This is a genomic window from Thauera sp. ZXT1-4 (assembly GCF_052598215.2).
Map to the genome: position 1 here is coordinate 1 of NZ_JBQWSN020000014.1, position 55,288 is coordinate 55,288.

The window sequence follows — 55,288 nt, forward strand, 5'->3', positions numbered from 1 at the left end:
CGCCTTCCTTGAGGAATTCGGGGTTGGAGACGACATCGAAGGGGATCGCTTCGCCACGCTCGGCGAGGATCTGCTCGATCTTGGCCTGCACCTTGTCGGCGGTACCGACGGGGACGGTGGATTTATTGACGACGACGCGGTAGCGCGGCATGTGGCGGGCGATGCTCTCGGCCACGGCGAGCACGTACTGCAGGTCGGCCGAGCCGTCTTCGTCGGGCGGGGTGCCGACGGCGATGAACTGCACCTCGGCATGCTTGACCGCCTCTTCCACATCGGTGGTGAAGCGCAGCCGCCCCTCGGCGACGTTGCGCTCGACGATGGGCTGCAGGCCGGGCTCCCAGATCGGGATGACGCCGGCCTTGAGCTTGTCGATCTTGCCCTGGTCGACGTCCATGCAGACCACGGTGTGGCCGACTTCCGCCAGGCAGGCGCCGGTGACGAGGCCGACGTAACCGGTGCCGAAGATGGTGAGTTTCATGGTTGGCTCGTGCTCGCAGTGAATGAGACGGGCATCCGCACGGGGTGCCGATGCAATGCCGCAAGGCTAGCGGGTATGGGGGGGGGCTTCAACGGGAAGGTGTCGCGGTCGGGGGGAGATGGGAGTAAATGGGGTCTGACCCCAGTTTTCCTTGCTCCCGGTCTTGTGAGGGGCAGTCAGCCTTCGGCGAAGACCTCTTCGATCGTCCGCGCGTCGAGAACCCGATCGGTCCAGGTTTCAAGTTGCTCGGGCGTGGCGTTCTCCAGTTGGAGGGTGACTTCGGCTGAGAGCGGGCCGAAGCGGCGGTTGAGCTGACGCTGGAGGCTTTGGGCGAGGCCTTGTTGGATCCCTTTTTCGATCCCTCTCGCGATTCCTTTTTCGATGCCTTGCTGGATGCCTTGCTCGATGCCTTGCTCGATGCCTTGTTGCATGCCTTTTTTCATTCCGCGCTCGATGGCGAAGCGCTCGATGCTGCTCACGTACGTCACGTTGCGTTCTCCTTCAATGTTTTCAATATCTTGCCATAGCTGGCGTTCTAGCGAGTCGGGCAGCTTGAGTATCCAGTCGAGCACCCGGAATAGATCGATGATGCGTTGGCGAGACCAGTTGCGCTGGTAGAGCAGGCGGACGAGGCGGCGCTTGGCGTCGAAGCGTCGTGCCGGGCTCTTTCGGGTGCGGCGAGTGTACAGGTGGGCTGCGGTGATCAGGGCGAAGGGGCTGGGGTTGGCGAGCAGCGATTCTTCGTCTGCAATGTAGTCGACAAGCTTTGCGACCGGAAAGTGCAGGCTGTGGCGACAACCCAGCCGCTCGTATTCGAAGCGGTCGGGGCGCCAGGTCGGGTCGTCATCGGCGAGTACGGCGAGGCTGGCGACGGGGCGGTCGTAAGTGTCGAAGATGCGGTAGTTATAGACGAACATCCGGCGTTCGAAGCCGGGGTCGACCTCGCCCTGGACTTCGATGTGCACGCAGAGCCAGTCTTCTTCGCCCGCCAGTGTGGTGACGCGGACAAGCTTGTCGACGTAGCGGCGGCCGAGTTCGCCGTCGCGGGCGATCTTCTGCAGTTCCTTGTCGAGAAAGGTGTAGCCGTACGCCCAGTCGATCTGACGGTTGATGTTGGGGAAGTAGAAGTCGATGAATTCGGGGAAGGCGTGCTCGACGACTTCCTTCCACGGACTGTCGAGGTCGTCGTGCGCTGCTGTGTTGGACATCTCCGGGCTCCGTCGTGAGGAGCTGGAATGCTAAATGGAAATATGACAAAAGGAAATTTGCGGGGTGCCGATGCCTTGGGAAATCAATCGAGTCTGATCCCATTGGTTTTGGGGTTGTAGAATCGTGGGGAGTCCATCGGAGGGCGTGCCGTGCCTGGAGTCGAGATCGAGCGGATGGTGAGCGGGGCCTTGGTCCGGTGCGGGGGCGATGCGAGTCGGCTGCTGCAGGTGCTGATCGACGTGCAGGACGGGCTTGGGTATCTGCCACCGGCGAGCATCAGCGCGGTTGCGGCGGGGCTGGGGTTGCCGCGGGCGCGGGTCGAGGGCGTGGCGGGTTTCTACAGTTTTCTGCATCTCGAGCCGGTGGGGGCGTACCGGATCCTGTTCTCGGACAACATCACCGACCGCATGCTCGGCGGGCCCGCGCTGCGCGAGGCGCTGTGCCGCGAGCTGTGGGTCCAGCGCGGCAAGCTGTCGGAGGATGGCCTGGTCAGTGTCGATGTGACGTCCTGTACCGGCATGTGCGACCAGGGGCCGGCGATGCTGGTCAATGGTCTGCCGGTGACGCGGCTGGACCACGCGCGCATCATCGAGGTTGCCGAACTGCTGCGTGCTCGGGTGCCGCTCGCGCGCTGGCCGCAGGCGCTCTTTCACGTCGATGACAACATTCGGCGGCGGGATGCGCTGCTGGGGCAGGACTTCGTCGCGGGCAGCGCGATTGCGGCGGCGGTGCGCATGGGGCGTGCGGCCTGGATCGAGGAGATGCGGCGCTCGCGCCTGCGGGGCCGGGGCGGCGCCGGGTTTACGACCTGCGTGAAGTGGGAGGCCTGCCGGGATGCGCCGGGCGAGCACAAGGTGGTGGTGTGCAATGCCGACGAGGGCGAACCGGGCACCTTCAAGGATCGTGTGCTGCTTGCCCGCTGCGCCGAGCGCGTGTTCGAGGGCATGCTGCTCGCGGCCTGGGCGATCGGTGCGCAGCAGGGTTTCGTGTACCTGCGCGGCGAGTACCGTTATCTGCGGCCGCGGCTCGAACGCACGCTGCAGGACATGCGCGACAGAGGGTTGCTCGGGGCGCACATTCTTGGCGAGGCGGGGTTCGACTTCGACATCGAGATCCACCTTGGTGCCGGCGCCTATGTGTGCGGGGAGGAGACCGCGCTGATCGAGTCGCTCGAGGGCAAGCGCGGCACGCCACGAATACGGCCGCCGTTCCCGGCGACGCATGGCTATCTGGGGCGTCCGACGGTGGTGAACAACGTCGAGACGCTGGCCAAGACGACGCTGATCGCGCTTGGCGGGGGCGCGGCCTTTGCGGCAACCGGGACGGCGCAGTCTGCGGGGACCAAGCTGCTGTCGGTGTCGGGGGACTGCGCGTTTCCGGGGATCTACGAGTATCCGTTCGGTGTGCGCATCGACCGCGTGCTCGAGGATTGCGGCGCCAGCGATGCGCACATGGTGCAGGTGGGCGGTGCGTCGGGGGTTTCGGTGGCCGGCTACGAGTTCTCGCGTGCGATCGCGTTCGAGGACGTGCCCAGCGCGGGGGCCTTCATGGTGTTCGATTCCACGCGCGACCCATTCGAGATCGCGCGCAACTTCGTGGCGTTCTTCACCCACGAGAGCTGTGGCTTCTGCACCCCCTGTCGCGTCGGTACCTCGTTGCTCAAGGGCTACATGGACAAGCTCGCCAAGGGGTACGGGGCGAAGAAGGATCTGGCGGACATCGAGTGGATCAACCGCCTGCTGCGCAACGCCAGCCACTGCGGGCTGGGTTCGACGGCGCCGAACGCGGTGGTGGATACCCTGAGCAAGTTCCGGCCCGCGTACGAGCGGCGGCTGAAGACGCTGGATTTCGAGCCGGCTTTCGACCTGGATGCCGAGCTGGAGACTGCCCGCCGCATCACCGGGCGCAACGATCCGGCGGCGCGGCTCGACAACGGCAACCATACCGAGAACGGGAGTGAGGGATGAGCCACCACTTCATGCTGGACGGCCGGCCGGTTCCCTTCGAGGCGGGGCAGACCATCCTCGAGGCGGCGCGCGCGGCGGGCTACTACATTCCGCACCTGTGCTGGCATCCAGACTTTCCGCCGCATGGCTCGTGCAAGCTGTGCATGGTCAAGGTGGGCGGGCGGCACGTGTCTTCGTGCGCGCTTGCGGCCAAGGAGGGCATGGAGGTGGAGAGCAATACGCCGGAGATGAACGGCGAGCGCCGCGCCCTGCTGCAGATGCTGTTCGTCGAGGGCAACCACTTCTGTCCCAGCTGCGAGAAGAGCGGCAACTGCGAGCTTCAGGCGCAGGCCTACGAGCTGGAAATGACGAGCACGCGCTTCGACCACTTCTTCCCGGTGCGCCCCGTCGATGCCTCGCACCCGGACATCCTGCTCGACTTCAACCGCTGCATCTTCTGCGAGCTGTGCGTGCGCGCGAGTCGCGACGTGGATGGCAAGAGCGTGTTCGCGCTGACGAACCGCGGCATCCACAAGCACCTGGTGGTGAATGCCGAGTCCGGGCGGCTCGGCGATACCGATTTCTCGGCCGACGACCTGGCTGCGCGCATCTGTCCGGTGGGGGTGATCCTGCGCAAGCGTGTGGGCTTCGAGGTCCCGATCGGCAGCCGAACCTACGACGAAGCGCCGATCTCGGTGGTGTCGATGCGCGGGCGGGAGGACACGCCATGAGCACGGTGCCCATGAAGCCCCGGCTGCGCATCGCGACCACGTCGCTCGCGGGCTGCTTCGGCTGCCACATGTCCTTTCTGGACATCGACGAGCACTTCTTCGAGCTTGCCGAGCTGGTCGAATTCGACCGCTCTCCGCTCACCGACATCAAGCACTGCGGCCCGTGTGATATCGGCCTGATCGAAGGCGGGGTGTGCAACGCCGAGAACGTGCATGTGCTGCGCGAGTTCCGTGCCCACTGCAAGACGCTGGTGGCGGTGGGGGCCTGTGCGATCAATGGCGGGCTGCCGGCGCAACGCAACCACCTCGACCTGGACGCCTGCCTGCGCGAGGTGTACGCATCCCGCGAGGGGATGCAGACCCCCGGCGTGCCGAACGACCCCGAGTTGCCCCTGCTGCTCGACAAGGTGCACCCGATCCATGAGATCGTGCGGGTGGATTACTTCATTCCCGGCTGCCCGCCTTCGGGTGAGGCGATCTGGAAATTCCTCTCCGACCTGATCGCCGGGCGCACGCCGCGCCTGTCCCGCGAACTCCTGCGTTTCGATTGAGCGTCGCTTCCCCGGGAAACCCATCATGAACGACGCACTTTCCAGACTCGAAACCGCAAACGACCGCGAAACCCTGCGCCGTGTGGTCATCGACCCGGTCTCCCGCGTGGAGGGACATGGCAAGGTCACGCTGCTGCTGGACGATGCGGGCCATGTGCGCGAGGCGCGGCTGCACATCGTCGAGTTCCGTGGCTTCGAGGTGTTCATCAAGGGGCGGCCGTACTGGGAGGTGCCGGTCATGGTGCAGCGGCTGTGCGGCATCTGCCCGGTCAGCCACCACCTGGCGGCTTCGAAGGCGCTGGATCGGGTGGTCGGCGGCGTGCCGATTACCCCCACCGCCGAGAAGCTGCGGCGGCTGATGCATTACGGGCAGATCCTGCAGTCCCATGCGCTGCACTTCTTCCATCTGTCCTCGCCAGACCTGCTGTTCGGTTTCGAGAGCGAGGCCGGCCGCCGCAACATCGTCGGGGTGGCGGAGGCACATCCCGAGATTGCGCGCCAGGGCGTGCTGTTGCGCAAGTTCGGGCAGGAGGTGATCCGCGCGACGGCCGGCAAGCGCATCCATGGCACCGGCGCCGTGCCGGGCGGTGTGAACCGCCACCTGTCCGCCGAGGACCACGCGCTGCTGCGGGCGGAGGTTGGCCGCGTGGTGGAGTGGTCGCGCGCGGCGGTCGAGTTGGTGAAGCGCCTGCATCGGGCCGATCCGGCCCTGTACGACGTGTTTGGTCGCTTCGACTCGGGCTTCATGAGCATCGTGCGCGACGATGGGGCGATGGATCTGTACCACGGCCACCTGCGCTTCCGTGACGCGGAGGGGCGCATCCTGCGGGACAGCGTGCCCGACCAGGACTACCGCTCGGTGATCTGCGAGCAGGTCAAGCCGTGGAGCTACATGAAGTTCCCCTATCTGCGCGAGCTGGGGCCGGATGCGGGCTGGTACAAGGTGGGGCCGCTGGCCCGGGTGCAGAACTGCGACTTCATCCCGAGCACCTTTGCCGAGGCGGAGCGGCGCGAGTTTCTCGATCATGGCGAGGGTCGGCCGGTGCAGGCTACGCTCGCCTACCACTGGGCGCGCATGATCGAGATGCTGCATGCGGCCGAGGTGATCCGCGAACTGCTCGAAGACCCGGACCTGCTGAGCGGCGAGCGCATGGCCACTGGCGAGCGCCGGAGCGAGGGGGTGGGCATCATCGAGGCGCCGCGCGGAACGCTGATCCATCACTACCAGGTCGATGACGACGACCTGGTGAGCCTGTGCAACCTGATCGTGTCGACCACGCACAACAACCAGGCCATGAATACCGCGGTCCGCGCGGTGGCGCGCCGCTATCTCGACGGGCGCACGCTCACCGAAGGGCTGCTCAACCATATCGAAGTGGCGATACGGGCTTTCGACCCGTGCCTGTCGTGCGCGACCCATGCGCTCGGGCAGATGCCGCTGGTGCTCGAGCTGAAGGACGCCGACGGTTCGACCCTCGACCGGCTGGTGCGCGATTGAGCGGGGTCGAGCGTACGCTGGTGATCGGGATCGGCAATACGGCGCGGGGCGATGATGCGCTCGGCGTGCGCCTGCTCGAGCGGGTGAGGCAGCACTACCCGGCGGTCGGGACGCTGGAGGTATTCCAGCTGCAGATCGAGCACGTGCTGGACCTTGCCGGCGCAGCGTGCGTGCTGTTCTGCGATGCGGCGATCGGGCTGGAGGAGCCCTGCGCGCTCCATGAGGCCCGGGCCGAGGCGTCGCGTCTGGCTTTCAGCCATGCGATGGCGCCCGAAGCCTTGCTCGAGGTCTTTGTGCGAACCCAGGGCCGCCCGCCGCCCCCGGCCTTCGTGCTCGCGCTGCGCGCGGATTCCACCGCGCTGGGCGAGGGGCTCTCGCCGGCGGGGGAGGAGGCGCTGCGCTGTGGCTGGATGATCGTCCGGCAACTGCTCTCCGATCCCAGTCCGGGCGCGTGGCGCAGCCGGGTCCGCGGGGGTTGATGCGACGGCTGCGGGCCAGGTGAGCGTTCAGCGCCGCCGCGACAACTGTGCCATCACGACACCGAGCAGGAGCGCGAGCACCGGGTCGGTGGATTCTGCGGTGCGTCCGGGCAGAAAGAGCTGTGCGGCTTCGATCGTCGCCAGGCATAGCGCGACGGCGATGGCGGCAGGCAGGGCACGCGCGCCGTGGCGCTGCATGAACAGGATTGCCGCGCCGTAGAGGAAGGTCTTCTCCAGCAGATTGGCGAGATTGGTGGCCATGCTGCCTTCGAGCATGCCGGTGAAGGGCACCCACGCGAAGCTGCCCGGTGTGCTGCTCGGGGTGAAGGGCTGCAGGCCGGCGAGGAACGCACTGAGCAGAATCGCGACGACCAGTGCGGGCAGGGCTCTTGCGTGGTGCAGCCAGGGCAACGCCACGAGCGCCAGCCCGAGGCCGATGACGTTGCTGGCGGATATGCCGGCGCCGAGGATGAGCACCTTGGCGCACAGGATCGCAATGCCGGTGAGCGCCTGCGGCAGCGCGGAGCGCTGCCCGGTGGCGAGCAGATCCCACAGCTTGAAGAAGGCGGCCCAGGCGACGGCGGTGATCAGGATCCGCACCGGATCGAGCCGGGGGCTGAGCAGGAGCGGCTTGAGCGCGTTCTTGACGTTCTGCCAGTCGAGTGTCGGGACGAGTGGAAACCACTGGTAAGCCAGCCACGCCAGCATGAGCCCCAGCGGCACGAGCGCCGCCACGTGGCGTGCGTCAGCAAGCGAGGGGCGCAGGCGCAGCGCAAGCTGGCCGAGAACGAAGCCGAGCGCCATGCCGCCCGCGTTGATGACGGCGTCGCCCAGCGCGGGGACACGACTCGGCAGCCAGATCTGCACGACCTGAACACCTACCGCGACCAGCATGCCCGCGGCCGCATGGAGCAGATACGCCGGCCCAGGTCGCCGGTCCGACCTGGCCGCGAGCGCGACGAGGAAGCCGTAGGGCACGAAGAGCAGCAGGTTGCCGACGAGATCTCCGCGCTGCATCTGCAGGGAAGGCGCGGCAAACAGCGCCACGACCTCTGCCATGGCGTCCGGGCGCATGACGAAATCGAACGGGTAGAGCGACCCGTAGGCGATCAGGGCGAGGACGAGGAGAAGGAGGAAGCGCATGGGATGTCCGGTTCGAGCGTGTCGACTTTCTTTACATACGGGCGAGTACGGGGCGTCTGTCGGGGCGTGTCAGCCAGGCGGGCCGCTCACAAGTGCTTGATTCGGCATTCTTCGCAGCGTTTGGCTTTGCAGCTGAGAATGAATCTTGCTTGCGCGAGCAAGAATGCCCGACCGGTGCCTGAGGCGCCAGGTCGAGCACCTACTTTCTGGAAGGGGGCTGGAAATGGAGCAACGTACGCGCCTGAAGCTGCGGCGCCTGATCGAGTTGTGCCTCGACTCGGTCCGTCGCGGCTTCATGTCGGTGTCGCGAGCGGCGCAGACCATGGAGGCGGCGGGGGCGCCGTTCGAGGTGGTGTGTCGCGTGCTGATGCCATTCAAGCAGGGCGTGTCACACCAGCGCCTCGATGACCGCCGGATGTCCCAGGAAACGCTGCGGGCTGGCGGTGGCGCCATAGGCGCCTGACTGATAGATGGCCACCAGATCGCCAGGCTCGGCCGCAGGCAGGCTCATGCGGTCGGCGAGCAGGTCCAGCGGCGTGCATAGCGGACCGACCACCGACACGGTTTCCATCTCGCTGGCGTCCATGCGGTTGGCGATGGCCGCCGGGTAGTTCTTGCGGATGACCTGGCCAAAGTTGCCCGAGGCCGACAGGTGGTGGTGCAGGCCGCCGTCGGTGACAAGGTAGGTGAGGCCGCGCGACACTTTCCTGTCGAGGACCTTGGCGACGTACAGGCCCGCTTCGCCGACGAAGTAGCGCCCCAGTTCGATGACGATTTCGGCTTGCGGCAGCGCCGTCTTCGCCTGCTCGACGATGTCGGCGAGATTGGCGCCGATCGGGGTCAGGTCGAGCGGCTGTTCGCCCGGGAAGTAGGGAATGCCGAAGCCGCCGCCGAGGTTGAGGAAGCGGACCGGCGAGGGCGCATGCTCCGCCAGCCGGCAGGCGAGTGCGAAGCTCTTTTGCTGGGCTTCGATGATGGCGTCGGGCTTGAGGTTCTGCGAGCCCGCGAAGAGGTGGAAGCCCTCGAAGGCCAGCCCTGCGCGGCCGATCTCGGCGAGCAGTTCGGGCACCTGCTCGGCATCCACCCCGAACTGCTTGGGCCCGCCGCCCATCTTCATGCCCGAGGACTTGAGCTCGAAATCCGGATTGACGCGCACCGCCACGCGCGCGGGCAGGCCCAGCACCGCTTGGGCGGCCGCCAGTACGGGCAACTCGCGGAAGGACTCGACGTTGATCAGGATGCCGGCGGCGACGGCCTGGTGCAGCTCGGCTTCGGTCTTGCCCGGGCCGGCGAAGCTGATCTCCTGCGGGTCGGCACCCGCGTCCAGCGCCACCAGCAACTCACCCGCCGAGGCCACGTCGATACCATCGACCCGGCGCGCCATGTGGCACACCAGCGCCGGCATGGGGTTGGCCTTCATCGCGTAGTGCAGCTTGACCGCCCGGGGCAGCGCCGCGCGCAGCTGCGCCACGCGCGCGTCCAGCAGGCTGCGGTCGTACACGTAAAACGGCGTGCGTCCCAGGCGCGCGGCGATGCGGCCGATGGGTTGGCCGTTGACGAGCAGCTCGCCGTCTTCGCTGCGGAATTGCGACATCGGGGTGTGGGCGGGGGGCTGGCGGGTCTCGGTCATGGCGAGCTCGGGTGGTTGGGCTTGGCCGGGATTGTAGCGGCTATGCTGTTCGCCTGCGCCCGCTTCGGCCCTTGGGCTGGCGCGCACCGCGCAGGACGCTGGCGAGCATGGTGGCGATGAAGACGAGGAGCGTCGCGGCGTTGGCGAGTGCACCCCACTGGCGCAGGACGAGGCTCTCGGTGAGACCGCCGAACACGCGCAGCGCGAGCGACAGATGCAGCAGCGCGAGTGGCACATAGAAGAAGGGGTGGTAGGGAATCTTCACCTTGAGCACGGCCGGGAAGATGATGGCCGCGTGGCCGAACACCATGGCGAAGACGAAGCCGAGCGCGAGCGCGTGCATCGCGACGTCGTGCAGCGGGCTGGACGGGCTGAAGCCGCCGGCCAGGCCCGTGAGCGCCCCCGCGCCCAGCCACACGTAGCCGGTGAGCAGGCAGATGCCGATGAAGCGGGTGAGCCCCTGCTGCGCGGCCGTGTGACGGGCGATGTCGAACACCAGCAGCCAGACCGCCATCGCGAGCATGCCGGCCGAGAACACCCGGAGCCCGAGCGCGTCGTCGAAGGCGGCGAAGATCGCGCCGCCGAGGATCACTGCGGTGACGAGCAGGAAGCTGGGCGGCGCGGCCGGGCGCACCGGCAGGAAGCGGGTGAGCTCGAGCCGCTCGCCGGCAATGGTGAGCACCAGAAAGGCGAGCCAGAGCGGCACTGCTGCGTGCACGTTGCCGGTAGCGATCCAGGCCAGGTTGCCCGCCAGCCAGCAGGCCGCGCCCACCGCGAGCATCACCGTGAACAGCGCCGTCTGGCGCTGGGTGACCATGATGCCGCCGGCCACGAGCACGCCCGAGCCGAGCACCAGCAGGCACTGCGCGACCACGAGTGGCCCGCCGGCCAGCAGCAGCACGCCGGCGCCGCCGGAGAGCGCAGGCCCCAGATAGGGCCACAGCCCGCCGAGCGCGACCGCGCGCTCGAGGCAGATCACCGCGCCGAAGAAGGCGCCGATCATCAGGGCGGCGTGGTTGCCCGCCTGCATTGCGCCGAAATCGGGCACCACGACACCGAGCCGGGCAAGCCCGGCCAGCACGCCGGTGACGAGAGAGGCGAGCCCGAGCACCAGCAGCGGCACGCGCGCGAGCGGCGGCAGGGTGTTCATCGATTCCAGCCGAAGTGGTCGCGGGCTTCGGGGGCCATGCGCTCCGGTGTCCAGGGCGGGTCCCAGACGAGTTCGACGCGGATGTCGATCTCCGGCGGCAGCATCGGGTCGAGCACGCTATCGACGTCGTCGAGGATCATGTCGGCGAGCGGGCAGGCGGGCGAGGTCATCGTCATTTCGATGTAAACCTTGCCGGGCTCGCACTCGATCTTGTAGATGAGGCCGAGGTCGACGATGTTCATGCCGACCTCCGGATCCATGACCAGGCGCAGGGCGCTGCGGATCGCTTCGGCGTCGGGGGTGTGCGCGGTGCTCACGAGAGGCTCCTTGTCGTCAGCCGCCATTGTGGGCGAGGACGGCGCGCCGTTCAATTCGGCGCCATCCTTCCGCGCGATCCTACGACCCGATCCGTTGGCGCGGTCGTGAGCGGTTTGCGGATCAGTCGATGCCGGCCCCATCGACGTGCTCGCGCATCCAGAGCTCCATCATGGTGAGGATCCAGACCATTTCGCCATAATAGCCGGGGTGAGCGGGCAGATGGATGGCGAGCAGATCGTCGATGAAGGCGGGGCGGACGATGCCGCGCTTGCGGAAGCTGCCGAGCGCGTCGGTGGCGAGTGCCTTGAGGCCGGCGTGCTGGCAGGCCCACACGCCGAAGGGCAGGCCGAAACCGTGCTTCTTCTTGGCGATGATCTCGTCGGGCAGGAAGCCGCGTAGCGCTTCCTTGAAGAACCAGCGCAGCGTCAGGCGCTTGAGCTTCCATTCGGGCGGCAGCGTGGTGGAGAAGTCGGTGAGCTCGTCCGACAGCAGCGGAAAGGCCACCTCCACCCCGGCGAGCTGGGTGGTGCCGATGACCTTGGGCAGGTCGTTGTCGGCGAGGGTGTACTTCCAGTCGTAGTTGAGCATCAGGTTGATGTGTGCGCGTGCATTGGTCGCACGCCACACCTCACGTTGCTCGATATTCGGGCGGCCGGTGTCGACGCGGGCGAGGAAGTCGGGCTCGAACACGTTCTCCATGCCCAGGCGCACCAGCATGTTGTACATGTGGATACGGTCGGGCATGGGTACGCGCGCCTGCTCCACGTAGCTCACGCCTTTCTTCGCGACGGGGATGCGGTCCATGCCGGGCAGCGCCAGTGCGGGCTCGAGCAGGCCGCGGCGCAGCAGGCCGGGCACGCCGTCGTACCAGCCGAACACGCGCTGCTTGGCGTAGCGGCTGTTGCCGCCGAAGAGCTCGTCGCCACCGTCGCCGGCGAGGATGCGCTCGACGCCGTCCTCGCGTGCGCGGGTGGCGCAGATCCAGCCGGGCAGTGCCGAGGAGTTGCCGAAGGGCTGATCGTAGTGGGTCGCGACCTTGGGAATGCCGTCGACCAGGTCGTCGGGGGTGACGTAGTACTCGCGGTGGTCGGCGCCGAAGCGCTTGGCGGCGAGGCGGGCGTATTCCATTTCGTCGTAGCCGCTGGCGTCGAAGCCGATCGAGTAGGCGCGCGCGGGCTGGCCGAGCACCTTGCACAGCATGCCGGTGACGGTGGAGCTGTCGGTGCCGCCGGACAGGAAGCAGCCCACGCTGGCACCTTCGGCCTCGCGCCGCACGCCGTCCTCGATGATCTGCAGGAAACGCGCCTTGGACTGCTCGAGGTCGGGCGAACCGTGCTCGTCGAACTGCGGGTTCCACCAGCGGCGCAGCTCGGCCTTGCCGTCCTGCCATTGGATGAGGTGGCCGTGGGGCAGGCGCGCGATGCCGTCGAAAACCGTTGTCGGCGCCGGGATCATGTGGAAGAACAGATACTCGAACACCGCCTGCGGCGCGAGCTTGCGATCGATGCCCGGTACCGAGTCGGCACGGTCGGAGAAGTGCAGGCGGCCGTCGTGCGTGGCGTAGCAGATCGGCCAGGTGCCGAAGCGGTCGGTGGCGAGCACCGCCTCGCGGCCATCACTGGCGACCATCACCACGCAGAACCGGCCGGCGGCCTGTCGAACGGCCTCGTCGCCGAAGCGGGCGAAGGCCTGCGCCCAGGCGGCAGCGGCGCCCTGGCGGGTGTTGATCTGCTGCAGCGCTTCGTCGTGGAAGCGCGGCCGGCCGAGCGCGAGGCACACCCGTCCGCTTTCCTGGTAGATGCTGGCAGCGGGCGGGTAGGCCAGGGCGCCAGCGGGGAACTGCAGCCGTGCCATGTGCCCGGGAAGGAATGTTGCGGCTTCCGGTGTACCGAGAACACCACTGAAACGTTCACGCACGAGTCTCTCCATGGCCCGCCTTGCCGGGCTGATTCTGCATCGTCGGCGGGGATGATGCCCCATGCTGCGCGAATTGTCAGTGACGCGTGTCGCACCGTGGGTGCAGGGTGTGCGTTCGGGCTGGACAAAAAAATGGCACTCCGCGTGCGGAGTGCCGAATCTCCATTGAAGGAGGGAGGGAGACAATCAACAGGTGCTCACGCTGCGGCGCAGCGCGATGAATCAGGCGACGCGGCGGGTGGCGCGGATCTGGCGCTGCCAGTTTGCGTGGAAGGCCGAGAACAGGTCTTCCATGGCGAGCAGGGGCAGACGCATCATGCGGTTCTGGCTGCGCACATAGGGCAGCACGCGCGGCGCGCACAGGGTGTTGCGCTCTTCTTCGAGCAGACGGACGAAATGGTCCATGGCCGCACCCCAGTATTCGGCGTTGCCGACCCAGCCGGTCTCGGCCGTGGCTTCGCGCACGGCTTTGCGCCACAGGGCTTCGGCGCGTTCGAGTGAAACACCCGCCTTGCGGGCATACCAGGGGAGCAGTTTCGGCGTCTTCATCGTGTTCTCCATTCGGGCCAGGTAGGGCACCGTCATCGCACCATCGGCTTTCTGGGCAGATGGCGTTTCGTTCATGCTTTGATGCTGTGCTGCAATGTAGCGAGCGCGGCAGAAATTTCACTTGATTCTGCACAAAAAAGAGCGGGTTGTCCGTGACGGTTTACCGCAATCGCAAACTCTTTTTGTGCGTTGCACAATCCAAATTTAGCCCGTTCTGGGCGTACCGCAAGCGCACTGTTGTTGCGATGCAACAGTTGTGCGCGTCCTTGCGCGCCCCGGGATGGGTTCGGCCCCGGGCCACTGCGCCGATACAATGCGGGGTCGAAGAAGGAATCCCGATGTCCACGCTGCTCGCCAATCTCAACACCGAACAACTGCAGGCGGTCACGCTTCCGCCGCAGCACGCCTTGATCCTCGCCGGTGCCGGCTCGGGCAAGACGCGGGTGCTCACCACCCGCATCGCCTGGCTGATCCAGTCCGGCCAGGTCGATCCGGCTGGTCTCCTTGGCGTTACATTCACGAACAAAGCAGCCAAGGAAATGCTTGCCCGCCTGTCCACGATGCTGCCGGTGAGCACCCGCGGCATGTGGATCGGCACCTTCCATGGCCTCGCCAACCGCTTGCTGCGTGCGCACCACCGCGACGCCGGGCTGCCGCAACTGTTCCAGATTCTCGACTCGGGCGACCAGCTCGCCGCCATCAAGCGTCTGCTGAAGACGCTCAACGTCGATGACGAGAAGTTCCCGCCGCGCGAACTGCAGCACTTCATCAACGGCCAGAAGGAAGCCGGCAACCGGCCGCATGCGGTGGAGGCCTGGGACGACTACACCCGCCAGCGCGTACAACTGTTTCAGGAGTATGAAACACAGTGCCAGCGCGAGTCTGTTGTGGATTTTGCGGAGTTGCTGCTACGCAGCTACGAGCTGCTCGAACGCAACGAACCGCTGCGCCGCCACTACCAGCGCCGCTTCCGCCACATCCTGGTCGATGAGTTCCAGGACACCAATCGCCTGCAATATCGTTGGCTGAAGCTCTTCGCCGATGAGGGGCGCGAGGGCGGCGCGGCGATGTTCTGCGTCGGCGACGACGACCAGAGCATTTACCGTTTCCGCGGCGCAGAGGTCGGCAACATGCGCGACTTCGAGCGTGAGTTCCGGGTGCAGAACGTGATCCGGCTGGAGCAGAACTACCGCTCGCACAGCAACATCCTGGACGCCGCCAACGCGATCATCCGCCACAACAGCAATCGCCTGGGCAAGAACCTGTGGACCGACCAGGGCGCGGGCGAGCCGATCCGTGTGTTCGAGGCCTACTCGGACGGAGACGAAGCGCGCTGGATCGTTGAGGAGATCCAGTCGCTGGTGCGCGACGGCGCGCTACGGAGCGAGATCGCGCTGCTCTATCGCTCGAACGCGCAGTCCCGAGTGCTCGAGCATCAGTTGTTCTCGGCCGGCATTCCCTACCGCGTATATGGCGGCCTGCGCTTCTTCGAGCGCCAGGAGATCAAGCACGCGCTCGCCTACCTGCGCCTGATCGCCAACCCGGACGACGACACCTCCTTCGCGCGTGTGGTGAATTTCCCCACACGCGGCATCGGTGCGCGCTCGCTCGAGGTGCTCACGGATGCGGCGCGTACCTGGAACACGAGCCTGTACGCCACAGTCCCGCACCTCAGCGGCAAGCCCGGCACCTCGCTGGCGCAGTTCGTGCGCCTGATCGAGGACCTGCGCCGCGACACGTCCGGCCTGCCGCTGCCCGAGCTGGTCGACCATGTGCTCGACCTCAGCGGCCTGCGTGCGCACTACAAGGCCGACAAGGAAGGCCGCGAGCGGCTGGAGAACCTGGATGAGCTGATCAACGCCGCGGCGAACTTCCTCGCCGAGTCGCAGGCCCAGGCAACGTCAGGTGGCGAGGCGCCCGCCCAGCCGCATGCGCTGCTGGCGGACTTTCTCGCCCATGCCTCGCTGGAAGCGGGCGACCACCAGGCCGACCAGGGCGCGGATGCGGTGCAGTTGATGACGGTGCACTCGGCCAAGGGCCTGGAGTTCAACGTGGTGTTCCTCTCCGGGCTGGAGGAGGGGCTGTTCCCGCACGAGAACAGCATTCTCGAAACCGACGGGCTGGAGGAGGAGCGCCGGCTGATGTACGTGGCCGTGACGCGGGCGCGTGAGCGGCTGTACCTCTCCTTCGCGCAGAGCCGCATGCTGCACGGCCAGACGCGCTACAACCTGCGCTCGCGCTTCCTGGAAGAGATTCCGGTGGCGTTGATCAAGTGGCTGACGCCGCCGAACCCGCGTTCGGCCGCGGGCGGGGCGATGGGGGGCATGGGCGGAGGCTACTTCAAGCCTTCAGCGCCTGCGCAGGTGCAGCGCGCGCCGCGGCCGAACTTCGCGACCCTGCCCAATGGCTTGCGCATCGGGCAGGCGGTCAGCCACGCGAAATTCGGCCAGGGGGTGATTGTCGCTGCCGAGGGCAGCGGCAGCGACGCCAAGGTGCAGATCAACTTCGGGCCGGCCGGGGTGAAGTGGTTGCTGCTGGGGGTGGCGAAGCTCGACCCGGTCTGAAACCGGGGGGCTGGGCTTTTTTGGGGGCGTCCCGCCGCAGGGGCGCGCCTGCGTGCGGGGCGGGCCCGCGAGTTGGGGCTGCGAGTGGGGCTGCGAGTGGGGCGGCGCGAGTTGCGCGGCTGCGAGTTGTGTCGTTGCGAGTTGTGTCGTTGCGAGGGGCGCTCCGGATGCGCCCCCCCGATACGGATCAGAACGGCAGTGTCAGCCCCGGCCAGGCCGCCTCGATCGCACGCCGGAATTCGGCCTGGATCTCCGCCAGTGCCGCGGCGTTGTCGGCTTCGAAGCGCAGCACCACCACCGGTGTGGTGTTGGATGCACGCGCCAGGCCGAACCCGTGCGCGAACTCCACCCGCACGCCGTCGAGGGTGATGACTTCATCTGCGGCGGCAAAGCACGAGGGTGCAGCCAGCGCGGCCTGCTGCAGGCGGCGGACGAGCTCGAAGGGCTCGCCTTCCTTCATCTTGAGGTTGAGTTCCGGCGTGCTCACCGCGTCGGGCAGTGCCTTCAGCGCGGCGTTGGCGTCCGGGCGGGCGGACAGGATCTCGAGCAGGCGCGCACCGGAGTACAGGCCGTCGTCGAAGCCGAACCAGCGCTCCTTGAAGAACATGTGGCCGCTCATCTCGCCCGCGAGCGGCGCGCCGGTCTCCTTGAGCTTGGCCTTGACCAGCGCGTGCCCGGTGTTCCACATGGTTGGCTTGCCGCCGCGCGCGCGGATCCAGGGGCCGAGGTTGCGCGTGCATTTGACGTCGTAGATGATCTCGCCGCCGGGCACGCGGGAGAGCACGTCTTCGGCGAACAGCATGAGCTGGCGGTCGGGGAAGATGATCTCGCCGTCCTTGGTCACCACACCGAGGCGGTCGCCGTCGCCGTCGAAGGCCAGCCCCAGTTCGGCGTCCGTTTCGCGCAGGGTGCGGATCACGTCCTGCAGGTTCTCCGGCTTGGAGGGGTCGGGGTGGTGGTTGGGGAAGCTGCCGTCCACCTCGCAGAACAGCTCGATGACCTCGCACCCCAGGCGGCGGAAGAGCTCGGGCGCGATGCCGCCCGCGACCCCGTTACCGCAGTCGACGACGATCTTCATCGGCCGTGCGAGCTTCACGTCGCCGACGATGCGTTCCAGATAGGCCGCACGTACATCGGCCGTGTGCAGGGCACCCGCGCCGTGGGTCAGATCGTCCTCGGCGATGCGCCGGCGCAGGGACTGGATCAGCTCGCCGAACAGGGTCTGGCCGCCGAGCACCATCTTCAGCCCGTTGTAGTCGGGCGGGTTGTGGCTGCCGGTGACCGATACGCAGGAGTCGCAACCGAGTTGGTAGGCGGCGAAGTAGGTGAGCGGCGTGGGCACGCAGCCGATGTCGATGATGTCGATGCCCGCCGCGCGGATGCCCTCGCCGAGCGCGCCAGACAGTGCCGGACCGGAGAGCCGTCCGTCGCGGCCGACCGCGATCGCCTTCTGACCACGCGCGGCGGCCTCCGAGCCGAGGGCGTGCCCGATTGCGCGCACGGCGTCGGGGGTCAGGACGGTGTCGACGATGCCGCGGATGTCGTAGGCCTTGAAGATTTCGGGGGCGGGCAGGGCGTAGCGCATGATGGGATGGGGCGTAATGGGTGCTGTGGTTGGGGAGGTCGGGCGAGATTCGGGACTGGCGGCTCCGGCGGTCCTGTCCCTGCAGGAAGGGACTGGCGGACGCGGGGCGAATTCTATGCCGCATTGCGGCGGCGCGCATGCGCAGCGTCTACAATTGCGGTCCGGCTGTTCGCGCAGCGGCATACGCACTTCATTCTCTTGAAAGACCTCTTCCGATGACGACACGCAAGGGCATCATTCTCGCCGGGGGTTCCGGCACCCGGCTGCATCCGGCCACGCTGGCGGTTTCCAAGCAGTTGCTGCCGGTCTACGACAAACCAATGGTGTATTACCCGCTCGCCACGCTGATGCTGGCGGGGATCCGTGAAATCCTGCTGATCTCCACGCCGCAGGACACGCCGCGCTTCGAGCAGCTTTTGGGGGATGGCAGCCAATGGGGGCTGAAGCTGCAGTATGCGGTGCAGCCCAGCCCGGACGGACTTGCCCAGGCGCTGGTCATCGGCGAGCCCTTTCTGGACGGGTCGCCGTCAGCGCTGGTGCTGGGCGACAACCTCTTCTACGGCCACGACTTCGCTTCCGAACTGCGGGCGGCGTCCGTGCGTACCGAAGGGGCGACGGTATTCGCTTATCCGGTGCACGATCCCGAGCGCTATGGCGTGGTGGAGTTCTCCGCCGAAGGGCGCGCGATCAGCCTGGAGGAGAAGCCGGCCCGCCCCAAGAGCCGTTACGCCGTGACCGGACTCTATTTCTACGACGGGCAGGCGCCCGGGTTTGCGCGCAATCTGGCTCCGAGCACGCGCGGTGAATTGGAGATCACTGACCTCAACCGCATCTATCTGGAGCGCGGCGAGCTCGATGTGCAGGTGATGGGCCGTGGCCATGCCTGGCTGGATACCGGCACGCACGAGAGCCTGCTCGAGGCCGGAATGTTCATCCAGACCATCGAGAAACGGCAAGGGCTGAAGATTGCCTGCCCGGAAGAGATCGCCTGGCGGGCAGGGTGGATCGATGCGGTGCAGTTGGGCGCGCTCGCTCAGCCGCTGGCCAAGAGCGGCTACGGCCAGTATCTGCTGCGGCTGCTCGAAGATCGGGTGTTCTGATGAAGGCGACACCGACCGTGTTGCCCGAGGTGCTTCTGTTCGAGCCGAAGGTGTTCGGGGATGCGCGCGGCTTCTTCCTCGAAAGCTGGAACGCGCGCAGCTTCAGCGAGTTGACCGGGCTCGACCTTGATTTCGTGCAGGACAACCATTCGCGCTCGGCGCGCGGTGTGCTGCGCGGCCTGCATTACCAGTTGCAGCAGCCACAGGGCAAGCTGGTGCGCGTGGTGCGCGGCCGGGTGTTCGATGTGGCGGTCGACCTGCGCCGCAACTCGCCGCGCTTCGGGCGCTGGGCGGGGGTCGAGCTGAGCGAGGACGATCACCGCCAGCTGTGGATCCCGCCCGGCTTCGCGCACGGGTTCCTGGTGCTGAGCGAGTCGGCCGACTTCCTCTACAAGACGACCGACTACTACGCCCCCGAGCACGAGCGCTGCATCGCCTGGGACGACGTGCAGATCGGTATCGACTGGCCGCTGGAGGGGGCGCCGCTGTTGTCGGCGAAGGACCGGTTGGGCCAGAGCCTGGCTGCAGCTGAGGTGTATGAAGGCTGAGCGAGGGCTGACTCCGCGATGGGCGCGCACTGAACGCCCGCTTCGAGCCGCGCTGGCCGTCGTCAGTGCACCACTCTGGGCGAAAGGTCGCCGAAGTCGGACTGTTCCTGCACCGGCGAGGCGTGGTGCAGCACCATGCGCCAGCCATGGGCGCCGCGCACGAAAACGTTCGTGGCCGCGAGTGAGGCGTTGCGGCTGCCCTGCCCCGGTACGGTCAGGCGCTCGATGACGCAATGCATGGCCATGGTCGCGCTCGCGCTGCCCACGGCATGGCTCACCTCGATCTCGATGCGCGTGCCGCCGGCAAGGATGCGCCGCCAGGTTTCGTGCACGGCGGCCAGGCCGACGATGCGCGGGCCACCGGGGTGGACGCAGACGACCTCTTCCTCTTCCGACCACACTGCCATCAGCGCGTCGAGGTTGCCTTCGGCCAGCGCGCGGTAGAACGCGGCCTCGGCTTCGAGTGGCGTGGTGAAGTGGGCTGTGCTCTCTGCAGGCATGGAGTTTTGTCGACGATGTTCTGGGGGCGATGAAAAGGCACGGGGGCCGAAGCCCCCGTGTGCAGGACAGACCGCGGCCGAGCCGCCGGGTTCAGTGGTGGCCCTTGGGGCGCTCGCCGTTGAAGACGTACTGGGCGCTGCAGTATGGGCAGACGACCTCACCGGTCTTCAGGACGTCCAGGAACACGCGCGGGTGGCGGGCCCACAGCGGCGCGCCCGGGGGCGGGCAGTGCAGCGGCAGGTCCTTGGCCGTGACCATGATGGCGTGGGGCTTGTTGGCGGTTTCAGCCATGTCGCAATCCTCGGTGCGTGGAGATCAGACGTGGGCGAGCCAGTGCGCGTACTCGGGCGCACGGCCATTGACGACGTCGAAGAAGCGCGACTGGATCTTCTCGGTGATCGGACCGCGCTTGCCTTCGCCGATCTTGCGGTCGTCGAGTTCGCGGATCGGCGTGACCTCGGCGGCGGTGCCGGTGAAGAAGGCTTCGTCGGCGAGGTAGATGTCGTCACGCGTGAGGCGCTTGGTGCCGACCTCATAGCCGAGTTCGCGTGCGATGGCATGGATCGAGTCGCGCGTGATGCCGGTCAGCGCCGAGGCGATCTCGGGCTCGTAGATGCGGCCGTCCTTGATGATGAAGAGGTTCTCGCCCGCGCCTTCGGCGACGAAGCCCTGGTTGTCGAGCAGCAGCGCCTCGTCGTAGCCCATGCGGGTGACTTCGAGGTTGGCGAGGATCGAGTTCGGATAGGTTGCAGCCAGCTTGGCGCGCGGCATCGTCGAATTGACGTGGTGCCGGGTGTAGGACGAGGTCTTTACGCGGATGCCCTTCTGCAGGCCTTCCTCGCCCAGGTAGGCGCCCCAGGGCCAGGCGGCGATCGCCACATGCACGGTGGCGCCGACGGTGGAGATGCCCATCTTTTCCGAGCCGTAGAAGGCGATCGGGCGCAGATAGCACGACTCGAGCTTGTTCGCGCGCACGACCTCCTTCTGTGCCTCCATGAGTTCATCCTTGGAGTAGGGGATGTCCATCATGTAGATCTTGCCGGAGTTGATCAGGCGCTGGGTGTGCTCGGCCAGGCGGAAGATCGCGGTGCCGCTGACGGTGTTGTAGGCCCGGACGCCCTCGAATACTGCGAGGCCGTAGTGCAGCGAGTGGGTGAGGACGTGCGTGGTCGCCTCGCGCCACGGGACGAGCTTGCCGTCCTGCCAGATGAAGCCGTCGCGGTCAGCCATGGACATGATGAAGATCTCCGCCTGAAATAGGTTCGCTGGATGGTGTCGGTCGCGCCGGAGGGTGAGGCCGTCGCAGAACCCGCAAATTCTAGCGTAAAGCGCCGCCTGCGACGCGTGCCGCGTGCGCCCGCTCGTTGCCTGGCGCGTTCTGCGGCGCCTGCTCGCGCATGCGTCGTGCGCGCCCCGCGGTAGAATGCGGCGCTTGTCGTGGCTGGAGCCGAACGTGAAGGAACGACCCTGGAAACCCAACGTCACCGTCGCGGCGGTGATCGAGCGTGATGGCCGTTTCCTGCTCGTCGAGGAGGAAACCCCAGAGGGCCTGCGCTTCAATCAGCCCGCCGGTCACCTCGAGGAGGGGGAGTCGCTGCTCGATGCTGCAGTCCGCGAGGCGCTGGAGGAAACCGCGCACCGCTTCGTCCCGGAGTATCTGGTCGGGGTCTACCAGTGGACCCGGCCGCAGGGCGATATCACCTACCTGCGTTTCGCCTACGGTGGGCGGGTCGAAGGGGTGGAGGACGGCCGCGCGCTCGACGAGGGGATTGTGCGTGCAGTGTGGATGACGCTGGACGAGGTGCGCGCGACCGCGGACCGGCATCGCAGTCCGCTGATCCTGCAGTGCATCGAGGACTGGCGTGCCGGGCAGCGCCATCCGGTGTCACTGGTGCATCACTGCGCGTCGGCCTGATGCGCGTCGCGGCATTGCTGCTTGTCCTTGTGCCGGCATGCGCGGCCGCGGCCTGGCCGGAGGGGGCGGGAGCGATGGAAGAAGGGGTGGAAGGGGCAGTGAGCGTGCGGGCCGGGGAGCACGCTCAGGTGAGCATCTGCTACAACTACGGCTGCAGTCGCGAAGCTGAGGTGCGGTTTCACCGCGCCCGGCTGCTGCGCCTGGGTGCGCGGCTGGGACAGGCCGCGAACGCTGAGGAAGAGCGCGCCCGCCTCGCAGGGGAGATCGGCATGCTGTACCGGATCGCTGCGACGCAGAGCCCGGTCGCCGCGGACCGGGCGGGGAATTACCTGGATGGCGGCGTGGAGGGGCGCATGGACTGCATCGACCATGCGACCTCCACCACGCGCCTGCTGAGGCTGCTGGAGGCGAGAGGCTGGCTGCGCTTCCACCGTGTGGCGGAGCCAGCGCGGCGTACGCGCTTCATCTTCCAGCATTTCAGCGCAGTGATCGAGGAGCGGTCGGTGGAGAAGGCCGGTCCGAATCCGGGCGGTGCGGATGGCGCGCCGCCCGCCAACGCGTATGTCGTCGACAGCTGGTTCGGCGACAATGGCGAGCCGGCGGTGGTGCTGCCGCTCGTGGAATGGCTCAATGGAGGTGGACCGAATGTCCAGTAAGCAGGACGGAAATGGCATGAAGGTGGTGGTCGGCATGTCCGGCGGGGTCGATTCGTCGGTGACGGCGCTGCTGCTCAAGCAGCAGGGCTACCAGGTGACCGGCCTGTTCATGAAGAACTGGGAGGATGACGACGATTCCGAGTACTGCTCGACGCGGCAGGATCTGGTCGATGTGGCTTCGGTGTGCGACGTCATCGGTATCGACCTCGAGGTGGTCAACTTCAGCGCCGAGTACAAGGACCGCGTGTTCGCCGACTTCCTGTGCGAATACGAGGCCGGCCGCACGCCCAATCCGGATGTGCTGTGCAACTCCGAGATCAAGTTCCGCTGCTTCCTCGATCACGCCATGAAGATGGGCGCCGAGCGCATCGCCACCGGGCACTACGCCCAGGTGCGCGAATGGACCAACGATGGCCGCACCGAATACCAACTGCTCAAGGCCGAGGACGGCACCAAGGACCAGAGCTATTTCCTCTACCGCCTGACCCAGGAGCAATTGGCGAAGACGATGTTTCCGCTCGGCACGCTGTACAAGCGCGAGGTGCGGCGGCGCGCCGAGCAGGCCGGGCTGCACGTCGCAGCCAAGAAGGACTCGACCGGCATCTGCTTCATCGGCGAGCGCCCGTTCCGCGAGTTTCTGATGCGCTATCTGCCGGCGCAGCCGGGCGAGATCCGCGCGCTCGACGACGGGCGCGTGCTGGGTGAGCACCAGGGCCTGATGTACCACACCATCGGCCAGCGCAAGGGGCTCATGATCGGCGGCCTCAAGGGCAACCAGGACGAGGCCGGCGAGCACGACGCCTGGTATGTCGCAGGCAAGGACGTGAAGGCCAACCTGCTCTACGTGGTGCAGGGCCACGACCACCCGGCGCTGCTCAAGGACCGCCTGGTGGCCACTGACCTGAACTGGATCGCTGGCCGCGACCCGCACACCAACTGGGTCTACACGGCCAAACCACGCTACCGCACACCGGACCAGGCGTGCGAGATCGACCGCATCGCCGAAGGGCGTGCCGAGATCGCATTCGCCCAGCCACAGTGGGCGGTGACGCCGGGTCAGAGCGTGGTGGTGTATGAGTCCAAGGTCTGCCTGGGCGGCGGCATCATCGTCTGAGGCCCGGGGCCAGGTCGTTCGAGCGACCGCGCTGGCCCCGGGCCAGCGCGGCATCCCCCGTGCGCACATCGCAGGACGGGGTGAATCTCAGGCGGGCAGTGGCCCGCCGGCCACGGCCAGCGGCGGATGTGCCAGCGCCTGCAGGCGCGCGGCGTAGGTTTCGCAGCGTGCGATGTATTCGCGCGCGCTCTTGGGCATGGTGACGCGCGCCCGTGTGATGTCGGTCACCAGGTTGCGTCCGTGCAGGATCAGACGCAGGCCGTCCGCCGCAAGCTGACGTTCATGCTCGCTGGCTGCTGGCGACAGCATCGCAGAGACCGCGCCCAGATGTTCCGAGGCGACGACGAAGTCAGCCCACACGTCGAAGATGTCGGGGTCGGTGCGCAATGTCTCGCACTTGATCTTGGCGATGCGGGTGAATTCGTACACCAGCGGGGCGAGGTTGTCGAACAGCGGCGCCGCGGAAAACGTGGTCGCCATGATCGCGCCGATGCGGTCGATCTCACGCAGCGCCTGGGCGATCTTGATGTAGCGGCTCTCGTAGAAGGCTTCGACCGGGATCGAGAAGGCGCGGAAGGGCTCGCCCCACAGCTCGTCGATGCCTTCCTCGCCGCTGCGGTGCAGCACCAGGCGACCGAGGGTGAGGGCCTCCTGCAGGCAGCGCCCGCACTCGCGCATCAGCGGGTTGTCGGTGGCGATCTCGACGCCGAGTTCCTGCAGTTCGACCAGTTTGGTGAAGATGTCGGTGGCGCGGTTGAACAGCGCGCCTGCGTACATCGCGCCCTTGACGCGCTTGCGCTCGGGGTCCTGCTCCGACGCGTAGGACTGGCGCGCGTCGTCCAGGCGTCTGCCGGGAATGTTGATGCCGTGCTCGACGTGGTTGAACAGGCGGCGCGTCAGCGCCTGGATGAGCTTCTTCTTGGCGTCGAGGGAGTCCGCCGGCGGCTCGTAGACCTTGAGCCAGTAGCCGTCGTAATGAATGCGCCGAACACCGTCGATGATCTTGACGGTGCCGTCGGGGATGAGCTCTTCCATAGCGGTGTGAGGCCTGAGCGTGTGGGAGAGGTCGAAGGATACGCCGCTGTTCAGGCGCCTCCAATAGCGCCCTGCCGGGCGGCGGCGCGGATCTGGCGTGCGCGCCGGTGCTTGCGCCATTTTGCGCTCACCCGGATGCGCCAGAAGAGTTGCGTACCCCAGTAACTGAGGATGGCGCCCGTAGCCGCCATGATGACCATGCCCACGAGCAGTGGCTGGCCGATGCCGGTGACCCAGTTCCACGCCTGGTTCAGCGAGTCGATCATGCGCAGGGGGCGTTCGACGTCTTCCGGGGTAAGGTCGGGCGGGGTGCGCGTGCCGATGATGCCCGCACCCAGGCGATAGGCGAAGTAGTAGATCGGGCCGTAGGTCAGCGGATTGCTGACCAGGGTCGATGCCGCAGCGATGAGCAGATTTCCGCGCAGCAACAATGAGGCGACCGCGGCGGCCGGGATCTGGGCGATCGGGATCATGAGCCCGAAGAACACCCCCATGGCCACCCCACGCGCGACCGAACGCCGATTCACATGCCACAGCAGCGGATCGTGAACGCGCGGCCCCAGCCAGCGCAGGAGCCGGCTTTGCGTGATTTTTTCACGGGTGGGCAGAAGGCGTTCGAGCATGTTCCGGTCCGGGCAGAAAGCGGCATCTTACGCATTGCGCCGCAAAGCACAAGCGTAGCGCCGCATGGCCGTACGAAACGGTCGCAGGCGGCTGCAAGGTGCTGATTATCCGTCGATGTGACCGTTCCCGCCGTGAGAAATTCACACGCCTGCAGCAGGGTTTCCCCCTGCCCCGCGGTGCCGAGGGCAAGCAGGCGTGTCAGGCGAGGTCGCTCGGGATCACTGCGCGCAGCACGGTCTGGGTTTCGCCTTCGCGGACGCGGTTGGTGAACCACCACAGTGCGCCCTTCTTGATCGTCCAGTCCGCCTCGTGGCCGGAGAGCAGCAGGGCCGCCAGGCGGCCGAGCGCGGGCTGGTGGCCGACCACGAGCGCTGCGCTGCTGGCGTCCGGCCAGCCGGTGGCGGCGAGCAGGTCGGGCACGTTGCCATCCGGCCCGAGCGAGGCGACGATCTGGAAGCTGTCGGTGAATGCGGCGGCTGTCTGCCGGGTGCGCACCGTGGGACTGGCGAGGACCTTGAGCTGCTTCGGGCGGTGCTCGTCCAGCCATTGCGCGATGCGTCGCGCCTGCTTGTGGCCGCGGGGCGTGAGCTCGCGCGTGTGGTCGGGCGTGCCGTCGAAGGCTTCGGCGTGGCGCCAGAGCAGGAGGTCCATGTCGTGCTTCCGGGTGGAGAGGGCCGACATCTTCGTCTATGGCTGTTGCAGCTTGATGACGGGGAAGCCTACCAGGGTTTCCTGCCCGACAGCAGCGGTGCGCTCTCGCGCAGCGCACGCCGCCGCAGGCGTGCATACCGCGCGGCGTGCCAGCCCAGCACGAATGCGGCTGCCGGAGCGAGGCGCGCGTCTGCCGCCACCCAGGCGGCGAGCCGCTGCTGTGCAGCGTCGACGTCCTGCAGGAAGCCGAGTGTGTCCTGGACGACCACGACCGCTTCCAGATAGCGCCGCACCGCCCGTGCGGGGAACAGCGGGGCGAAGAACTCCACCGCGTAGCGCAGTTGCTTGTATCCGATGCGCAGCGCGTGGAGACGGGTCGGCTCGAGGGTCTCGGCCGCCGCTGCGAGCCGTCGCGTGCGCTTGCGCAGCCGGTCCAGGCGCAGACGCGCAAAGGTGCGCAGGTCGGCCGCCTGGATCAGGCTGTCGATGGTGAGGCGGTGGAGGTCGGCTGTGAGTCCGAGCAGCAGGCGGCCCTGGGTGGCCATATCGAGGTTGTGACAGGCGTGTGCGCGCGCTTCCTCACGGGCGCGGCGGACGGTGTTGGCCAGGGCCGAGAAGGAGGCCTCGTCGGCCAGGCCCTCGGGGGCGACCGGGGCGAGCAGTTCGGCGTGGAACACATCGAGGTCGCGGGCGTCGCCGAAGCGGTTGGCGTTCTCGCGCAGGCGCACGCTCCAGTCTGCGACGAAGGTGGCCGGCAGCGCCGGCGCGAAGAGCTTGAGCAGGGCGCGCAGGCGGCGCTGCGATACGCGCAGCTGGTGGATGAAATCGGCTGCGATGCTGTCCGGGTCCGTGTGCTCGAGCGCACCGGCAGCGTTGGCCTGCCATTGACGGACGCAGGAGAAGGCGAGGGTGCGGAAGGCATCGACCGCGTTCTGCGTGGCGTCGATCGCGGACGGCTCGGCACGCACTGCAGTGGACGGCGTGCCGAGGAACAGCCGGTAGCCGCGCTCTGCCTTGGAGAGGTCCGCAGGCATCAGCGGCAGGTCGCTGGCGAGGGTTTCGGCGAGTTCGATCAGGTCCAGCGGCTGCCCGGCTTCGAGCTCGAGTTCGAGCTCGCAGATGGGGGCGCTGCGCTCAACGCCGTCGGGTGTGTGCAGGCTCACCTCGCCGGTGTCGATCATCATCAGGATGCGCAGGTCTTCGCGCGGGCTGTACACGCGCGTTTCACGCCGGAAACGCGTGGTGAACACGGGCACCAGCGCGTCGTGGTGGCGCGCGAGCAACTGTGCCGCTTCGGGCTGGTCGATCGCGCCGAAATCGAACGCGCCGGTGTAGTCCTGCTCCCACTCCGGGCGCTGGGACAGGCCGCCACTGGACACCGCGGCACACTTGACCGTCTGTAACTGGCGACGTCCCTGGCGGCGGATGCGCAGCGCCACCTTGCGTGCCTTGAGTTGCAGCGCGGGGGTGTCGAAATAGGTGTTGTCCAGCGTCACCGCGTTGCCAAGCTTCTGCGCGGCGCTCACCAGCGGATGGCGCCGGAGTGCGGGCAGTGCGCGGTGGGGCAGGGCAAGCTTGAGTTCGATCTCGTGGCTCATGGTGATCGCCCCGTGGGGGCGTCGGAAGAAAGGGCGCCTGAATTCTAGACGCCCCGTTGTGGTGCGTCATGCTCGGTTTCGTGACATACGCGTCCGCGTTCGGCATTCACTCGCCGAACACCTCCCGCCACAGGGCGATCACCGGGGCGCGTGCGTGCCCGGCTTCTTCGGGTACCACCCGCGACGGGCGGTCATTCAGGCGCTGGCGGTGCTGCAGGCGACGCAGTTCGCGATAGCTGTCGGCGCAGGCGGCGGCCAGTTCGCGGGGGATCAGGCCGAGCTCGCCGGCGATGCGCAGCAGTGCGATGTTGCCGAGGTTGCCGGTCAGTTGCGGGTGGTCGTGGCTGAAGCCCAGCACCAGATACTGGATCAGGAACTCGACGTCGATCAGGCCGCCCGGATCGTGCTTCAGTTCGAATGTGCCATCCCCCTTGCTGCCGTGCGCATCGCGCATCTTGTTGCGCATCGCCAGCACCTCGGCGCGCAGCGCATTGCGGTCGCGCTGCATGCGCAGCACCTCGCAGCGGATGCGCTCGAAGGCCTCGCCGATGGCGCGGTCGCCCGCGGAAAAGCGGGCCCGGGTCAGCGCCTGGTGCTCCCACACCCAGGCCGATTCGCGTTGGTACTTGCGGAAGGCGTCCAGGGAGGTGACGATCAGGCCGGACTCGCCGTTCGGACGCAGGCGCAGGTCGGTATCGAAGAGCTGGCCGGCGGCGGTCTGGCTGGAGAGCCAGGTGTTGGTGCGCTGCGCGAGCCGCGTGTAGACCTCGGGGGCTTCGGGCGCGTCGTCGTCGAAGAGGAAAACGATGTCCAGGTCGGAGGCGTAGCCGAGCTCCTTGCCACCGAGCTTGCCGTAGCTGACGACGGCGAAACGCGGCGCCTCGCGGTGGCGGATCTTGATCCGACGCCAGCACAGCGGCAGCGTGAGATCGAGCATGATGTCGGCGAGCTCGGAGAGGTGATCGGCGAGCTTTTCCACCGTGAGCAGGCCAGCGATGTCCTGCGTGAGCAGGCGGAACACCTGGGCGTGGTGCTGCTCGCGCATCACGTCCATCTGGCGCTCCATGTCGGGTTCGAGCGTCTCCAGCTCGGCGGCCAGGCTGGTGCGGAAGGCGGCCCAGTCCGGGGGCGTGTCGAGATTGCGCGAATCGAGCATCTCGTCGAGCAGGATGGGATGCCGGGTGAGGAACTGTGCCGCCCAGCGCGATGCGCTCATCAGGTCGGCGACGCGCTGCAGCGCCTGCGGGTATTGCTGCAGCAGCGCGAGGTAGGCGCCGCGGCGGCCGATTGCCTCGATGAGGTCGAGCATCCGCGCCAGGGTGTCGTCCGCTCCGGGCTTGGTGGCTGCGGCCTCGACCATGCGCGGCACCAGCGCGTCGAAGCGGCTCTTGATGTTGTTGGGCAGCTGGCGGTAGCGCGGGCTGGCGTGGATTGCGGCGAGACGCTCGGCGCCGGCGCCGGGATGCAGGTAGCCTAGCCCCGCAAGCGCATCGGTTGCTGCGTCGCGGTCCTCCGCGTTGGACCACACGGCGTCCAGGCTGTGATCCTCTTCCGACGGATCGCCGAACACATGGTCGAAGTGGCGGCTCACGACCGTGCGATGTGCCGCAAGCACCGTCTGCAGGGCAGGGTAGTCGGCGAAACCCATGGCCTCCGCGATCCGCGCCTGGTCTTCCGTGTTTGCGGGCAGATCGTGCGTCTGTGCGTCGTCGAGGTACTGCAACCGATGCTCGAGTCGGCGCAGGAAGACGTAGGCCGAGGACAGCTCGGCCACCGCCTCGGGGGAGAGAATGCCGCGTTCGGGGAGCATTTCGAGCACCTTGAGCGTTGGGCGCACCTGGAGCGCGATGTCGCGGCCGCCCCGGATGAGCTGGAACACCTGGGCGATGAACTCGATCTCGCGGATGCCGCCCGGGCCGAGCTTGACGTTGTTCACCCGGTCGCGGCGAGCCACCTCGCGGCGGATCTGCGCATGCAGGTCGCGCATCGCGTTGATCGCGCCGAAATCGAGATACTTGCGGAATACGAATGGACGGGCGATGTCGCGCAGCTCGGGCCAGCGCTGACCGAGCAGCACGCGCCCCTTGATCCAGGCGTAGCGTTCCCACTCGCGGCCCTGGGTGAAGAAGTAGTTCTCCAGCATGTCGAAGCAGCACACCAGCGGGCCGGAGTCGCCGTTCGGGCGCAGACGCATGTCGACCCGGAACACCTGGCCGTGCTCGGTGATCTCGGCCAGGGCCTGGATGAGCTGCTTGCCGAGGCGCTCGAAAAACTCGAAATTGCTGATGACCTTCTTGCCGCCGGTATCGCCGTCTTCCGGGTAGACGAAGATCAGGTCGATGTCCGAGGACACGTTGAGCTCTCGCCCGCCGAGCTTGCCCATGCCGATCACCAGCAGCTCCTGCTCCCAGCCGGTGGGTGAGAGCGGCTGGCCGTAGCGCTCGACGAGTCCAGCGTGCAGCACGTCGTGTGCGTGCCGGATCGCGGTTTCGGCGAGCAGCGTCATGGTCTGGGTGACCTCGGCCAGCGGGGCGGCGAGCGCCAGATCGCGCACGATGAGGTGGCACAGCACCCAGGTCCGCAACTGGCGCAGGGCGGGGCGCAACGCGGCGTCCCCACCGCCGTGCACCTGCTCGCGTTCGGCAATGAAGCGCTGCATCTGGGCTTCGCCGATCGGTGCCGACATGCTCGCGACCAGCGCGGGTCCGAGCCAGGGCTGGCTGTCGAGCATGCGCGACAGATAGCGCGACATGCGCCGGGCCTGCTGCACTTCCGGGGGCAGGCCTGGCGCGCTGGCGCTGGGGAGGGTGGACATGGCGTGGCTCCAGTGCGGACGCGGATCGTTGGTAGAATGCGGCCGTTCCGGCGCAATGCCCGCCGGTACCGCAGAGACGTCCATTTTATCCGCCCGCGCAGCCGGCCGGCATGACGATCGTGGCGATGTGCCACACAGCTATCGAGCATTTCCCTGAACACGCAAGATTCTGGCTCGGCCGCAGCTCCTCCGCCCCCCGTGGCGGTTTCGGTGTCGCCTCCGCGCACGGCGGAGCGGCTGCGCCGTGCGTTCGCGCGCGCTGCGTTCGCACTCGTGCTGCTGTGGTGTGCCGGGGCTTCGCTGATGCTCGTGGCGCGCCATGTCCTGCTGCCCGCGGTGGGCGAGTTTCGCGGGCCGATCGAGCGTGCGCTGGCGGCGCAGATCGGCCTGCCGGTCTCCATCGGCCAGCTTGAGGGCGGCTGGGCGGGGTGGCGTCCGCGCCTGCGCATGGCCGACATCGGCATCGCCGACGTCGACGGCCGGCCCGCGCTCACCCTGCGGGCGGTCGATGCCACGCTGGCGTGGAGCTCGCTGCTTCGCCTGCGGCCCTATTTCCACCGCCTGGAAATCGTCGCCCCCGAGCTTGCGCTGCGCCGTGATGCAGAAGGCATGCTGCATGTCGCCGGCGTGCCTGTTCGTGGAGGCGGGCCGGATGGCGCGGGGCTGCAATGGCTGTTCGCACAGCGCCAGATCTTCATCCATGGCGCGCGGCTGAGCTGGGAGGACGAGACCCGGGCCGCGCCGCTGCTCGTGCTCGACAAGGTGTCGTTTCGTCTTGACCGGCGCGGCTTCGCCACGCGCATGGCGTTCGAGGCCGAACCTCCCCCCGCGATCGCAGCGCGCCTGAGCGTACGTGCCGAGGTGCGCGAACTGGATCTGACTGGCGGCGCGCGCGCGCCGCTCGCGCACGTTCGCGGCAGTTTTCATGTGGCGCTGGACGAGGCCGAGCTCGGTGCATGGCGGCCATGGCTCGACTATCCCCTGCCGCTCGACGGCCGCGGCGCGGCGCGGGCCTGGATCGATGCGGACGGAAGGGGAGGTTTTGCGCTTACTGCGGATCTCGCGCTCTACGGCGTGCGCACCCGGCTCGCCGAAGGGCTGTCTGAACTGGCGCTGAAGCGGCTGGAAGGCAGGCTGGGCCTTGCGCGTGATGCGAAGCATTGGCGGGTGAGCACACATGCGCTGGCGCTGGAGCAGGACGCGGGCTTGCGCCTGGCCCCCGCCGACCTGATGTTCGAGCTCGCGCACGGCGAGGAGGATGGCGCTGCGGCGGCGGGCGGGCAGTTGCGCGCAAACCGGCTCGATTTCGCCGCGCTGGCGGCGCTTGCCGCACACCTGCCGCTCGACGAGGGGGTGCGCGCACGCCTGGCGGGCTTCGAGCCTCGCGGACGGGTGAACGACCTGCGTCTGTCGTGGCAGGGCCCCGCCGCGGCGCCCGCGCACTGGGCGCTGGCGGCACGGTTCGAGGGGCTGGGGGTGCGGGCGCAGGCGAATCTTCCTGGCATGGGCGGTCTGTCGGGAAGTGTCGAGGGGGATGGCGAACGTGGCCGCTTCCGTCTCGACGGCGAGGACATGCACATCGATCTACCGGCCGTGTTCGAACAGGGGCGGCTCGATTTCGCGCGTTTCCGTGCCGATGGTGGCTGGTCGCAGCGTGAAGGCAGGCTGGAGGTGGTGCTGGACGGAGCCGAGTTCGAGAACGCTGACGCGGCGGGCAGCGCATCGGGTCGTTACTGGCCCGATGGCGGGGCGGGCGAGATCGACCTGCAGGCCAGACTGCACCGGGCCGAGGGCACCTCGGTTTGGCGCTATCTGCCCAGCGTGGTCAATGCGCACACACGGGCATGGGTGCAGCATGCGATCCGTCAGGCGACGGTGCCCGAGGCGCGCCTGCGGCTGAAGGGCGCCCTGTCGGATTTTCCTTTCCGCGATGGCAGTGGACAGTTCCTGGTCACGGTGCGGATTACCGATGCCGTGCTTGACTACGCGCCGGGCTGGCCCGGTATCGAGGGCATCGCCGGCGAGCTTCGCTTCGAGGCAGCGGGCATGCGCATGGCGGCAAGCCAGGGCAGGATCCTCGGGGTCGCGCTGCGCGATGTGGTGGCCGAGATCCCTGACCTGGATGCGCGGCCGACGCCCGTCATGCAGATCCGGGGGCAAGCAGCCGGCGCGACTGCAGATTTTCTGCGCTTCGTGGCCGAGAGCCCGGTCGCCCGGCGCGTGGGCCGGTTCACTGCAGGTATCGCCGCCCAGGGCGAGGGGGTGCTCGCGCTCGAACTGGACATGCCGTTGCACGCGGTTGCCGAGACCCGCGTGGGTGGAGATTTCCGCTTTGCCGGCAACCGCATCCGCCTGCTGGAGGCGTTGCCTGCACTTGAGGGTGCGGCGGGGCAGATCCGGTTTACTGGGGATTCGCTCTCCATCCCCGAGGCGCGTGCCCGCTTGTTCGGACACCCGCTGCGGTTGGTCGCGAAAACGCTGAAGGACGGCGGCGTCCGCTTCGAAGCCAGCGGCAGGGCAGGCGCCGATGCGGTACGCGCGGCCTACGACCTGCACCTGCTCAACGCAATCTCGGGGGATGTGGGCTGGAAGGCCGCGGTTTCGGTGCAGGGGCAGGGTACGCAGGTCGAAGTGAGCTCCGATCTCGTCGGTCTGTCCTCCAGCCTGCCTGCGCCGCTGAACAAATCGGCCGGTGAGGCATGGGCGACGGAGTTCCGCTTCGAGCATTCCGGGCCTGATGCGGCTGAAACCTACGCCTTGCGCGCAGGCGCGCTGCTGCGCGCGGCCCTCAGCCGGCAGGAGGGTGCGCACCCCGCGCTGCGTGGCGGTGTAGCGCTGGGGCGGGCGACGGTCGATGCACCACCGGCTTCGGCCGACGGGGTGCGCATTGCGGCCGTGCTCGACCGGCTCGACCTCGATGCCTGGCAGCGGGCGCTTGAATCGGGGGGCGGCGAGATGCCTGCGATCGGCGAGGTGCCTGCGTGGTCGGAAGTTGCCCTGGCGGCGGATGAGCTGAGCGTTCTCGGGCAGACCCTCAAGGCGGTCGATCTGCGCGCCACGGCGGACGCCGGGGGGTGGAAGGCGCGCCTTGAGAGCGATGTCGCCGATGGCGAGTTCGACTGGCGCCATGCGGGCAGCGGCGCGCTGTTGGCGCGCTTCCGCCACCTGAGCCTGGTGCGCGGTGCGGATGCGCGCAAGGGCACGGAGGACGCAGCCGTGGCGGATGGCGAGCCAGAGCCTGCTGGGGACGAGGTGGCGGCAGAAGGGCGCGACCCGGGCAGTCTGCCTGCGCTTGACATCGTCGCCGAGCGTTTCGTGCTCGACGGACTGGAACTCGGCCGGCTGGAACTCCTTGCCCGCAACCGCGGCAGGTTGTGGCAGCTCGAGCGCCTTGCGCTCGACAACGAGGATGGCCGGGTGGTCGGCCACGGTGAATGGCGGTCATCGGGCCTGCAACGTACGCAGCTCGAATTCACCCTCTCGACTTCCAGCATGGGGCAGCTGGTGCGCCGCTTGGGCTACGCAGACGTTGTGCGCGGGGGCGCCGCCGATCTGTCCGGCCGCCTTGCCTGGCGCGGGGCGCCTACGCGCATCGACCATCCGACGCTTTCGGGTGCGCTCCAGTTCGAGACGGGTGCCGGGCAGTTCAACAAGCTCGAGCCCGGCGTCGGGCGTCTGCTCGGCATCCTAAGCCTGCAGTCCCTGCCGCGCCGGATCACGCTCGATTTCCGTGACGTGTTCTCGGAGGGATTCGCCTTCGACCGCATTTCCGGTAGCATCGAACTCGCTTCCGGTGTCCTGCGTACCGACGACCTCGACATCCGCGGGCCCGCGGCGCGGGTGCGCATGAGCGGCACGGCGGACGTGGTCGCCGAAACCCAGGATCTGCAGGTGTTCGTCCAGCCGACCCTGTCCGAATCGGTGGCGATTGGTGCAGCGGCGGGGCTGCTGAACCCGGCCGTGGGGGTCGTGACCTATCTCGCGCAGAAGGTGCTGAGCGATCCGATCGAGAAGCTCTTCACCTTCGAGTATTCGATCACCGGCAGCTGGAGTGATCCGCTGGTGGCGCGACGGACCGGTGCCGAGGCGCGGCCGGCGCAGTAGGCATCGTGTGCAGACCTTGCCGATCCCGTTTCCCGGGCCGTTCCGGCCCATCCTCTTCTCGCGAACTTCGCCAGGCCAACCGTTTGCAATTGAGCACCGAAATGACGCAGCAGACTCCCGCTTCGACCGTGCACATCGCAGCCATCCAGACCGTATCCGGCCCCGATGTACAGGCCAACCTGGAACAGATCGCCGGCCTGGTGGCCGAGGCCGCCGCGGCGGGCGCGCGGCTGGTCGCGCTGCCGGAGTACTTCCCGCTCATCAGCGCCGATGAGGGCGCCAAGGTGCGCATCCGTGAGCGCGCGGATGGCGGGCCGCTGCAGGACTTCCTCGCCGATATGGCGCGGCGCCATGGTGTGTGGCTGGTGGGCGGCACCATCCCGCTCGAGTCCGGCGCGCCGGAAAAGGTGCGCAACACCACCCTCGTGTTCGATGACTGCGGCCGGCAGGTCGCGCGCTACGACAAGATTCACCTGTTCGGCTTCCAGCGCGGCGAAGAGCGTTATGACGAGTCCGCCACGATCGAGGCGGGCGATGCGGTGCGTTGCTTCGACACGCCCTTCGGTCGGGTCGGACTCTCCGTCTGCTACGACCTGCGCTTTCCCGAACTCTTCCGTGCCATGGGACCGGTCGATCTGATCGTGCTGCCCGCGGCCTTCACCCACACCACCGGCCGCGCACATTGGGAGGTGCTGTTGCGCGCGCGCGCGATCGAGAATCAGTGCTACGTGATGGCGCCTGCGCAGGGTGGCAGGCACCCGAGCGGACGCGTGACCTGGGGGCACACCATGATCATCGACCCCTGGGGCGAGGTGCTCGCCTGCCGCGAGGAAGGCCCGGGGGTGGTGCTCGCCGCGCTGGATCCGGCCAGAATCGCCGCAGTCCGTGAGAGTCTCCCGGCGCTGGCGCATCGGCGATTGGGCTGAGCCGCGCGGTGACGGCGCGTGCGCCCGGCCAGTACCTATGCGTTGACGGCCGCTCGCGTGAGCGGTGGGTAGCGCTGGATGATCGTTTTCGTCGCGTGCCGGTCGAAGCCGGCATGAACAACAAGGAATTCCGATGAGCAAGAGCCAGAACCCCCTCAAGGTCGCCGACCGTTACCTGCTGTCGCCTTACGGCCTGGGCGGGGCAGAACTCGAGAAGACCTTCCGCAAGCTGATGCGGCACGACATCGATTTTGCCGACCTGTACTTCCAGTACCAGCGCTCCGAGGCCTGGAGTCTGGAAGAGGGCATCGTCAAGTCGGGCAGTTTCGATATCGAGCAGGGTGTGGGTGTGCGTGCGATCAGCGGCGAGAAGACCGCCTTCGCCTACTCCGACGACATTTCGGTCGACGCCCTCATCGACGCGGCCACCGCCACGCGCGCGATCGCCGCGGCGGGGGAGCAGCGTGAGGTCGGCATCCGGCCGCACAAGCTGCGCACCCGCCTGTACCGCGCCGATGATCCGCTCGACTCGCTGGACGATACCGCCAAGGTCCGGCTGCTTGAGCGCCTGGAGGGGTTCGCCCGTGATGCGGATGCGCGTGTGTCCCAGGTCATGGCGCACATCGCCGGCTCCTGGGAGGTGGTGATGGTGGTGCGCAGCGATGGCCACCAGGCCGCCGACGTGCGCCCGCTGGTGCGTGTGTCGATCACCGTGATCATGGAGGACAACGGTCGCCGCGAGCAGGGCAGCGCCGGCGGCGGCGGGCGCTACGACTACGGCTTTTTCACCGACGAGCGCCTGCAGGAGTATGCGCAGGCCGCGGTGCACCAGGCGCGCGTGAACCTGGGCGCCGATCCCGCACCGGCCGGCACCATGCCGGTGGTGCTCGGGCCGGGCTGGCCGGGCATCCTGCTGCACGAGGCGATCGGTCATGGCCTGGAGGGTGATTTCAACCGCAAGGGCAGCTCGGCGTTTTCGGGGCGGATCGGCCAGCAGGTGGCCGCAAAGGGCGTCACCGTGGTCGATGACGGTACGCTGCCCGACCGTCGCGGTTCGCTCTCGATCGACGACGAGGGCAACCCTACCGCGCGTACCGTGTTGATCGAGGACGGCGTCCTCACCGGCTACATGCAGGACATGATGAACGCGCGTCTGATGGGCATGGGCCTCACCGGCAACGGCCGGCGCGAGTCCTTTGCCCACCTGCCGTTGCCGCGCATGACCAACACCTACATGCTCAACGGCGACCGGGACCCGCAGGAGATCATCAAGTCCGTGAAGAAGGGGCTGTATGCGGCCAATTTCGGCGGCGGTCAGGTGGACATCACCTCGGGCAAGTTCGTGTTTTCGACCTCCGAGGCGTACCTGATCGAGAACGGCAAGGTCACGCGCCCGGTCAAGGGTGCGACGCTGATCGGTAATGGGCCGGATGCGCTGACCAAGGTGAAGATGGTCGGCAACGACATGGCGCTCGACCCGGGCGTGGGCACCTGCGGCAAGGACGGCCAGAGCGTGCCGGTGGGCGTCGGCCAGCCGACCCTTCGCATTGACGGCCTGACCGTGGGTGGGACGGCCTGAGGTTCAGGGAGCCGGCGGCCCCTCGCGGAAGAGGCCGGGCGTGAGCCCGTGGCGCTGCAGCAGGCGGTAGAACTCGGTGCGGTTGCGCTCCGCCAGGCGCGCTGCGTCGGAGACGTTGCCCGCGGTGAGCTTGAGCAACTGGATCAGGTAGTTGTGTTCGAAGCGACGCTTGGCCTCGGTGTAGCCGAGTGCCTCGATCGGTTGCACCCGCAGCGCGCGCTCAACCAGGGCGCGCGGGATCACGGGCGTGGTTGCAAGCGCGCACACCTGCTCGACGACGTTGTGCAGCTGGCGCACGTTGCCCGGCCAGGGGGCGGTGCTCAGCGCCTCCAGCGCCTCCGGCGCGAAGCCGCCCAAGCGCTTGCCGTATTTCTGCGCCAGGCCGCGCAGGAAGTGCGCGGCGAGCAGCGGGATGTCCTCGCGGCGCTCGGCCAGCGTGGGCAACTCCAGGCTCACCACGTTGATGCGGTAGTACAGATCCTCACGGAACTGCCCCTCGCTCAGCGCGGTATCGAGATCGCGATGGGTTGCGGACAGGATGCGCAGGTCCACCGGCTGGGCGTGTGTGGCGCCGACCGGTCGTACCGCGCGTTCCTGCAGTACCCGCAGCAGCTTGACCTGCAGCGCGGGCGGCATGTCGCCGATCTCGTCGAGGAACAGCGTGCCCCCATGCGCGGCCTGGACCAGGCCGGTGTGCGCAGTGCTCGCCCCGGTGAAGGCGCCGCGCACGTGGCCGAAGAGCTCGGACTCGAGCAGGGGCTCGGGGATCGCGCCGCAGTTGATCGCGATGAAGGGCGCGGCGGCGCGCGGGCTGGCAAGGTGGATGGCGCGGGCGAGCACTTCCTTGCCGGTGCCGCTGGCGCCGCGGATCAGCACGCTGGCGTCGGAGGCTGCGACCAGCCGGGCCTCGTCGAGCAGGGCGTGCATGCGTGTGCTGCGGCTGATGATGTCCGCACGCCAGCCGGCATCGACCTGGGCCGGGCTCTGATCGGCCGGGGTGCCGTGCGACAGGGCCTGCGCGATGCGCTGCAGCAGGTCGCGGCTGTCGAAAGGCTTGGTCAGGTAGCCGGCCACGCCGTGTGAGGTGGCCTCGACGGCGTCCGGGATGCTGCCGTGCGCGGTGAGCAGAATCACGGGCAGTGCAGGGTGCTGGGCGCGGATGTCCCGGAACAGCGCCAGTCCGTCCCCATCCGGCAGTCGGACGTCGCTGAGCACGAGGTCGAAGCGGTCGATGCTCAGGTGCGCGCGTGCCTGTGCCGCATTCTCGGCGCTGACCACCTGATAGCCGCTGGCGCGCAGCCGCATGCCGAGCAGCCGCAGCAGATCGGGGTCGTCGTCGACCACCAGCAAGCGCGCGCGCGTCTGCGTTGTACCCCGTCGGCCTGCGAGTTCGACGCTCATCGATCGAGTCCGGGTGTGGCCGGGGCCGGAAGACGGCGTTCGATCTCGCCGAGTGCGTCGAGCTTGTGCTGGAGTGCGTCCCGCGCGAGCAGGGCTTCTGCCAGCGCCGCCTCCAGCGCCTGGGCCCTTGCGTCCCGGTCGGCGATGGCCGCGTCGCGCTCGCGTACGAGCTGCTCGTTGTGTGCGATCAGGCGTTGCCGCTCGCGGATCTGCTCGAGCAGCGCGCGCGCGTAGGGGTGGTGCGCGCGGGCTTCGGTGCTGCCATCGGCGAGCAGGCCTTCGAGCGCACGGCGGGCCTGCTGCAGCCGCGCCTGTCCGGGCTGCAGAGCCTGCACTGCGGTATGCAGACGCTCCTGGGCGGCTTCATGTGCGCTGGTGTCGGCGGGCGCGGTGACGATTGCCCCGGGGGATGTCGTGCGATCGTGGAGGCCGGTGCAGCCGGCCAGGGAGATGCAGGCCATCGCCGTGGCCCGGAGCAGGAGCGTGGCGGGGCGGCGGTGGCCGGTGAGGCGGTGGCCGGTGAGGTGGTGGCCGGTGAGGCGGTGGCCGGTGAGGCGGGCACGGTGCTGTTCAGGCATATGGCAGCTCGATTCGGAAATGCGCCCCGCAGGCGCTCGGGAGAGCACGTACCCTGCCCTGGTGGGCCGTGACGAATTCACGCACGATGGCCAGGCCGATCCCGTTGCCCTGGACCGGGGCGGGGGGATTGTGGCGTCCCTGATAGAAGGGTTCGAATACGCGTTCGAGTTCGTCGGGGTCGATGCCCGGTCCTTCGTCCAGACAGTCGACGACGACCTGTTCGCCGTCGCTGCCGGCGAGCAGTTCGATGCGCCCGCCCATCGGGCTGAAGGCGATGGCGTTGGTCAGCAGGTTGGCGAAGGCGATGCGCAGCTTGCCGGCATCGGCGCGCACGGCCGGGGCGTCGCCACGGACATGGATGCTGACCTCCCGGCTCTCGGCAAGCAGGCGCTGTTCGGCGCCGACCTCACGCAGCAGCGGCAGCAGGGCGGTGTCACGCAGATCCAGCCTGCGCGCATCGAACTGGCTCGCGTTGTATTGCAGGAGCTGCTCGATGCGTGACTGCAGCGCCTGCGTACTGTGTTCCAGAATGCTCGCGACCTCGCGCTGGCGCGCGTCGAGCTCGCCGAGCACGCCGTCGGAGAGCAAGGCGATGCCTTCGCGTAGCGAGGCCAGCGGGGTTTTAAGCTCGTGCGAGACGTGGCGCAGCACCCGGTTGCGGTTCGCTTCCAGTTCGGCGAGGCGCAGGCGCAGCCAGTCGAGGCGTTCGCCGAGCTGGCGCAGGTCGGCCGGGCCGGCGATGCGGATCGGCTCACTGAGCCGGTTCTCGCCGAGCGCGCCGATCGCCTGTTCGATACGCACGAGGGGGCGCAGCAACCACCAGGCGCTCGCCGCGGCGAGCAGGGCGGAGACGGTGAGCGCGATGGCAATCTGGAGGATCACGCTGTCGCGGGCTGCGTCCAGGGACTGCAACAGCGCCTGGTTGCGCTGCGCGAGGTTTGCGCGCAGCTGCCGGTCCAGCGCTGCGGCCTGTACGGACAGGGCGGTGAAGTCCTCGTCGAGGAGTGGCATGGGGGCGCCGCCCTGTCCGGCGAGGATGGCGCGGTGGATGCGCATCGCGGCCTCACGCCAGGCAGCGAGGGGCCCGGAAGGGCTTCCCGCGCTGGATTCGAGGGTGGCGATCGTGATCTGGGCGTCGTCGAGCGCTACCTGGAAGCGCTCGACGAGCGCGTGGTCACCGAGCACGATGAACTGGCGCGCCGCGCGCTCGAGATCGACGCTGCGCTCGGACAGTCTTGCGGTAGCGGCGCTCAGCGTCAGCGCGGTGTGGTTTTCATCATGGATCCGGTGGGCCAGGGCTTCGATGCTCAGCCACCCACTCACCGTGATGGTGCTCAGGATGCCGGCCACCAGCAGGAAGCCAAGCAACAGGATGGCGCGGAAGGACAGGCGTGGCATGGAAGCTGCTCTGCGGAAAACGGTGGGGTTTGCTTGAACGCGCGCCCACTCCACGCTTCGTTCGATTCATGACGATCGAGTGGCGCTGGAGCAGCCGACCCGCGCGAGTCTAGGCCAGGAAACGCCCCGGGCAGAGCGTGCAAATGCAAGCCAACGTAAGCGCCGTGCGGGTGTCGCCTGCGGGCGACATGTGCAAGCGCGGGCGCTTCAGCGGCTTGCGTGTCCACGCAGAAAAACTGTCGCCATCGCCCGACAGTTCTTCCCCTGCAGCCTGGATGAGGCTCCGTCCCGCGCCGGACTGCGGTTGCCAAGTATCTGAGCACAATGCCGATTTCTGCGCAGGCATGGTGTTTGCTAGAAGGGTATGGTCTGTAGCGCCAGGGCTGCAGCCCCGACTCAAGGAGAAATCATGTTCAACAAGCCCAATCTGTTCCACAAAAGCAGCGAAACCGCCTCCAGCCGCAGCAACGGGCGCCCGGCGGGGAGCGGCACCGCTGCCAGTTCAGCGACGGCTTTCGGTGAGCGCCAGTCTTCCGCGGCCACGCCGGAGACCGCCCGCACCAGCCCGCAAACAGGCACCACGGCTGGGCGCGACGACGTCGGCGAGCGGTTGGAGGAAAAGGCGGGTGCGCCTGCCGCAGAGGGCACGGGGGAGAGCCGCCTGATCGTTGGCCCGGAGGTAAAGCTCAAGGGCGCCGAGATCCTGGATTGCGACACGCTGGTGGTGGAAGGTCGGGTCGAGGCCACGATGGACAGCCGTGTGCTGCGCATCGCGGAGAAGGGCGCCTACAAGGGTACGGTCGGCATCGACATTGCCGAGATCCACGGCCACTTTGAGGGCGAGCTCACGGCGCGCAAGCAACTGCTGATTCACGCCACCGGGCGCGTGAGCGGCAAGATCCGCTACGGCAAGATCCTGATCGAGGAAGGCGGGGAGTTGTCGGGCGATGTGCAGGCGCTGAGCGCCGTCGCCAAGGAGGGGTTGCGCGCGATCGAAGGCAAACCTGCCGAGCCGCGCCCACTCGCCGCCGTGGCGGGCTGAGGCGACACTCAGCGAGATCGGGTGGCCTCGTTGGGCGGGGGGCGGACCGCCGCGGCGAGTTGCTGAGGCGTCCAGGTCCAGTGCTTTTCCCAGGCGGTGCGCACGAGGTTGGGGTACTGCGGTTTGCCCAGGCTGCCGTTGTAGCGGCCGAGGGCGCGGAAGAGGTCACCCTTCTCGATGTCGAGGTAGTGGCGCAGGATGGTGCAGCCGTAACGCAGGTTGGTGCGCATGTGAAAGAGGTTGTCGTCCTCGCGGCCGATGACCTTGATCCAGAATGGCATCACCTGCATGTAGCCGCGTGCACCTGCCGACGAGATCGCGTATTTCCGGAAGGCGCTCTCGACCTGGATCAGGCCCAGCACCATCTGCGGGTCCAGCCCGGCACGGGTGGCCTCGTAGTGGATGCTGGTGAGGAGTTCCGTGCGGTAGGCCTCGTCCGGGATGCGCTTCGCCAGCCGGCGTGACATCTCGGCGAGCCATTGCGCGCGCTCGCCAGCATCCGGAATCGGCAGCGTCGGTGCCGCGGCATCGCTGACTGCGGCATATAGCGCGGCGCGTACGCTCGCGGCCATGGGCTCGTACTGCTGCGCCCCGGCGTGTGCGCCGCCGGCCGCCACCGCGAACGCACATGCGGCGGCGAACTGGCGGAACGGGGCGGGTAAAGGGCGCATGCGGATCTTCCCGCGCTCAGCCCTGGTTCAGGCGCTCGAGCACATGGCCCAGGATTTCCCCGGCGGGCGGCTTGACCGCTTCGGCGTCGCGCCGGCCCTGGTACTCGACCACGCCTTCCTTGAGGCCGCGGTCGCCGATGGTGACGCGGTGCGGCACGCCGATCAGTTCCCAGTCGGCGAACATCACCCCGGGACGCTCGTCGCGGTCGTCGAGGATGGCGTCCACGCCAGCGGCGATAAGCGCGTCGTAGAGCTTTTGCGCCTCGTCGCGCACGGCCTCGGACTTGCCCCAGCCCACCGGGCAGATCACCACCTCGAAGGGCGCGATCGCGCGCGGCCAGAGGATGCCGCGGGCGTCGTGGTTCTGCTCGATCGCGGCGCCCAGAATGCGGGTGACACCGATGCCGTAGCAGCCCATTTCGAAGTGCTTGGGCTTGCCGTCCTCGTCGAGGAAGGTGGCATTCATCGCCTTGGAGTACTTGGTGCCGAGGTAGAACACGTGGCCGACCTCGATGCCGCGCTGGATGGCGAGCACGCCCTTGCCGTCGGGGCTGGGGTCGCCTTCGACCACGTTGCGGAGGTCGGCGACCAGGTCGGGCTCGGGCAGGTCGCGGCCCCAGTTGACGCCGGTGAAGTGGAAATCCGCGTCGTTGGCGCCGCAGATGAAATCGGCCATGTGGGCGACGGTGCGGTCGGCAATGACCTTGACCGGCTTCTTCAGGCCGAGGGGGCCGAGATAGCCCGGCTTGCAGCCGAAGTGCTCGAGGATCTCGGCTTCGGTCGCGAAGCGGAAGCCCGCCTTCAGGCCTTCCAGCTTGCCGGCCTTGACCTCGTTCAGCGCATGGTCGCCGCGCACCAGCAGCAGCCACACGGTGACGCCAGCGGGTTTGCCCTTTTCGTCGATGTCGTCGGTGGCGAGCACCAGCGACTTCACCGTGGTCGCGAGCGGTACACCGAGCAGTTTGGCGACGTCCTCGCAGGTGGCCTTGCCCGGTGTGGGGGTCTTCTCGAGCGCCTTGGCCGGTTCGGCGCGGCGCGCGAGCAAAGACACGGCCTCGGCGAGCTCGATGTTGGCGGCGTAGTCGGAGTCGGGGCAGTAGACGATGGCGTCCTCGCCGGTGTCGGCGATGACCTGGAACTCGTGCGAGCGGTCGCCGCCGATGGCACCGGTGTCGGCCGCCACGGCGCGGTACTCCAGACCCAGGCGGTCGAAGATGCGCTTGTAGGCGGCGAACATGATGTCGTAGCTGCGGCCTGCTGCTTCCTCGCTGCGGTCGAAGGAGTAGGCGTCCTTCATCGTGAACTCGCGCCCGCGCATGATGCCGAAGCGCGGCCGGCGTTCGTCTCGGAACTTGGTCTGGATCTGGTAGAAGTTCTTCGGCAACTGGCGATAGCTCTTGAGCTCCTGGCGCGCGATGTCGGTGACGACCTCCTCGGAGGTGGGCTGCAGTGCGAAGTCGCGTTCGTGGCGGTCCTTGAAGCGCAGCAGCTCGTCGCCCATCTTGTCCCAGCGCCCGGTCTCGTTCCACAGCTCGGCGGGCTGCACCATCGGCATGATCAGCTCCATTGCGCCGGCGCGATCCATCTCCTCGCGCACGATGGTCTCGACCTTGCGGATGGCACGCAGCCCCATCGGCATATAGCTGTAGATGCCGGCGGCGACCTTGCGGATCATGCCGGCACGCAGCATCAGCTTCTGGCTGACGACTTCCGCATCCGACGGGGCTTCCTTGAGGGTGAACAGGTGGAACTGGCTGGCGCGCATGAGGGTCTTTGACTGTATGGCTTGGTGGGACAGGAGCGCGAGATTTTAGCGCATGGCACCGCCGCGCAACGCTCCGTGCGTCATGAGCTTAGTCGATGCACGTCAGTGGTGTGCTTTCAAAGCATGCGCAAGTGTGAAAAAATCGCATCCAATCAACCGAAATTGAAGGTTTGTCATGCTTGATCGTGAAGGCTTTCGCCCGAACGTCGGCATCATTCTGGTCAATGCGCGCAATGAGGTGTTCTGGGGCAAGCGTATCCGCGAACATTCCTGGCAGTTCCCGCAGGGTGGCATCAAGCACGGCGAGTCGCCGGAGCAGGCCATGTACCGGGAGCTTTTCGAGGAAGTCGGGCTGCGCCCGGAACACGTCAAGATCCTCGGCCGCACGCGCGGCTGGCTGCGCTACGAGGTGCCCAAGCACTGGATACGGCGTGAATGGCGCAACACCTACCGCGGCCAGAAACAGATCTGGTTCCTGCTGCGGCTGGTGGGGCGAGATTCGGACGTCTGTCTGCGTGCGAGCACCCATCCGGAATTCGATGCCTGGCGCTGGAGCAACTACTGGGTACCGCTCGAGGCGGTGATCGAGTTCAAACGGCAGGTGTACCAGCTCGCGCTGATCGAACTGGCGCGCATCCTGTTCCGTTCCCGTGCGTTCGAACTGCCTGACGCGTATCGCCTGCCGGAGCCGCCGGTCGCGCCGGAACCGGTGCGCGTCATGCTGGGTCAGCGGGAGCGACGGGACTTGGCACACAAAGGCTAGTCGAGTCGGAGTCGGGGCCGCGCGGGAGGGCCTGCGCGCCAATCATGCGGAGATCTGCACTCTTGAAGACATCTTTTGTTCGTGGCTGGCTTGCCGGCCTGGCGCTGGCCGCCGGCATGGTGGCGCCCGCGGTGGCGGGCCTGCTCGTGGAGGCTGATCCCGACTGGCAGGAGGGGGAGGTGGAACTGCCGGCGGCGCCTGCGGAGGCCGGTCTGCGCACATTCGACATTGGCTCGCCTTCACCCAACCGCTTCTTTGTGGACGAGGAAAGCGTTCGCGTCGGCACGGATGGCGTGGTGCGCTACACGCTGGTGGTGCGCACGCCGGGAGGTGCGGAGAATGTGACCTTCGAGGGCATCCGCTGTGCGACCGGCGAGCGCCGCATCTATGCGAGCGGGCGCAAGGACGGAAGTTGGACGTTGCTGAAGAACAGCGACTGGCAGCCGATCCGCGACAACCGGTACAACCGTCCGCGTGCCGCGCTGGCCTATGATTACTTTTGCGATGGGGCGGCTGGTCCGCGCGACCGCAAACAGGCCTTGCGTCTGCTGCAGCAGAGGCGTGAGCCCACTGATCCTCTTGGAGTCCGCCAATGATGATCGATCAGGCCATCATCGAGTTCGACAAAGCCCTGCGCACCGTCTTTGCGCAGGCGCGAAGCGTTCGTCCCCTACCTGGCGATGGGATACCAGAATCGGAGATGAGCGATGCCGAGCGCGCGCATGCGGCAGCGTTGATGCGGGTGAACCACGTTGGAGAAGTGTGCGCGCAGGCGCTCTACCAGGGGCAGGCGATCATGTCGCGCGATGCGGTGATTCGGGATGCGATGCGCGAGGCCTCGCAGGAAGAAACGGAGCACCTGGCCTGGACCGAGCGCCGCATCTCCGAACTGGGGGGGCGCAAGAGTCTGCTCAATCCCGTTTGGTACGGCGGCGCGCTCGCGCTCGGGATGCTCGCGGGACGCTTCGGGGAGCGCTGGAACCTGGGCTTCCTCGCCGAAACCGAGCGTCAGGTCGAGCAGCACCTGAAGGGCCATCTCGACACGCTGCCGCCAACGGATCAGCGTTCGCGCGCGATCGTCGAGCAGATGAAGGTGGATGAAGCCGAGCATGCCGAGATGGCGGTTCGGCTGGGTGCGCATGCGCTGCCTGCGCCGGCAAGGACAGCGATGAAGCTCGCCGCGCGGGTGATGACGACGCTCGCCTACCGCGTCTGATCCAGCCCCGGGCTCGGCTGCAGCCTCGGGGGCGGGGCGCAGGGGCAGTCAATCCAGCTCGACGAGCTCGACCTCGTGGGTGATCTCGGCCGTCTTCGCCAGCATGATCGAAGCCGAGCAGTATTTGTCAGCGGAGAGGTGGACAGCACGCTCCACGCTTTCGCGCTTCAGGTGGCGCCCGCTTACGGTGTAGATGAATCGGATCCGGGTGAACACCTTCGGGTCCGCGTCTGCCCGCTCAGCTTCGAGGCGCACACTGCAGCCGCGAATGTCGTGACGGCCGCGCTTGAGGATCATCACCACGTCGAAAGCCGTACAGCCGCCCGCGCCAGCAAGAAGAAGCTCCATCGGCCGTGGTGCGAGGTTGCGCCCGCCCGCTTCGGGGGCTCCGTCCATGGCAAGAAGGTGACCCGATCCGGTTTCTGCGACAAAGCTCATGCCGTCGAACCATTTGACGGTGCATTCCATAGGTTTTCACTCCTGGGGCAGGGCCCTCTTCTCGCTCTGGGTTGTCAGGGAGGCGCGATCTTACCGCAGGGGCGGGCAGTAGAGGGGGTGGCTGCCGGCCGCCGTGGATTGAAGGTGGCGGCCGGTCCGCCATACGGTAGCGTAGTGCCGCACTGCGCAAAAAGTACCGCTTGGAATGACAAAGGAATTGTCAGAGGCGCTTCTGTGGGACGCTCCTTGGTGGAGAAATTTGATCTAAAACAAGGCGTTTGATTAAAATAGAGGCTGCTTATGGGAAAATCAAAAATTTTCTTACGCAATGCACAAAAGCGCTCTTGCACGCGCTGCGTGAGACATGGATAATTCGTCCCAGTCGGATCGCTGACGCGGCAAGACGTTTCAAGTGCTCGCGCCGGTCCAAACGATGTCTCCTCCACCCTCCTCCTTTGGTGTGGATTTAACGCAGTCCAGTCGGACTGCGTTTTTTTTGGTATGCGCTGCCCGCAAAACCGTCGACGCCGTTTTCGGCGATTGACAGGTGCTACCTATTGGACGTAGGATTGCGAGCTTTCCGTTTGACGGCCATCTCTTACGGCCCGACAAGATCGAGGATTCACATGAAGACGTTTTCCGCCAAGCCGCACGAGGTCAAGCGCGACTGGTTCGTTGTCGACGGCACGGACAAGGTGCTTGGCCGTCTCGCCGCCGAAGTCGCCCGTCGCCTGCGTGGCAAGCACAAGGCCATCTACACCCCGCACGTGGATACCGGCGACTACATCGTCGTGGTCAACGTGGACAAGCTGCGCGTAACCGGTAACAAGGCGCAGGACAAGAAGTACTACCGTCACTCGGGTTACCCGGGCGGTATCTACGAAACCAACTTCACCAAGCTCCAGCAGCGCTTCCCCGAGCGCGTGCTCGAGAAGGCGGTGAAGGGCATGCTGCCGAAGGGCCCGCTGGGCTACGCCATGCTGAAGAAGCTGAAGTGCTACGCGGGTCCCGCTCACCCGCACACCGCTCAGCAGCCGCAAGTTCTCGAGATCTGAAGGAGCCGACAATGGCTGTGACTTACAACTACGGTACCGGTCGTCGCAAGACTGCGGTCGCTCGTGTGTTCATCAAGCCGGGTACCGGCAACATCGTCGTCAACGGCAAGCCGGTCGACGAGTTTTTCTCGCGTGAAACCGGCCGCATGATCGTGCGTCAGCCGCTGGTTCTCACCGGCAACGAAGGCAAGTTCGACATCATGGTCAACGTCGTCGGCGGTGGCGAGTCCGGTCAGGCCGGCGCCGTGCGTCACGGCATCACCCGTGCGCTGGTGGACTACAACGCCGAGCTGAAGGGTGAACTCCGTTCCGCAGGCTTCGTAACCCGCGATGCTCGCGAGGTGGAGCGTAAGAAGGTCGGTCTGCGCAAGGCCCGCCGCGCGAAGCAGTTCTCCAAGCGCTGATCCGGTTCCCGGTTTTGTGGTGCAGTCAAAAGCCGTCCCTTGGGGCGGCTTTTGCGCTTCTGGAGTGGGGTTCGAGGCGAGCGGTGTGGACGCGCGCTGCGCAGCGGTATCAGGAGTGCGATAATCCCCCGTCTGAAGTCATTTGCTGCGAGGAGTTAGCATGGTCAAGGTTGGAGTCGTAGGCGGTACCGGATACACCGGCGTGGAACTGCTGCGCCTGCTTTCGCGCCACCCGCAGGTGGAGCTGGTCGCCATCACCTCGCGTGGTGAGGCGGGCATGGCGGTTGCAGACATGTTCCCGAGCTTGCGCGGGCGGGTGAACCTGAAGTTCGTGACACCGCAGGATGCCGAACTCGAGAAGTGCGACGCCGTCTTTTTTGCGACCCCCAACGGCATCGCCATGAAACAGGCGACCGAGCTGGTCGCTGCCGGTGTGCGCGTGATCGACCTCGCAGCCGATTTCCGCATCCGTGACATCGCAGAATGGCAGAAATGGTATGGCATGGAGCATGCGGCGCCCGAGTTGGTCGCCGAGGCGGTGTACGGCCTTCCCGAGGTCAATCGCGCACAGATCCGCCAGGCGCGCGTGCTGGCTAACCCCGGTTGCTATCCGACCGCGGTGCAACTCGGTTTCCTGCCTCTGGTCGAGGCGGGTCTGATCGAGATCGACCACCTGATCGCGGACGCCAAGTCCGGTGTATCGGGTGCGGGCCGCAAGGCTGAGGTGCATACCCTGCTCCCCGAGGCGGCAGACAGCTTCAAGGCGTATGGGGTGCCCGGGCATCGCCATCTGCCGGAAATCCGCCAGGGGCTCTCACTGGCGGCTGGAAAGCCGGTTGGCCTGACCTTTGTTCCGCATCTCACGCCGATGATTCGCGGCATTCATGCCACGCTCTACGGTCGGCTAAAGCCGGGTGTCGATGCTTCCGATCTGCAGGGGCTGTACGAGAAGCGCTACGCTGGCGAGGCCTTCGTCGATGTCATGCCTGCTGGCAGTCACCCGGAAACACGGTCGGTGCGCGCCTCCAATCTGTGCCGCATCGCGGTGCATCGTCCGCAGGGCAGCGATACCGTGGTGGTGCTTTCGGTGATCGACAACCTGGTGAAGGGTGCTGCTGGGCAGGCGGTGCAGAACCTCAACATCATGTTCGGTTGCGACGAGCAAGCCGGGCTGGACATCGTTCCGGTCAGCCCCTGACGGGAACTTGCACAGCGGACGACGATCCGATTTTGACGATTCGGCCACGGAAGGCGCATCATTCGCGGCACCCCCCAACAGAGGAGAAAACATGAGCGCAGAAGTCGAAACCCCCGATATCCTTGTCTTTACCGACAGCGCCGCAAACAAGGTGCGAGAGCTGATCGAGGAAGAAGGCAATCCCGATCTCAAGCTGCGCGTCTTCGTGTCCGGTGGTGGCTGCTCCGGCTTCCAGTACGGCTTCACCTTCGATGAGGAGGTGAACGAGGACGATACGACCTACGAGAAGAATGGTGTGATGTTGTTGATCGACCCGATGAGCTATCAGTACCTGCTCGGCGCGGAGATCGACTACACCGAAGGTCTCGAGGGCTCGCAGTTCGTGATTCGGAATCCGAACGCTACCAGCACCTGCGGCTGCGGTTCTTCGTTCACCGTCTGAACTGGGCCGCTGAAGGAAAAACGGGGCGCTGTGCGCCCCGTTTGTTCTTTAGCCTTGCTGGCGCGGCTCAGCGCGCGTCTGCAAACTCGTAGTTGAGCAGCGCAAAGCGCTGACGTAGCGGTGCCGTGTCTTGCTTGAAGGCAGCGAGTTCCTTGGCGCTGAACGAATCCGCTGCGGGCAGGGCGACCGTCATCGGATCGGAGGGGCGCCCCTGGATGCGAACCTCGTAGTGCAGGTGCGGCCCGGTGCACCAGCCGGTGCAGCCGACAAAGCCGATCACGTCGCCCTGACTCACGACCTGACCCTTGGAGAGGCCCTTGGCAAAGCCGTTGAGGTGTGCGTAGTACGTGGTGATCTCGTTGCGGTGCTTGAGGATGATCAGGTTGCCAAAGCCGCGCTGTTTGCCGACGAAGTCGACCGTGGCGTCGGAAGAGGCCATCACCGGGGTTCCGGTCGGTGCTGCGAAATCGGTACCGTTGTGCTCACGCCACTTGCCCTTGATCGGATGCAGGCGGCGGCCGAAGTTCGAACTGACGCGCGAGAACTCCAGTGGCGTACGCAGGAAGCCCTGCTGCAGGCTGCGGCCGTCGTCGCTGTAGTATTGCTCCCTGCCGCTGGGGCCCTTGTAACGGACGACGGCGTAGCGTTCACCGTTGTTGATGAACTCTGCGGCCAGGATGCGTCCGGCGCGCACCGGGTTGCCTTCCTCGTAGATCGCCTCGTAGACGACGTTGAAGCGGTCGCCTTTGCGCAGGTCGGAGCGGAAATCGATCCAGGTGCCGAAGAGGGTGGCGAGTTGCGTCGCAACGTTGTCGGGCAGGCCGGCGGCTTCCGTGGCGCCGAACAGGGAGTGCGTGATCGTGCCCGAGCGCATCTCGACCATCGTGCTCTGCTCGGCACTCGTGGAGTTGCGTAGTGCCAGGCCCTTGTCACCGCGCTCGAGGACGAGGTCCTGCGCGGTGTTGCCCATCGGAAGGTTCAGGGAGAGCAACTTGCCCGCGGGCGAAACGACTGCCGTGACCGTACGATCAGCCCGCATCATGCGGATCGCCTGCTTGCCTTCGTCGGAGGCGGTAAGGTGGTTCAGCGCTTCGGCGTCGTCGATGCCGAGGCGGGTGAAGATCGCCTGCAATGTGTCTCCGGTGCGGATCTGCTCGACCTGTATGAAGGGCAGGTCGTCGGTGTTGGCGATCTCCAGCTCCGGCGCGGGCAGGTTTTCGACGACGCGCTCGAACAGGATGTCCGGGGGTAGGGTGTCCGGCGTGACGGCCGTGGCTGCGACGACGCCCATCAACGACGCCCCTGCCACGCCGGCTGCGATCCAGGTCCGTGGGCGGGAGAGGAGACGGGCCGGCAGATCGGCTAGAATTCGGGTCTTTCTGGCCTTCATGAGCTCGGTTCGCTTGAACGCTGGGAAAAATTTTCGGAAGTGTAGCAAAGGTGCGCTTCAGTTCGGCAAAGTATTTTTGGAGAAATTGAATGTCTGATGTTCAGGCTGCGATCGACCTGATCAAGCGTGGCACCGATGCCATCCTGATCGAGGCCGAACTGGTCGAGAAGCTCAAGCGCGGCAAGCCTTTGCGGGTGAAGGCCGGCTTCGACCCCACCGCACCCGACCTCCACCTTGGCCACACCGTGCTGATCAACAAGATGCGTCATTTCCAGGAACTCGGCCACACCGTCCAGTTCCTGATTGGCGACTTCACCGGCATGATCGGTGACCCGAGCGGCAAGAACACCACGCGGCCGCCGCTGTCGCGCGAGCAGATCGTGGAGAACGCGAAGACCTACCAGGAGCAGGTGTTCAAGATCCTAGACCCGGAGAAGACCGAGATCTGCTTCAACTCGGCCTGGATGAACGATCTCGGCGCCGCCGGCATGATCCGCCTGGCCGCGCAGCAGACCGTAGCGCGCATGCTCGAGCGCGACGATTTTGCCAAGCGCTACGGCAACAACCAGCCGATCGCGATCCATGAGTTCCTCTATCCCTTGTGCCAAGGGTATGACTCGGTGGCGATGCAGTCCGACGTTGAGCTCGGTGGTACCGATCAGCGCTTCAATCTGCTCATGGGCCGCGAACTGCAGAAGCACTTCGGTCAGGCGCCGCAGTGCGTGGTGATGGTGCCGCTGCTCGAGGGGCTGGACGGCGTGAACAAGATGTCCAAATCGCTGGGCAACTACATCGGCATCGCCGAGCCGGCGAAGGAGATCTTCGGCAAGACCATGTCGGTTTCCGACACGCTGATGTGGCGCTACTACGAGTTGCTGTCCTTCCGCTCTACCACCGAGATCGCGCAGTTGCGCGCGGATGTGGAGGGAGGGCGTAACCCGCGTGATGTGAAGGTGATGCTGGCGATGGAGTTCGTCGCTCGCTTCCATGGACAGCGTGCCGCCGAAGAGGCGCTCGCCGATTTCCAGGCACGTTTCCAGCGCAACGCGATCCCCGATGACATTGCGCAGGTGAGCGTGCGTGTCGGTGCGGAGGGCATGCCGTTGTTCCAGGTGCTGAAGCAGGCCGGGCTCACCGGCACGACTTCGGAGGCGATGCGCATGATCGAGCAGGGGGGGGTGCGCATCGACGGCGAGCGCGCAGAAGACAAGGGCTTGCTGCTTCGCGCCGGTGAGACCGTCGTGCTGCAGGTCGGCAAGCGCAAGTTCGCCTCGGTGGTGCTGTCTTGATGCGTCACCAGTGCCGCCCGGGAGCAGGGCGATGAGTGCGCCTGCGCGCCCGATCGGGGTGTTCGATTCCGGCGTGGGCGGGCTTACCGTGGTGCGCGCGCTGATGGAGCGTCTGCCGCTCGAGGACATCGTCTATTTCGGCGATACCGCCCGCGTGCCCTACGGCGTCAAATCAGTCGCCACGATCGAGCACTTCACCGCGCAGATCACCGAGTTCCTGCTGAAGCGCGACGTCAAGATGCTGATCATTGCCTGCAACACCATCGCTGCGGTCGCTGCCGAGGTGGTGCACCGCCTCGCGGCCGGCATTCCGGTGCTGGACGTCATCGAGGCGGGCGCACGTGCCGCAGTGGCGAGTTCGCCCGGGCGCCGCGTGGGCGTGATCGGGACGCCCACGACCATCAACAGCAACGCCTATGCCCGTCGCATGCACGAGCTCGATCCTTCGGTGCGTGTGTATTCGCAGGCCTGCCCGCTGTTCGTGCCGCTGGTGGAGGAGGGCTGGCTGGATCATCCCGTCACCCGCCTGACCGCGCAGGAGTATCTGCGGCCGGTACTGGCCGAGGAGGTCGACAGTCTGGTCCTGGGGTGCACCCACTATCCGCTGCTGAAGCCCTTGCTGCGCGACGTGATCGGGCCGCGCGTGCAACTCATCGATTCTGCCGTGACCACCGCCGAATTCGCCGCGCAGCGACTGCAGCGGGATGGTCTGGCGCGCGCTGGGGGTGAGCCTGCCGCATATCGATTCGTGGTCAGCGACGTGCCGCTGCGCTTCCAGACCATCGGCGAGCGCTTCCTCGGGCGCTCGCTCGGCGAGGTGGAGAAGGTCGACTGGTGAGGGACACGCGCAATGCGCAGGGTCGGGCTTGCACGGCCAAGGCTTGGCTTCAGGCTGGGCGCGTGCTCACGGGGCGCGAAGGGTCGGCGCACCACTCGCTCCACGACCCGGCGTACAGGCGGGAGCCGGTGAGTCCGGCGACCTCCATCGCGAGCACATTCACGCAGCCTGAAACGCCCGAGCCGCACTGATGCACGATCTCGTGCGCGTCGTGTGTGCCGAGCAGATTCAGGAATTCCGCGCGCAGGTCCAAGGGTGCCTTGAAGCGTCCGCGTTCGTCCATGTTGTCACGGTAGAAGCGGTTCACCGCGCCAGGGATGTGGCCGGCCACCGGATCGAGCATTTCGTTCTCGCCGCGGAAACGGTCCGGGCTGCGGGCGTCCACGAGCAGCATCTCCGGGCTGCCGAGGTGTGCGAGCACCTCGTCGACCGTTACTCCTTGTGGTCCTGGCTTGCCGTCAAACTGCGCAGCGCGCGCAGCGGGCGGGGCGGCCGTGACGGGCAGGCTGGCCTCCAGCCAGGCCTGGAAGCCGCCGTCCAGCACAGCGACGCGGGTGTGGCCCAGCCAGCGCAGCAGCCACCATAGTCTGGCCGCTGACATGCCGCCAGCGTCGTCGTAGGCGACGACCTGGCTGCCCTTTCCCACGCCGCAGGCGGCGAGGCGCGCGGACAATCGCGCGGGATCGGGCAGCGGGTGGCGGCCGTTGAATCCGCTCTTCGGGCCTGAGAGGTCCTCTTCCAAATCGAGGAAGAACGCGCCGGGCAGATGACTGTCGGCGTAGGCCCGGCGTCCGAAGCTTGCGTCCGCGAGGTCGAAGCGGCAATCGAAAACGACCCAGCCCGGATTGTCGATGCGTGGCGCAAGCGCGTCTACCGTGACAAGGGTGGAGAAGCCTGCGTTCATTGCGGCATCCGGGCCTGCGCTCACGATTCGGCAGGCGCCTCAGCGTCCGCGGCCAGCCAGCCGCGTGCTTCCTGCTCGTCGTCGAAGACCTTGACTTCGGCGTCGACGAAGAACTGCGAAACCCATGCGCTCCAGGTCAGCCACTCGTCTTCGGTGATCACTGCGATGCGGCCGAAGTCCTTTGCGTGTTCGCGCGAGAACTTGATCTCCTCCCACGCGACGTCGAGCGTGAAACCCGCCATCTGGCGCAGGTCGAGCAGCACGTCTACGCGGCCGCTGAACTGGATGTGGTAGTTCGCCAGTTCCTCGAATTCCTTGTAGTCGGCCAGAGTGAATTCACCGAATACGGTGACGGAAACCAGCTTGTCCGTGTGCTCGGTACTGATCATGACAGCCTCCATGAGTTCGCCGCGAAGGGTGGCCGTACGAGGATGGCCAAGGATGGCTCCACTATAGCCGCGACCGGGAACGGGCTCAATTGCGCGTCGATGCGTGCTCCGGCGTAGGTGCGGTGGTCGGCGCGGGCCTGCTGCGGGTGGCCAGTGACACCGTGATGGCGCCGGCGATGATCAGGCAGATGGCGGCCCAGGACGACCATGGCATGCGTTCGTCCCACAGCAGCATGCCGAACAGGCTGGCGAAGATCACTGTGGCGTAGCTGAGGTTTGCCGACACCACCGTGCGGCCGTAGCGGTAGGAGCGTGTCATCGCGAGTTGGGCGAGGCCGCCGAAGAGGCCCACGCCGGCCAGGGTCGCGAACTCCGTGCCGTCGGGGGTGTGGATCTCTCCGGTCAGCGCCCAGCTCAGGCCGACGACGGTGGTCATCACCGAGAACCAGAACACCGTCCGCACCTCCGGCTCACCGGCCCGGCCGAGCTCGCGCAGGCTGATGTAAGCCAGGCTTGCCATGGCGCCCGAGCCCAGACCAACTGCGGCACCGACCCATTGCTCGGGCTGCAGGGTGGGGCGCAGCAGCAAAATCACCCCCGCAAAGCCCGCGAGAACGGCGAGGCTGGCCGGCCAGCGCAGGCGTTCGCCGAAGAAGAGCGCGAGCAGCAGGGCGACGAACAGCGGCGACGTGTAGTTGAGCGTGACCGCGGTGGCCAGGGGCAGCAGGCCGATCGCGAAGAAGTAGCAACCCAGTGCGATCGAACCCGACAGGCTGCGCGAAACATGCATGCGCCAGTTCGGTGTGCGCAGCGGTATGCCGCGCGTGGCGGCGAGGGCGAGCATCATCAGCCCGCTCACGAAGCCGCGGTAGAAGACGATCTCTCCGGTCGAGAACTCGGCCGAGGCAAGCTTCACGCATACGCCCATGCAGGCGAAGAGGAAGCACGAAATGATCATCCAGAAGGCGGGCATGGCGATTGTTGCATTGCAGCGTGGAAGCCGCTCATTGGAACACAATGCAGCCCTGTGCGGAGGAGCAGCGGCAATTGATAGCGAGCGCACGGAGACGGCGTGCGAGGCGTTTTGCGGCGTGTAGGGGCCTGTTGGCGCGTATAGGGGCGCGCGCGGGGCCGCTGCCGCGAACATTTGCCGGGGGGCGCGGCCGCGCTTGGCCGGAGTCGCCCCAGAACC

At 67.0% G+C, this 55,288-nt stretch carries 51 protein-coding genes and 1 pseudogene; 25 read left to right on the forward strand and 27 right to left on the reverse strand.

What is annotated here, in order from left to right:
- Both ACUH78_RS11885 and ACUH78_RS11890 read right to left on the reverse strand, forming a co-directional pair.
- Positions 1-478 (reverse strand): annotated as a pseudogene (locus ACUH78_RS11885) (UDP-glucose 6-dehydrogenase); the annotation flags it as partial.
- 176 nt (positions 479-654) lie between these two features.
- Positions 655-1,686, reverse strand: coding sequence for a DUF4351 domain-containing protein (locus ACUH78_RS11890; RefSeq protein WP_445333564.1), 1,032 nt, complete (start codon positions 1,684-1,686; stop codon positions 655-657).
- Between the two features lie 174 nt (positions 1,687-1,860).
- On the opposite strand from ACUH78_RS11890, the gene ACUH78_RS11895 reads away from it, so the two are divergent.
- The 5 genes from ACUH78_RS11895 to ACUH78_RS11915 are packed head-to-tail and all read left to right on the forward strand — an operon-like array spanning position 1,861 to position 6,892.
- Positions 1,861-3,654, forward strand: a complete 1,794-nt coding sequence (locus ACUH78_RS11895; protein ID WP_445333578.1) for an NAD(P)H-dependent oxidoreductase subunit E — start codon at positions 1,861-1,863, stop codon at positions 3,652-3,654.
- Positions 3,651-4,364, forward strand: coding sequence for a 2Fe-2S iron-sulfur cluster-binding protein (locus ACUH78_RS11900; protein ID WP_418363562.1), 714 nt, complete (start codon positions 3,651-3,653; stop codon positions 4,362-4,364). The genes ACUH78_RS11895 and ACUH78_RS11900 overlap by 4 nt, the downstream gene beginning before the upstream one ends.
- On the forward strand, positions 4,361-4,915 hold the full coding sequence (locus tag ACUH78_RS11905) for an NADH-quinone oxidoreductase subunit B family protein (protein WP_418363561.1): 555 nt from the start codon (positions 4,361-4,363) through the stop codon (positions 4,913-4,915). Before ACUH78_RS11900 ends, ACUH78_RS11905 begins: the two co-directional genes overlap by 4 nt.
- A gap of 25 nt (positions 4,916-4,940) precedes the next feature.
- On the forward strand, positions 4,941-6,413 hold the full coding sequence (locus ACUH78_RS11910) for a Ni/Fe hydrogenase subunit alpha (RefSeq protein WP_418363560.1): 1,473 nt from the start codon (positions 4,941-4,943) through the stop codon (positions 6,411-6,413).
- Positions 6,410-6,892, forward strand: coding sequence for a hydrogenase maturation protease (locus ACUH78_RS11915; RefSeq protein ID WP_418363559.1), 483 nt, complete (start codon positions 6,410-6,412; stop codon positions 6,890-6,892). The genes ACUH78_RS11910 and ACUH78_RS11915 overlap by 4 nt, the downstream gene beginning before the upstream one ends.
- Before the next feature lie 27 nt (positions 6,893-6,919).
- Here ACUH78_RS11915 and ACUH78_RS11920 read toward each other — a convergent pair whose 3' ends face one another.
- Positions 6,920-8,035 carry a VanZ family protein gene (locus tag ACUH78_RS11920; protein ID WP_445333565.1) on the reverse strand — a complete coding sequence of 372 codons (1,116 nt, stop codon included), beginning with the start codon at positions 8,033-8,035 and terminating at the stop codon, positions 6,920-6,922.
- 223 nt (positions 8,036-8,258) lie between these two features.
- Here ACUH78_RS11920 and ACUH78_RS11925 point away from each other — a divergent pair, with 223 nt between their 5' ends.
- A complete protein-coding gene (locus ACUH78_RS11925) occupies positions 8,259-8,498 on the forward strand; it encodes a hypothetical protein (protein ID WP_445333566.1) in 240 nt (79 codons plus the stop codon).
- Here the strand turns inward: ACUH78_RS11925 and ACUH78_RS11930 are convergent.
- The 5 genes from ACUH78_RS11930 to ACUH78_RS11950 form a co-directional block, all read right to left on the reverse strand.
- Positions 8,424-9,665, reverse strand: a complete 1,242-nt coding sequence (locus tag ACUH78_RS11930) for a pyridoxal-dependent decarboxylase, exosortase A system-associated (RefSeq protein WP_418363556.1) — start codon at positions 9,663-9,665, stop codon at positions 8,424-8,426. The two genes, ACUH78_RS11925 and ACUH78_RS11930, sit on opposite strands and share 75 nt — an antisense overlap.
- A gap of 40 nt (positions 9,666-9,705) precedes the next feature.
- The gene (locus tag ACUH78_RS11935) at positions 9,706-10,815 is read right to left on the reverse strand and encodes a DUF8744 domain-containing protein (protein ID WP_445333567.1); all 1,110 of its coding nucleotides are present in this window, start codon (positions 10,813-10,815) and stop codon (positions 9,706-9,708) included.
- On the reverse strand, positions 10,812-11,132 hold the full coding sequence (locus tag ACUH78_RS11940; protein WP_418363554.1) for a metal-sulfur cluster assembly factor: 321 nt from the start codon (positions 11,130-11,132) through the stop codon (positions 10,812-10,814). Before ACUH78_RS11940 ends, ACUH78_RS11935 begins: the two co-directional genes overlap by 4 nt.
- A gap of 121 nt (positions 11,133-11,253) precedes the next feature.
- Positions 11,254-13,050: an asparagine synthetase B family protein gene (locus ACUH78_RS11945; protein WP_418363553.1), complete on the reverse strand. Its 1,797-nt coding sequence runs from the start codon at positions 13,048-13,050 to the stop codon at positions 11,254-11,256.
- Between the two features lie 222 nt (positions 13,051-13,272).
- On the reverse strand, positions 13,273-13,599 hold the full coding sequence (locus ACUH78_RS11950) for a hypothetical protein (RefSeq protein WP_418363778.1): 327 nt from the start codon (positions 13,597-13,599) through the stop codon (positions 13,273-13,275).
- 338 nt (positions 13,600-13,937) lie between these two features.
- On the opposite strand from ACUH78_RS11950, the gene ACUH78_RS11955 reads away from it, so the two are divergent.
- Positions 13,938-16,163 carry a UvrD-helicase domain-containing protein gene (locus ACUH78_RS11955; RefSeq protein ID WP_418363552.1) on the forward strand — a complete coding sequence of 742 codons (2,226 nt, stop codon included), beginning with the start codon at positions 13,938-13,940 and terminating at the stop codon, positions 16,161-16,163.
- A gap of 187 nt (positions 16,164-16,350) precedes the next feature.
- On the opposite strand, the gene ACUH78_RS11960 is transcribed toward ACUH78_RS11955, so the two are convergent.
- Positions 16,351-17,748 carry a phosphomannomutase/phosphoglucomutase gene (locus tag ACUH78_RS11960; protein WP_418363551.1) on the reverse strand — a complete coding sequence of 466 codons (1,398 nt, stop codon included), beginning with the start codon at positions 17,746-17,748 and terminating at the stop codon, positions 16,351-16,353.
- 215 nt (positions 17,749-17,963) lie between these two features.
- Here ACUH78_RS11960 and rfbA point away from each other — a divergent pair, with 215 nt between their 5' ends.
- Together rfbA and rfbC are read left to right on the forward strand one after the other, a co-directional pair.
- On the forward strand, positions 17,964-18,848 hold the full coding sequence (gene rfbA / locus ACUH78_RS11965) for a glucose-1-phosphate thymidylyltransferase RfbA (protein WP_435749562.1): 885 nt from the start codon (positions 17,964-17,966) through the stop codon (positions 18,846-18,848).
- A complete protein-coding gene (gene rfbC, locus ACUH78_RS11970; RefSeq protein WP_418363549.1) occupies positions 18,848-19,396 on the forward strand; it encodes a dTDP-4-dehydrorhamnose 3,5-epimerase in 549 nt (182 codons plus the stop codon). The genes rfbA and rfbC overlap by 1 nt, the downstream gene beginning before the upstream one ends.
- 62 nt (positions 19,397-19,458) lie before the next feature.
- Here the strand turns inward: rfbC and ACUH78_RS11975 are convergent, their stop codons facing one another.
- From ACUH78_RS11975 to ACUH78_RS11985, 3 genes are all read right to left on the reverse strand, one after another.
- Positions 19,459-19,896 carry a YybH family protein gene (locus ACUH78_RS11975; protein WP_418363548.1) on the reverse strand — a complete coding sequence of 146 codons (438 nt, stop codon included), beginning with the start codon at positions 19,894-19,896 and terminating at the stop codon, positions 19,459-19,461.
- A gap of 91 nt (positions 19,897-19,987) precedes the next feature.
- Positions 19,988-20,188 carry a zinc-finger domain-containing protein gene (locus tag ACUH78_RS11980; protein ID WP_418363547.1) on the reverse strand — a complete coding sequence of 67 codons (201 nt, stop codon included), beginning with the start codon at positions 20,186-20,188 and terminating at the stop codon, positions 19,988-19,990.
- Positions 20,189-20,212: 24 nt separating this feature from the next.
- Complete coding sequence (locus ACUH78_RS11985) at positions 20,213-21,133, reverse strand: branched-chain amino acid transaminase (protein ID WP_418363546.1); 921 nt, start codon at positions 21,131-21,133, stop codon at positions 20,213-20,215.
- A 217-nt stretch (positions 21,134-21,350) separates the two neighbouring features.
- Here ACUH78_RS11985 and ACUH78_RS11990 point away from each other — a divergent pair, with 217 nt between their 5' ends.
- From ACUH78_RS11990 to mnmA, 3 genes are all read left to right on the forward strand, one after another.
- Positions 21,351-21,812 (forward strand): NUDIX hydrolase, encoded by a 462-nt coding sequence (locus tag ACUH78_RS11990; RefSeq protein ID WP_418363545.1) that lies wholly within the window; start codon positions 21,351-21,353, stop codon positions 21,810-21,812.
- A 74-nt stretch (positions 21,813-21,886) separates the two neighbouring features.
- The gene (locus tag ACUH78_RS11995) at positions 21,887-22,468 is read left to right on the forward strand and encodes a hypothetical protein (RefSeq protein WP_445333568.1); all 582 of its coding nucleotides are present in this window, start codon (positions 21,887-21,889) and stop codon (positions 22,466-22,468) included.
- 16 nt (positions 22,469-22,484) lie between these two features.
- Positions 22,485-23,582 (forward strand): tRNA 2-thiouridine(34) synthase MnmA, encoded by a 1,098-nt coding sequence (mnmA, locus tag ACUH78_RS12000; protein ID WP_418363777.1) that lies wholly within the window; start codon positions 22,485-22,487, stop codon positions 23,580-23,582.
- 87 nt (positions 23,583-23,669) lie between these two features.
- Here mnmA and ACUH78_RS12005 read toward each other — a convergent pair whose 3' ends face one another.
- From ACUH78_RS12005 to glnE, 5 genes are all read right to left on the reverse strand, one after another.
- The gene (locus tag ACUH78_RS12005; protein ID WP_418363543.1) at positions 23,670-24,617 is read right to left on the reverse strand and encodes a hypothetical protein; all 948 of its coding nucleotides are present in this window, start codon (positions 24,615-24,617) and stop codon (positions 23,670-23,672) included.
- Positions 24,618-24,667: 50 nt separating this feature from the next.
- Entirely contained in the window at positions 24,668-25,240 is a 573-nt protein-coding gene (locus tag ACUH78_RS12010) for a DUF2062 domain-containing protein (protein WP_418363542.1), read from the reverse strand.
- A gap of 199 nt (positions 25,241-25,439) precedes the next feature.
- Positions 25,440-25,892: a SixA phosphatase family protein gene (locus ACUH78_RS12015; protein ID WP_418363541.1), complete on the reverse strand. Its 453-nt coding sequence runs from the start codon at positions 25,890-25,892 to the stop codon at positions 25,440-25,442.
- A 68-nt stretch (positions 25,893-25,960) separates the two neighbouring features.
- A complete protein-coding gene (locus tag ACUH78_RS12020; protein WP_445333569.1) occupies positions 25,961-27,490 on the reverse strand; it encodes a CYTH and CHAD domain-containing protein in 1,530 nt (509 codons plus the stop codon).
- Positions 27,491-27,596: 106 nt separating this feature from the next.
- Positions 27,597-30,305 carry a bifunctional [glutamate--ammonia ligase]-adenylyl-L-tyrosine phosphorylase/[glutamate--ammonia-ligase] adenylyltransferase gene (gene glnE, locus ACUH78_RS12025; RefSeq protein ID WP_445333570.1) on the reverse strand — a complete coding sequence of 903 codons (2,709 nt, stop codon included), beginning with the start codon at positions 30,303-30,305 and terminating at the stop codon, positions 27,597-27,599.
- Between the two features lie 210 nt (positions 30,306-30,515).
- Here glnE and ACUH78_RS12030 point away from each other — a divergent pair, with 210 nt between their 5' ends.
- The 3 genes from ACUH78_RS12030 (at position 30,516) to tldD (ending at position 36,914) form a co-directional block, all read left to right on the forward strand.
- The gene (locus tag ACUH78_RS12030) at positions 30,516-34,409 is read left to right on the forward strand and encodes a YhdP family protein (protein ID WP_445333571.1); all 3,894 of its coding nucleotides are present in this window, start codon (positions 30,516-30,518) and stop codon (positions 34,407-34,409) included.
- Between the two features lie 101 nt (positions 34,410-34,510).
- Positions 34,511-35,335 (forward strand): carbon-nitrogen hydrolase family protein, encoded by an 825-nt coding sequence (locus ACUH78_RS12035; protein WP_418363537.1) that lies wholly within the window; start codon positions 34,511-34,513, stop codon positions 35,333-35,335.
- Positions 35,336-35,468: 133 nt separating this feature from the next.
- A complete protein-coding gene (gene tldD / locus ACUH78_RS12040; RefSeq protein WP_418363536.1) occupies positions 35,469-36,914 on the forward strand; it encodes a metalloprotease TldD in 1,446 nt (481 codons plus the stop codon).
- A gap of 3 nt (positions 36,915-36,917) precedes the next feature.
- Here tldD and ACUH78_RS12045 read toward each other — a convergent pair whose 3' ends face one another.
- From ACUH78_RS12045 to ACUH78_RS12055, 3 genes are read right to left on the reverse strand one after another with little or no spacing between them, the layout of a single operon-like run.
- Positions 36,918-38,315 carry a sigma 54-interacting transcriptional regulator gene (locus tag ACUH78_RS12045; protein ID WP_418363535.1) on the reverse strand — a complete coding sequence of 466 codons (1,398 nt, stop codon included), beginning with the start codon at positions 38,313-38,315 and terminating at the stop codon, positions 36,918-36,920.
- Positions 38,312-38,893, reverse strand: coding sequence for a hypothetical protein (locus ACUH78_RS12050; RefSeq protein ID WP_445333572.1), 582 nt, complete (start codon positions 38,891-38,893; stop codon positions 38,312-38,314). Before ACUH78_RS12050 ends, ACUH78_RS12045 begins: the two co-directional genes overlap by 4 nt.
- On the reverse strand, positions 38,886-40,292 hold the full coding sequence (locus tag ACUH78_RS12055) for a sensor histidine kinase (RefSeq protein ID WP_445333573.1): 1,407 nt from the start codon (positions 40,290-40,292) through the stop codon (positions 38,886-38,888). Before ACUH78_RS12055 ends, ACUH78_RS12050 begins: the two co-directional genes overlap by 8 nt.
- A gap of 409 nt (positions 40,293-40,701) precedes the next feature.
- Here ACUH78_RS12055 and ACUH78_RS12060 point away from each other — a divergent pair, with 409 nt between their 5' ends.
- On the forward strand, positions 40,702-41,334 hold the full coding sequence (locus ACUH78_RS12060) for a bactofilin family protein (protein ID WP_445333574.1): 633 nt from the start codon (positions 40,702-40,704) through the stop codon (positions 41,332-41,334).
- An 8-nt stretch (positions 41,335-41,342) separates the two neighbouring features.
- Here the strand turns inward: ACUH78_RS12060 and ACUH78_RS12065 are convergent, their stop codons facing one another.
- Positions 41,343-42,005: a lytic transglycosylase domain-containing protein gene (locus ACUH78_RS12065; protein ID WP_418363531.1), complete on the reverse strand. Its 663-nt coding sequence runs from the start codon at positions 42,003-42,005 to the stop codon at positions 41,343-41,345.
- 16 nt (positions 42,006-42,021) lie between these two features.
- Entirely contained in the window at positions 42,022-43,770 is a 1,749-nt protein-coding gene (locus ACUH78_RS12070) for a proline--tRNA ligase (RefSeq protein ID WP_418363530.1), read from the reverse strand.
- A gap of 175 nt (positions 43,771-43,945) precedes the next feature.
- On the opposite strand from ACUH78_RS12070, the gene ACUH78_RS12075 reads away from it, so the two are divergent.
- The 3 genes from ACUH78_RS12075 (at position 43,946) to coq7 (ending at position 45,749) form a co-directional block, all read left to right on the forward strand.
- Positions 43,946-44,533: an RNA pyrophosphohydrolase gene (locus ACUH78_RS12075; RefSeq protein WP_418363529.1), complete on the forward strand. Its 588-nt coding sequence runs from the start codon at positions 43,946-43,948 to the stop codon at positions 44,531-44,533.
- 116 nt (positions 44,534-44,649) lie between these two features.
- Positions 44,650-45,129 (forward strand): CNP1-like family protein, encoded by a 480-nt coding sequence (locus ACUH78_RS12080; RefSeq protein WP_418363776.1) that lies wholly within the window; start codon positions 44,650-44,652, stop codon positions 45,127-45,129.
- Positions 45,129-45,749, forward strand: coding sequence for a 2-polyprenyl-3-methyl-6-methoxy-1,4-benzoquinone monooxygenase (coq7, locus tag ACUH78_RS12085; protein WP_418363775.1), 621 nt, complete (start codon positions 45,129-45,131; stop codon positions 45,747-45,749). Before ACUH78_RS12080 ends, coq7 begins: the two co-directional genes overlap by 1 nt.
- 48 nt (positions 45,750-45,797) lie before the next feature.
- Here coq7 and ACUH78_RS12090 read toward each other — a convergent pair whose 3' ends face one another.
- The gene (locus ACUH78_RS12090; RefSeq protein ID WP_445333575.1) at positions 45,798-46,217 is read right to left on the reverse strand and encodes an OsmC family protein; all 420 of its coding nucleotides are present in this window, start codon (positions 46,215-46,217) and stop codon (positions 45,798-45,800) included.
- Between the two features lie 596 nt (positions 46,218-46,813).
- On the opposite strand from ACUH78_RS12090, the gene rplM reads away from it, so the two are divergent.
- From rplM to erpA, 4 genes are all read left to right on the forward strand, one after another.
- On the forward strand, positions 46,814-47,242 hold the full coding sequence (gene rplM / locus ACUH78_RS12095) for a 50S ribosomal protein L13 (RefSeq protein ID WP_418363527.1): 429 nt from the start codon (positions 46,814-46,816) through the stop codon (positions 47,240-47,242).
- Positions 47,243-47,253: 11 nt separating this feature from the next.
- Positions 47,254-47,646: a 30S ribosomal protein S9 gene (gene rpsI, locus ACUH78_RS12100; RefSeq protein WP_418363526.1), complete on the forward strand. Its 393-nt coding sequence runs from the start codon at positions 47,254-47,256 to the stop codon at positions 47,644-47,646.
- 160 nt (positions 47,647-47,806) lie between these two features.
- Positions 47,807-48,844 (forward strand): N-acetyl-gamma-glutamyl-phosphate reductase, encoded by a 1,038-nt coding sequence (gene argC, locus ACUH78_RS12105; protein WP_418363525.1) that lies wholly within the window; start codon positions 47,807-47,809, stop codon positions 48,842-48,844.
- Positions 48,845-48,935: 91 nt separating this feature from the next.
- The gene (erpA, locus tag ACUH78_RS12110) at positions 48,936-49,286 is read left to right on the forward strand and encodes an iron-sulfur cluster insertion protein ErpA (protein WP_418363524.1); all 351 of its coding nucleotides are present in this window, start codon (positions 48,936-48,938) and stop codon (positions 49,284-49,286) included.
- Between the two features lie 67 nt (positions 49,287-49,353).
- Here erpA and ACUH78_RS12115 read toward each other — a convergent pair whose 3' ends face one another.
- A complete protein-coding gene (locus ACUH78_RS12115) occupies positions 49,354-50,676 on the reverse strand; it encodes a M23 family metallopeptidase (protein WP_418363523.1) in 1,323 nt (440 codons plus the stop codon).
- 89 nt (positions 50,677-50,765) lie between these two features.
- Here ACUH78_RS12115 and tyrS point away from each other — a divergent pair, with 89 nt between their 5' ends.
- Positions 50,766-51,965, forward strand: coding sequence for a tyrosine--tRNA ligase (gene tyrS / locus ACUH78_RS12120; protein WP_418363522.1), 1,200 nt, complete (start codon positions 50,766-50,768; stop codon positions 51,963-51,965).
- A gap of 31 nt (positions 51,966-51,996) precedes the next feature.
- The gene (gene murI / locus ACUH78_RS12125; RefSeq protein WP_418363521.1) at positions 51,997-52,803 is read left to right on the forward strand and encodes a glutamate racemase; all 807 of its coding nucleotides are present in this window, start codon (positions 51,997-51,999) and stop codon (positions 52,801-52,803) included.
- A 49-nt stretch (positions 52,804-52,852) separates the two neighbouring features.
- Here murI and ACUH78_RS12130 read toward each other — a convergent pair whose 3' ends face one another.
- The 3 genes from ACUH78_RS12130 to ACUH78_RS12140 all read right to left on the reverse strand — a co-directional run bounded on the left by ACUH78_RS12130 (position 52,853) and on the right by ACUH78_RS12140 (position 55,069).
- The gene (locus ACUH78_RS12130) at positions 52,853-53,707 is read right to left on the reverse strand and encodes a sulfurtransferase (protein ID WP_418363520.1); all 855 of its coding nucleotides are present in this window, start codon (positions 53,705-53,707) and stop codon (positions 52,853-52,855) included.
- A 20-nt stretch (positions 53,708-53,727) separates the two neighbouring features.
- A complete protein-coding gene (locus ACUH78_RS12135; protein WP_418363519.1) occupies positions 53,728-54,096 on the reverse strand; it encodes a SpoIIAA family protein in 369 nt (122 codons plus the stop codon).
- Between the two features lie 85 nt (positions 54,097-54,181).
- Positions 54,182-55,069: a DMT family transporter gene (locus tag ACUH78_RS12140; RefSeq protein ID WP_418363518.1), complete on the reverse strand. Its 888-nt coding sequence runs from the start codon at positions 55,067-55,069 to the stop codon at positions 54,182-54,184.
- Positions 55,070-55,288 lie beyond the last annotated feature (219 nt).

Bases quoted from the DNA above. Each gene is read 5' to 3' on its own strand.
- ACUH78_RS11890 (WP_445333564.1), bottom strand. From the start codon at position 1,686: ATGTCCAACACAGCAGCGCACGACGACCTCGACAGTCCGTGGAAGGAA.
- ACUH78_RS11895 (WP_445333578.1), top strand. From the start codon at position 1,861: ATGGTGAGCGGGGCCTTGGTCCGGTGCGGGGGCGATGCGAGTCGGCTG.
- ACUH78_RS11900 (WP_418363562.1), top strand. From the start codon at position 3,651: ATGAGCCACCACTTCATGCTGGACGGCCGGCCGGTTCCCTTCGAGGCG.
- ACUH78_RS11905 (WP_418363561.1), top strand. From the start codon at position 4,361: ATGAGCACGGTGCCCATGAAGCCCCGGCTGCGCATCGCGACCACGTCG.
- ACUH78_RS11910 (WP_418363560.1), top strand. From the start codon at position 4,941: ATGAACGACGCACTTTCCAGACTCGAAACCGCAAACGACCGCGAAACC.
- ACUH78_RS11920 (WP_445333565.1), bottom strand. From the start codon at position 8,035: ATGCGCTTCCTCCTTCTCCTCGTCCTCGCCCTGATCGCCTACGGGTCG.
- ACUH78_RS11925 (WP_445333566.1), top strand. From the start codon at position 8,259: ATGGAGCAACGTACGCGCCTGAAGCTGCGGCGCCTGATCGAGTTGTGC.
- ACUH78_RS11930 (WP_418363556.1), bottom strand. From the start codon at position 9,665: ATGACCGAGACCCGCCAGCCCCCCGCCCACACCCCGATGTCGCAATTC.
- ACUH78_RS11935 (WP_445333567.1), bottom strand. From the start codon at position 10,815: ATGAACACCCTGCCGCCGCTCGCGCGCGTGCCGCTGCTGGTGCTCGGG.
- ACUH78_RS11950 (WP_418363778.1), bottom strand. From the start codon at position 13,599: ATGAAGACGCCGAAACTGCTCCCCTGGTATGCCCGCAAGGCGGGTGTT.
- ACUH78_RS11955 (WP_418363552.1), top strand. From the start codon at position 13,938: ATGTCCACGCTGCTCGCCAATCTCAACACCGAACAACTGCAGGCGGTC.
- ACUH78_RS11960 (WP_418363551.1), bottom strand. From the start codon at position 17,748: ATGCGCTACGCCCTGCCCGCCCCCGAAATCTTCAAGGCCTACGACATC.
- rfbA (WP_435749562.1), top strand. From the start codon at position 17,964: ATGACGACACGCAAGGGCATCATTCTCGCCGGGGGTTCCGGCACCCGG.
- rfbC (WP_418363549.1), top strand. From the start codon at position 18,848: ATGAAGGCGACACCGACCGTGTTGCCCGAGGTGCTTCTGTTCGAGCCG.
- ACUH78_RS11975 (WP_418363548.1), bottom strand. From the start codon at position 19,896: ATGCCTGCAGAGAGCACAGCCCACTTCACCACGCCACTCGAAGCCGAG.
- ACUH78_RS11980 (WP_418363547.1), bottom strand. From the start codon at position 20,188: ATGGCTGAAACCGCCAACAAGCCCCACGCCATCATGGTCACGGCCAAG.
- ACUH78_RS11985 (WP_418363546.1), bottom strand. From the start codon at position 21,133: ATGTCCATGGCTGACCGCGACGGCTTCATCTGGCAGGACGGCAAGCTC.
- ACUH78_RS11995 (WP_445333568.1), top strand. From the start codon at position 21,887: ATGGAAGAAGGGGTGGAAGGGGCAGTGAGCGTGCGGGCCGGGGAGCAC.
- mnmA (WP_418363777.1), top strand. From the start codon at position 22,485: ATGAAGGTGGTGGTCGGCATGTCCGGCGGGGTCGATTCGTCGGTGACG.
- ACUH78_RS12005 (WP_418363543.1), bottom strand. From the start codon at position 24,617: ATGGAAGAGCTCATCCCCGACGGCACCGTCAAGATCATCGACGGTGTT.
- ACUH78_RS12010 (WP_418363542.1), bottom strand. From the start codon at position 25,240: ATGCTCGAACGCCTTCTGCCCACCCGTGAAAAAATCACGCAAAGCCGG.
- ACUH78_RS12015 (WP_418363541.1), bottom strand. From the start codon at position 25,892: ATGGACCTCCTGCTCTGGCGCCACGCCGAAGCCTTCGACGGCACGCCC.
- ACUH78_RS12020 (WP_445333569.1), bottom strand. From the start codon at position 27,490: ATGAGCCACGAGATCGAACTCAAGCTTGCCCTGCCCCACCGCGCACTG.
- glnE (WP_445333570.1), bottom strand. From the start codon at position 30,305: ATGTCCACCCTCCCCAGCGCCAGCGCGCCAGGCCTGCCCCCGGAAGTG.
- ACUH78_RS12035 (WP_418363537.1), top strand. From the start codon at position 34,511: ATGACGCAGCAGACTCCCGCTTCGACCGTGCACATCGCAGCCATCCAG.
- tldD (WP_418363536.1), top strand. From the start codon at position 35,469: ATGAGCAAGAGCCAGAACCCCCTCAAGGTCGCCGACCGTTACCTGCTG.
- ACUH78_RS12045 (WP_418363535.1), bottom strand. From the start codon at position 38,315: ATGAGCGTCGAACTCGCAGGCCGACGGGGTACAACGCAGACGCGCGCG.
- ACUH78_RS12050 (WP_445333572.1), bottom strand. From the start codon at position 38,893: ATGCCTGAACAGCACCGTGCCCGCCTCACCGGCCACCGCCTCACCGGC.
- ACUH78_RS12055 (WP_445333573.1), bottom strand. From the start codon at position 40,292: ATGCCACGCCTGTCCTTCCGCGCCATCCTGTTGCTTGGCTTCCTGCTG.
- ACUH78_RS12060 (WP_445333574.1), top strand. From the start codon at position 40,702: ATGTTCAACAAGCCCAATCTGTTCCACAAAAGCAGCGAAACCGCCTCC.
- ACUH78_RS12065 (WP_418363531.1), bottom strand. From the start codon at position 42,005: ATGCGCCCTTTACCCGCCCCGTTCCGCCAGTTCGCCGCCGCATGTGCG.
- ACUH78_RS12070 (WP_418363530.1), bottom strand. From the start codon at position 43,770: ATGCGCGCCAGCCAGTTCCACCTGTTCACCCTCAAGGAAGCCCCGTCG.
- ACUH78_RS12075 (WP_418363529.1), top strand. From the start codon at position 43,946: ATGCTTGATCGTGAAGGCTTTCGCCCGAACGTCGGCATCATTCTGGTC.
- ACUH78_RS12080 (WP_418363776.1), top strand. From the start codon at position 44,650: ATGGTGGCGCCCGCGGTGGCGGGCCTGCTCGTGGAGGCTGATCCCGAC.
- coq7 (WP_418363775.1), top strand. From the start codon at position 45,129: ATGATCGATCAGGCCATCATCGAGTTCGACAAAGCCCTGCGCACCGTC.
- ACUH78_RS12090 (WP_445333575.1), bottom strand. From the start codon at position 46,217: ATGGAATGCACCGTCAAATGGTTCGACGGCATGAGCTTTGTCGCAGAA.
- rplM (WP_418363527.1), top strand. From the start codon at position 46,814: ATGAAGACGTTTTCCGCCAAGCCGCACGAGGTCAAGCGCGACTGGTTC.
- rpsI (WP_418363526.1), top strand. From the start codon at position 47,254: ATGGCTGTGACTTACAACTACGGTACCGGTCGTCGCAAGACTGCGGTC.
- argC (WP_418363525.1), top strand. From the start codon at position 47,807: ATGGTCAAGGTTGGAGTCGTAGGCGGTACCGGATACACCGGCGTGGAA.
- erpA (WP_418363524.1), top strand. From the start codon at position 48,936: ATGAGCGCAGAAGTCGAAACCCCCGATATCCTTGTCTTTACCGACAGC.
- ACUH78_RS12115 (WP_418363523.1), bottom strand. From the start codon at position 50,676: ATGAAGGCCAGAAAGACCCGAATTCTAGCCGATCTGCCGGCCCGTCTC.
- tyrS (WP_418363522.1), top strand. From the start codon at position 50,766: ATGTCTGATGTTCAGGCTGCGATCGACCTGATCAAGCGTGGCACCGAT.
- murI (WP_418363521.1), top strand. From the start codon at position 51,997: ATGAGTGCGCCTGCGCGCCCGATCGGGGTGTTCGATTCCGGCGTGGGC.
- ACUH78_RS12130 (WP_418363520.1), bottom strand. From the start codon at position 53,707: ATGAACGCAGGCTTCTCCACCCTTGTCACGGTAGACGCGCTTGCGCCA.
- ACUH78_RS12135 (WP_418363519.1), bottom strand. From the start codon at position 54,096: ATGATCAGTACCGAGCACACGGACAAGCTGGTTTCCGTCACCGTATTC.
- ACUH78_RS12140 (WP_418363518.1), bottom strand. From the start codon at position 55,069: ATGCCCGCCTTCTGGATGATCATTTCGTGCTTCCTCTTCGCCTGCATG.